This window comes from Bacillus sp. FSL K6-1218 (assembly GCF_038006445.1).
In the GTDB taxonomy this organism is placed as follows: Bacteria; Bacillota; Bacilli; order Bacillales; family Bacillaceae_G; genus Bacillus_A; species Bacillus_A thuringiensis_S.
Genome location: NZ_JBBOVE010000001.1, coordinates 85,001 through 142,458, shown reverse-complemented (window position 1 = coordinate 142,458; position 57,458 = coordinate 85,001). Strand labels below are relative to the sequence as shown.

Genomic DNA, 57,458 nt, shown 5'->3' with positions numbered 1-57,458 from the left:
CTTTATGCATAACTACAATCTGTTCCGCATACTGAGCAGCATCCTCCATATTATGCGTTACAAGGATAACTGTAAGCCCCTTCTCCTTATGCAACTTATAAAACATCTGCATAAGTTCGTTCTGCCCTTTTGGATCTAGACCTGCTGTAGGTTCATCTAATACAAGCACTTCAGGTTCCATTGCCAGTACACCCGCTATAGCAACACGTCTCATTTGTCCACCACTTAATTCGAACGGAGAACGTGTTAACAGTTCTGGTTCTAGCCCTACAAGTTCTATTGCCTCTCTAGCCTTTTGCTTCGCTTCATCTCCAGATACCCCGAAATTAGTAGGTCCAAAGCAAATATCTTTCTCCACAGTTTCTTCAAACAACTGATGTTCTGGGAATTGAAAGACAACCCCTACTTTTTTACGTAGTGGCTTTAGCTTTTTTTCTTTCTTTCCTGCCGAAATCAAATGTTCACCAATTTGAACTGTACCATTTGTCGGCTGCAATAAACCATTTAAATGTTGAATCATCGTCGACTTGCCTGAACCAGTATGACCGATAATGGCATAATAGCCCCCACTTGGAAACGACACGTCTACATCATAAAGTGCGCGTCTTTCAAATGGAGTTTTATATTGATAACGATGTTCTACTTTTTGGAATGTAATCTCCAAAGTTCGTTCACCAAGCTTTCCATTGTAAGATGCGTATTTTGCAAAAGAATTTCATTTCTTTTTAATAATTCTGCTATTTTCACCGAAAACGGTACATCTAAGCCAATTTCTTGGAGCGTATGAGAGGACTTGAAAATTTTCTCTGGAGTCCCTTCCTCTAATATTTCTCCCTTATTTAAAATAATGACACGATCCGACTGTGCCGCTTCTTCTAAATCGTGCGTAATTGATAACACGGTAATACCTTTTTGATTAACAAGTTGTCTAACCGTTTCTACTACTTCACGTCTTCCTTGAGGATCTAACATTGACGTTGCTTCATCTAATATTAAAATAGATGGCTGAAGTGCTAAAACGCCTGCTATTGCCACTCGCTGTTTTTGCCCACCAGATAAGGAATGAGGCTCATCATTAAGAAAATCTTCCATACGGACAAGTCGTAAGGCCTGTTCTAATCTTTCAATCATTTGTTCTCTTGGCATTCCGATATTCTCTAAGCCAAATACAACATCATCTTGCACTGTTGTTCCAACAAATTGATTATCTGGATTTTGAAATACCATTCCAATTTGTTTTCGAACATCCCATACCGTTTCCTCTGATAAAACCATTGTATCATTCACTGTAATAGTCCCTGCTTCCGGCAAAAACAAACCATTCAATAATTTTGCAAGTGTAGACTTTCCTGAACCGTTTTGTCCAATAATAGATACCCATTCTCCCTCATATAAGGAAAATGAAACATCTTTTAATGCATACGTGGCTGCCCCAGGATATTGAAATGATATATTTCTTATCCGAAGTTTCTCTTTTTTCAATAGAAGGCACCCTTTCCTTCGCCAAGCTCGCCTATTTTTATATTTAAAAAAAAGGGCCATGACCAGTTTCTTGAAAAGAACTGTCCTGCCCTTTTAATTATCATTATACTAACTCGATAATTACCATTGGTGCTGCGTCTCCGCGACGTGGACCAATTTTTGCAATACGAGTGTATCCGCCTTGGCGCTCAGCATAGCGTGGAGCTACATCAGCGAATAATTTTTGAAGTGCATCTTGACCAGTCTCAGCGTTAGCTACTTCATTGCGAATGAAAGCTGCTGCTTGACGACGAGCATGAAGATCTCCGCGTTTACCTAAAGTGATCATTTTTTCCACTACAGAACGAAGTTCTTTTGCACGAGTTTCTGTCGTTTGGATGCGCTCGTTGATAATTAAATCAGTAGCTAAGTCACGTAACATAGCTTTACGTTGCGCACTTGTACGGCCTAATTTTCTGTATGCCATTCGTAGTTCCCTCCTTTGTTCATGGGTTTAAATCCTCAGTCGTCTTTACGTAAACCTAAACCTAATTCCTCAAGTTTATGTTTAACTTCTTCTAAGGATTTACGTCCTAAGTTACGAACTTTCATCATATCTTCTTCTGTTTTGTTCGCAAGCTCTTGTACAGTATTAATTCCTGCACGTTTTAGGCAATTATAAGAACGAACAGAAAGGTCTAGTTCTTCGATAGTCATCTCAAGAACTTTCTCTTTTTGATCTTCTTCCTTCTCGACCATAATCTCAGCATTTTGTGCTTCATCAGTTAAACCAACAAAGATATTTAAATGCTCAGTTAATATTTTGGCACCTAAAGAGATAGCTTCTTTTGGCCCGATGCTTCCATCCGTCCATACATCAAGCGTAAGCTTATCATAATTAGCCACTTGTCCGACACGTGTCTTTTCCACTTGGTAAGTCACACGTGATACTGGAGTATAAATAGAATCAATAGGAATTACTCCTATTGGTTGATCTTCGCTTTTATTTGCATCAGCTGGCGTATACCCACGGCCACGCTTTGCAGTTAAACGCACGCGGAAATGCGCATCTTTTGCTAACGTTGCAATGTGTAAATCTGGATTTAAGATTTCTACATCACTATCGTGAGTAATATCAGCAGCTGTGACAATACCTTCGCCCTGCACATCAATTTCCAACGTCTTCTCTTCTTCAGAGTAGATTTTAAGAGCTAACTTTTTCAAGTTTAAGATGATCGTCGTAACGTCTTCTACTACGCCCTCAACTGTTGAAAATTCATGTAATACGCCATCGATTTGGATAGCAGTAACAGCGGCACCAGGGAGTGAGGATAAAAGAATACGACGTAAGGAGTTACCCAAAGTAGTACCATATCCACGCTCAAGCGGTTCAATTACGAATTTACCATATTTAGCATCTTCGTTAAGTTCAACCGTTTCGATTTTCGGCTTTTCGATTTCAATCATTAACTAAACCCTCCTTCAAAACGTCGAAACCCCGGTTAAACAAAGGTATAACCCCTGTCTAACCGAAAGTCCCCCTTAGGCAGTTCCCGATTGTGCACAACAAGCGATGTTTCTGTACGAAATTTCTCGATAATGCATCATATCCATTATAGACAAAAGGGAAAATTCTATACAGAAAAATTACACACGACGACGTTTTGGCGGACGACATCCATTATGAGGAACTGGAGTAACATCTCTAATTGCTGTTACTTCTAGACCTGCAGCTTGAAGAGCACGAATTGCAGCTTCACGACCAGCACCAGGACCTTTAACAGTAACCTCTAAAGTTTTTAAACCGTGCTCCATTGCAACTTTAGCAGCAGCTTCAGCAGCCATTTGCGCAGCGAATGGAGTAGATTTACGAGATCCACGGAAACCAAGTGCACCAGCACTAGACCAAGAAAGTGCGTTACCGTGAGTATCTGTAAGTGTTACGATTGTGTTGTTGAAAGTAGAACGAATATGAGCTATACCAGCTTCGATATTCTTTTTCACACGTTTTTTACGAGTGTTTGTTTTACGTGCCATTGTTAGTTCAACCTCCTTTACTTATTATTTCTTTTTATTTGCTACTGTACGACGTGGACCTTTACGTGTACGAGCATTGTTTTTAGAATTTTGACCACGAACTGGTAAACCACGACGGTGACGAAGACCACGGTAAGAACCGATCTCCATTAGACGTTTAATGTTAAGAGATACTTCACGACGAAGGTCTCCCTCAACTTTAATACGATCGATAACATCACGGATACGTCCTAATTCGTCTTCCGTTAAATCACGAACTCGTGTTTCTGAAGAAATACCAGCTTCAGTAAGAATTTTTTCAGCAGTTGTGCGACCAATGCCGAATACGTAAGTTAAAGAAATAACAACGCGTTTGTCTCGAGGAATATCTACACCTGCGATACGTGCCATTCTGAATGCACCTCCTTCTGATTAACCTTGTTTTTGTTTATGTTTAGGGTTTTCACAAATAACCATTACTTTTCCACGTCTACGAATAACTTTACATTTTTCGCAGATTGGTTTAACTGACGGTCTTACTTTCATGTCTCGAACCTCCTTAAAGATTACGGAGTGCTATATTATTTAAAACGGTACGTAATACGACCACGATTTAAATCGTACGGAGATAATTCTACCGTAACTTTGTCTCCTGGTAAAATACGAATGAAGTTCATACGGATTTTACCAGAAACGTGAGCCAATACGACATGCCCATTCTCTAATTCTACTTTGAACATAGCATTTGGCAACGTTTCAAGAACGGTACCTTCGACTTCAATTACATCATCTTTAGCCATTCAATAGTTCTCCCTTCTTCAAATCAGTAACATTTTACACTGCTCTGAAATCCCGGAGAGCCAGCTACTTATAAAGTGGTAAGGATTTCGTATCCTGCTTCTGTAAGAGCAATCGTGTGCTCAAAATGGGCACACCATTTACCATCTACCGTTACCACTGTCCAGTCATCAGATAGTGTTTTTACATATCGTCTTCCTTGATTCACCATCGGCTCAACACAGATGACCATTCCCGGCTTTAATCTAGGGCCTCTATTTGGTGGACCATAGTGCGGGATTTGAGGGTCCTCATGTAAGTCTTGCCCGATTCCGTGACCAACATACTCCCTAACGATCGAGAATCCATTCTCTTCAGCATGGGTTTGAACCGCATGTGAGATATTTGATAATCTCTCGCCTGGTTTTACTTGTTCTAGACCAAGATACAACGATTTTTCTGTGACATCAAGTAGCTTTTGAACAGATTCAGAAATGTTTCCAACTGGATACGTCCATGCAGAATCTCCATGGTACCCATTGTATTTCGCACCAATATCGATACTGATGATATCGCCCTCTTTGAGCTTGCGCTTTCCTGGAATTCCGTGTACAAGCTCTTCATTTACAGAAGCACATATGCTCCCCGGAAATCCGTTGTATCCTTTAAAAGATGGCGTAGCACCATATTTTTGAATCGTCTTTTCCGCTATTTGATCGAGCTCTTTCGTTGTAATTCCTGGAGTAATGTGCTGTTTCAACTCTTGATGAGTTAAAGCAACGATTCTGCCAGCTTCTCGCATGATTTCTATCTCGCGAGGAGTTTTGCAGATGATCATTACGCTAAGCCTCCGATGAGAACATCGATATCAGCAAATACTTTATTGATATCTTGCTCACCATTAATGCTTTTTAAGTAACCAAGCTCGTCGTAGAAATCAAGCAAAGGTTTTGTTTGCCTAATATTTACATCTAAACGATTTGCTACAGTTTCTTCATTGTCATCAGAGCGTTGGTATAATTCGCCACCACATTTATCGCACACATCAGCTTTTGCTGGTGGATTGAATTCTAAGTGGTAAGTCGCACCGCACTCTTTACAAATGCGACGGCCTGTAAGGCGTTTTAATAACAATCCTGAATCCACATTAATGTTTAAAACATAGTCGATTTTTTTGCCAAGATCTTTCATAATCTCTTCAAGAGCTGATGCTTGTGCAACAGTTCGTGGGAAACCGTCTAGTAAGAAACCTCTTACGCAGTCTTCTTGACTTAAACGTTCACGAACAATTCCGATTGTAACTTCATCTGGAACAAGTGCACCTTTATCAATAAAAGATTTTGCTTGTAGACCCATTTCAGTTTCAGCCTTCATAGCTGCACGGAACATATCTCCTGTTGAAATGTGAGGGATGTTATACTTGGCTACAATCTGTTCGGCTTGTGTACCTTTACCAGCACCAGGAAGCCCCATTAAAATTAAGTTCATCCTTGTTCCCCCTCAGTACATGAGCATGTAGGGAAGATAGTTCTTCCCACTTACTCACTGCTTGATAAACCCTTTGTAATGGCGTTTTACCAGTTGGCTTTCTAGCTGCTTCATTGTTTCTAAAGCAACGCCGACAACGATTAACATACTCGTTCCACCAATCTGTGCAGATGGAGGAAGATTTCCCAATTTCGTAAAGATAACTGGTAAGATTGCAATCGCTGCTAGGAAAATTGATCCTACAAAGGTCAAACGATACAAGATTTTTGTTAGATATTGTTCTGTATTCTTACCCGGACGAATACCTGGAACATATCCACCTTGCTTGTTTAGATTCTCTGACATTTGCTCTGGATTAACCTGAACAAATGCATAGAAATATGTGAAGGCTACAATGAGCGCAACATATATGATCATTCCCACTGGGTGAGAATAGTTAAAGTTTGCAATAATCCACTGCGATACATCATGTTTCGGGAAGAACTGTGCAATAGTTGGAGGCGTAATTAAGAATGAAACAGCAAAAATGACTGGAATAACACCCGCACTATTTACCTTAAGCGGTAAATGTGTGTTTTGTGCTCCAGCATGATTCCCATTCCCTCCTGTTACACGCTTCGCATATTGAATTGGGATCTTTCTAACAGCTTGTTGAATGAAAATAACACCAACAATAACTGCTAGCACAGCTAGTAAAATCAATGCAACTTTAACGATACTCATGAACAATTGATCTCCGATATTTTGAAACTGTTGTTGATACACTTGAGATATAACACTTGGGATCGCTGCAGCAATACCGCCAAAGATAAGGATGGAAATACCATTACCTACACCTTTAGCTGTAATCTGTTCGCCTAACCACATTAAAAATGCAGTACCAGCAGTCAGTACCGTAGCAATGTATAAATAAGTGCTCCAACCAGGATTCAAAATTAATTGCCCACCTACCATACCGTTAAAACCGATTGACATACCAAACCCCTGAATAAACGCAAGAACAATTGTAAAGTAACGCGTGAATTGCGTTAGTTTACGACGGCCCATTTCACCTTGCTTCGACCATTCCGAAAATTTAGGAACAACATCCATCTGCAATAATTGCACGATGATGGATGCTGTAATATACGGCATGATTCCCATCGCAAAGATGGAGAAGTTTTTCAAGGCGCCACCGCCAAATGTATTTAGAATACCTAAAGCATTTAATTGGTCTTGTGCTTTCAGTACGTCTCCATTTGTAAATGGCACTGGGATAAACGTGCCAATCCTGAATACGATTAACATCGCTAAAGTGAATAATATTTTACGTCTTATCTCAGCAACGCGCATAAAGTTGGAGATTGTACGAAACATTAGATCACCTCAACTGATCCGCCAGCTGCTTCAATTGCTTCTTTAGCACTTGAAGAGAACTTGTGCGCTTTAACAGTTAGTTTTTTCTCTACTGCTCCGCTTGCAAGAATTTTAACACCGTCGTTTAACTTGCTGATAACGCCAGTTTCCAGCAATAATTCAGGTGTTACTTCTGTACCATCTTCAAAACGATTTAACGTTGATAAGTTTACAATAGTAAACTCTTTACGGTTAATGTTTGTGAAGCCGCGTTTTGGTAAACGACGGAATAATGGAGTTTGACCACCTTCGAAGCCAAGACGAACACCGCCACCAGAACGTGCGTTTTGTCCTTTATGACCTTTACCAGCAGTTTTACCGTTACCAGAACCGATACCACGACCGACACGGTTACGTACTTTACGAGAACCTTCTGCAGGTTTTAATTCATGAAGTTTCATTCCCAGGCACCTCCTTATATTAATGAGTTATCCTTAAGCTTCTTTTACAGTTAAAAGGTGAGAAACTTTGTTGATCATACCAAGAATAGCAGGAGTTTCTTCCTTAACTACAGTTGAATTCAACTTTTTAAGACCTAAAGCTTCTACCGTCGCACGTTGATCTTGTGGACGACCAATTACACTACGAGTGAGGGTAATTTCTAACTTTTTCGCCATTTGTTTTCCCTCCTTAACCTAGTAGCTCTTCTACAGATTTACCGCGTAATTTTGCAACATCTTCAGCGCGCTTAAGTTCGCTTAATCCGTTCACAGTAGCGCGAATCATGTTGATTGGTGTGTTAGAACCAAGAGATTTCGAAAGAATGTCTTGTACACCAGCTAATTCAAGAACCGCACGAACAGGTCCACCAGCAATAACACCAGTACCCTCAGCAGCAGGTTTTAAGAATACTTCACCAGCTCCAAAGTGACCGTTGATTGTGTGTGGAATTGTTGTACCAACTAATGGTACAGCGATTAAATTTTTCTTAGCGTCTTCGATAGCTTTGCGAATTGCGTCTGGTACCTCTTGTGCTTTACCAGTACCGAATCCAACATGACCGTTTTTATCGCCAACTACAACTAGTGCAGCAAAGCGGAAACGACGACCACCCTTAACAACTTTCGCGACACGATTTATCGTAACTACACGTTCTTCAAGTTCTAATTTACTTGGGTCAATGCGATGCATCAATTTTCCCTCCTTTGACCATTAAAATTGTAATCCAGCCTCACGAGCAGCTTCAGCTAGAGCTTTAACACGGCCATGGTATAAGTAACCACCGCGATCAAATACTACTTCTTTAACGCCTTTCTCTACAGCACGCTTAGCAACTGATTCTCCAACTTTCGTAGCAGCTTCAGTATTGCTAGTACCGTTAAGAGCAAGGTCTTTATCAAGAGTAGATGCACTTACTAACGTTACACCATTCACATCATCAATAACTTGAGCGTAAATATGTTGGTTAGAACGGAACACGTTTAAACGTGGACGCTCTGCAGTACCAGTAAGTTTAGCACGTACACGTGCATGTCTTTTCTTACGAGTCGCATTTTTATCAGCTTTAGTGATCATTTTCTTGTCACTCCTTTCTCTCACCTAACGGGTTTACTTAGCAGTTTTACCTTCTTTACGACGAACAACTTCGCCTTCGTAACGAATACCTTTACCTTTGTAAGGCTCAGGAGCACGTACAGCACGGATGTTAGCAGCAAATTCGCCAACACGTTGCTTGTCGATACCTTTAATTACGATTTTAGTTGGTGCAGGTACTTCAACTTCAAGACCTGCTTCCGGAGTCATTTCTACTGGATGAGAATAACCTACGCTTAAAACAAGTTTATCTCCTTGTTTTTGAGCACGGTAACCAACACCGACTAATTCAAGTCCGCGTGCGAAACCTGCAGTTACACCTTCAACCATGTTTCCGATTAAAGCACGAGTTGTACCGTGTAATGCACGGTGTTCCTTCTGTTCAGATGGACGCTCAACTGTTAGTGTATTTTCTTCAATTTTGATAGACATATCAGCATTGAATTTACGAGTTAATTCACCTTTAGGGCCTTTTACTGTTACAGTATTGTCTTCTGCAATTGTAATAGTAACACCTGCAGGGATTTCAAGAATCTTTTTACCAATACGAGACATGTGGTCACACCTCCGTTCGTTTTAAATATATATTACCAAACGTATGCTACTACTTCTCCACCAGTTTGTAATTGACGAGCGTCTTTGTCTGTCATTACTCCCTTAGATGTAGAAACAAGAGCGATACCTAATCCGTTAAGTACACGTGGTACTTCGTCAGCTTTAGCGTAAACGCGTAAGCCAGGTTTACTGATACGTTTTAATCCAGTGATTACACGTTCATTGTTTGCACCATATTTCAGGAAAATACGAAGGATACCTTGTTTGTTATCCTCGATGTATTCTACATCACGAATGAAACCTTCACGTTTTAAAAGTTCAGCGATCTCTTTTTTGATTTTAGAAGCAGGAACCTCTAATTTCTCATGACGTACCATATTCGCATTACGGATGCGAGTAAGCATGTCTGCAATTGGATCTGTCATCACCATGTGTTTTACCTCCTTCCCATTTGTGGGTTTTACCAACTAGCTTTTTTAACACCAGGAATTTGACCTTTATATGCAAGTTCACGGAAACAAATACGGCAAAGTTTAAATTTGCGGTATACAGAATGCGGACGACCGCAGCGTTCGCAACGTGTATACTCTTGTACTTTAAACTTAGGAGTACGCTTTTGTTTCGCTATCATAGATTTTTTAGCCACGTTTTCGCCTCCTCTACTTAGCGTTGGCTTCCATTATTTTTGGAATGGCATACCGAATTGTGTTAAAAGTTCACGAGCTTCTTCATCAGTTTTCGCTGTAGTAACGATTACGATGTCCATACCGCGTACTTTGCTTACTTTATCATAATCAATCTCAGGGAAGATAAGTTGCTCTTTAACACCTAATGTGTAGTTCCCACGACCATCGAATGATTTCTTAGAAACACCACGGAAATCACGTACACGTGGTAAAGAAACCGATACTAATTTGTCGAAGAACTCATACATTTGCTCGCCGCGTAAAGTTACTTTCGCACCGATTGGCATACCTTCACGAAGACGGAAACCAGCGATTGATTTTTTAGCACGAGTTACAACAGGTTTTTGACCTGCGATTTGTGTTAATTCTTCTACTGCATTGTCTAAAGCTTTTGAGTTAGATACCGCGTCACCAACACCAGTGTTGATTACGATCTTTTCGATTTTCGGTACTTCCATCACAGATTTATAGTTAAACTTGCTCACTAGAGCAGGAGTAATTTCCTTTTGGAACTTCTCTTTAAGGCGATTCAATGAAGTGACCTCCTTTCTTAAGAAAATTATTTATCTAATAATTCACCAGATTTTTTTGCAATACGAACTTTTTTACCATCTTCTACTTTGAAGCCTACGCGAGTAGGTTCACCTGTTTTCGGATCTAAAATCATAACGTTAGAAACGTGAATAGGTGCTTCTTTAGTAATAATTCCACCTTGTGGATTTAATTGAGATGGCTTAGAGTGTTTTTTAACGATGTTAACACCCTCAACGATAACACGGTTTTGCTTTGGGAAAGCCACAAGGATAACGCCTTGTTTTCCTTTGTCTTTACCAGTGATTACCTGTACTTTATCACCTTTTTTTACATGCATCTTAATTCTGCACCTCCTTAGCAAGGCAATACCTTAAATTATAGAACTTCTGGAGCTAAAGAAACGATCTTCATGAAGTTGCTATCACGTAATTCACGAGCTACTGGTCCGAAGATACGAGTACCACGTGGGCTCTTATCGTCTTTAATGATAACCGCTGCGTTTTCATCAAATTTGATGTAAGAACCGTCCGGACGACGAGCTCCGCTCTTCGTACGTACTACTACTGCTTTAACAACGTCACCTTTTTTAACAACGCCACCTGGTGTTGCTTGTTTTACCGTAGCAACGATAATGTCACCAATGTTAGCATATTTACGACCAGAGCCGCCTAATACTTTAATTGTTAAAAGTTCACGTGCACCAGAGTTGTCAGCAACTTTCAAACGAGATTCTTGTTGGATCATGTTATGAAACCTCCCTTCGGACTAAAAATTCCGATTCGTCTATTTAGATAATAACCGCTTCTTCAACGATTTCAACTAAACGGAAACGCTTAGTAGCAGAAAGCGGGCGAGTTTCCATGATTTTAACGATATCGCCAAGTTTCGCTTGGTTTTGCTCATCATGGGCTTTGTACTTCTTAGAATACTTAACACGTTTTCCGTACAAGGAATGAGTTTTGTAAGTTTCAACTAAAACTGTAATCGTTTTGTCCATTTTGTCAGACACTACACGACCAGTATAAACTTTGCGTTGGTTACGTTCGCTCACTATGCAAACCTCCCCTCAATTTATCGATTAATTCCGATCTCTCTTTCACGAACTACAGTTTTCATACGAGCAATTGCTTTACGCACTTCACGAATGCGAGTTGGATTCTCTAATTGTCCTGTAGCAAGTTGGAAGCGAAGATTAAACAACTCTTCCTTTAAAGCTTTAACTTTTGTTTCGATTTCGGCAGTGGTTAATTCACGAATATCATTAGTTTTCATTAGATTCACCACCATTTTCTTCACGTTTTACGAATTTACATTTCACAGGTAACTTGTGAGCTGCAAGACGTAATGCTTCGCGTGCTACCTCTTCAGATACACCCGCGATTTCGAACATAATTTTCCCAGGTTTTACTACTGCTACCCAGCCTTCTGGTGCCCCTTTACCGGAACCCATACGTACTTCTAGAGGTTTTGCAGTGTAAGGTTTAGAAGGGAAAATTTTAATCCATACTTTACCGCCACGTTTCATGTAACGAGTCATTGCACGACGAGCAGCTTCGATTTGACGGTTTGTAATCCATGAAGCAGCTTGTGCTTGTAAACCGAATTCACCGAAAGCAATTTCAGTTCCACCTTTAGCACGACCACGCATTTTACCACGATGCTCTCTACGATATTTTACGCGTTTTGGCATTAACATATTATTTTCCTCCTTCCTCAGAAGCTTTCTTTTTTGTAGGAAGGACTTCTCCACGGTAGATCCATACTTTTACGCCTAATTTACCGTATGTTGTATCAGCTTCAACTGCTGCATAGTCAATATCAGCGCGAAGTGTATGAAGTGGAACAGTTCCTTCACTGTAAGATTCTGCACGAGCGATATCAGCTCCGCCAAGACGACCAGAAACCTGTGTTTTAATACCTTTAGCACCTGCACGCATAGCACGTTGAATAACTTGCTTTTGTGCACGACGGAATGATACACGGTTTTCTAATTGACGAGCGATGTTTTCGCCTACTAATTTAGCGTTAAGATCAGCTCTCTTAACTTCTAAAATGTTGATGTGTACACGCTTGCCTGTTAATTGGTTAAGAGCTTTACGAAGTGCTTCAACTTCAGTACCACCTTTACCAATTACCATACCAGGTTTTGCAGTGTGAATTGTAACATTTACACGATTTGCTGCACGTTCGATTTCTACTTTAGCAACAGCAGAATCTTTTAAGCGTACATTAATGTACTCACGGATTTTGATGTCTTCATGTAATAATGTAGCGTAATCTTTCTCAGCGAACCAACGAGATTCCCAGTCACGGATAACACCGACACGAAGACCAATTGGATTAACCTTTTGACCCATCGATTATCCCTCCTTCTTTTCTGATACCACAACTGTGATGTGGCTTGTGCGTTTGTTAATTTGGCTTGCACGACCCATTGCACGTGGACGGAAACGTTTCAACGTTGGACCTTCGTCAACGAAGACTTTTTCAACAACTAGGTTGTTAATGTCCATCTCATAATTGTGCTCTGCATTTGCGATTGCAGATTTTAAAACTTTTTCTACAACTGGAGAAGCAGTTTTTGGTGTGTGGTTAAGGATAGCAATCGCTTCACCCACTTGCTTACCTCGGATTAAGTCTACTACTAAACGAACTTTACGAGGAGCAATACGAACTGTTCTCGCTACTGCTTTAGCTTGCATTGAAGTGCCTCCTCTCATTATCTTCTAGTTTTCTTATCGTCAGCAAGGTGACCTTTATACGTACGAGTTGGTGCGAATTCACCTAACTTATGGCCAACCATATCCTCAGTGATGTACACAGGTACGTGTTTACGACCATCATATACAGCGATTGTGTGTCCGATGAACTGAGGGAAGATTGTTGAACGGCGAGACCAAGTTTTAACAACTTGTTTTTGCTCAGATGCAACTAATTTTTCCATTTTGCTCATTAAGTGATCATCGACAAATGGTCCTTTTTTTAAGCTACGAGCCATTTTGGTGCCTCCCTTCGTGATTGGCGTACGGTTCTAGAAATGAACCGTACTACAATCCCATTATTTTTTACGACGACGAACGATAAATTTGTCAGACGCTTTGTTTTTCTTACGAGTCTTGAATCCAAGAGTTGGTTTACCCCATGGAGACATTGGAGACTTACGTCCGATTGGAGAACGACCTTCACCACCACCGTGTGGGTGATCAACCGGGTTCATTACAGAACCACGAACTGTTGGGCGTTTACCTAACCAGCGAGAGCGACCTGCTTTACCGATTTTGATAAGTTCATGTTGTTCGTTACCTACTTGACCGATTGAAGCGCGACAAGCAGATAATACAAGACGTACTTCACCAGAAGTTAAACGTACAAGTACGTATTTACCTTCTTTACCAAGTACTTGAGCAGATGTACCAGCAGAACGAACTAATTGTCCGCCACGACCAGGCTTAAGCTCGATGTTATGAACAACAGTACCTACTGGAATGTTGATTAATGGTAATGCGTTACCGATTTTGATGTCAGCTTCTGGGCCAGACATAACTTCCATACCTACTTCTAAAGATTTAGGAGCAAGAATGTAACGTTTTTCACCGTCAACGTAGTTAATTAATGCGATATTCGCAGAGCGGTTTGGATCGTATTCGATCGTAGCAACGCGTCCTGGAATTCCATCTTTGTTACGCTTAAAGTCGATGATACGGTATTGACGCTTATGTCCGCCACCTTGATGACGTACAGTAATTTTACCTTGGTTATTACGACCAGCCTTCTTGCTTAAAGGAGCAAGTAAAGACTTTTCGGGTCTGTCAGTCGTGATTTCAGCGAAATCATTCGTAGTCATATTACGACGACCGTTAGTAGTTGGATTATACTTTTTAATTCCCATCTCAATTTCCCTCCTTCTTTAGTAAGAATTAAACGCCTTGGAAGATTTCGATTTCTTTGCTGTCAGCAGTTAGCTTAACGATTGCTTTACGACGACGGCTAGTAAAACCAGCGTGACGACCAACGCGTTTTGCTTTCGGCTTGTAGTTCATGATGTTCACTTTTTCTACTTTAACACCAAAGATCGCTTCAAGAGCATCTTTAACTTCTGTTTTATTAGATTTAACGTCCACATCGAACGTGTATTTTTTTTCAGCCATCATTTCCATAGAACGTTCAGTGATAACTGGGCGCTTAATGATATCACGAGGATCTCTCATTATGCAAGCACCTCCTCTACTTTTTCCACTGCCGCTTTTGTCATGATTAGCTTATCATGATGAAGCACGTCTAAAACGTTTACGCCATCAGCAGTGATTACTGTTACTCCAGGGATATTGCGAGCAGATAACTCTACAGATTCGTTTGCATCAGCAGTTACGATAAGAGCTTTCTTCTCAACAGTTAATCCTTTAAGTACTGCTAGCATGTCTTTTGTTTTTGGTGCATTTAATACTAGGTCTTCAAGAACTACAATGTTGTTCTCAACTACTTTAGTAGCTAATGCAGATTTAATTGCTAAACGACGAACCTTCTTAGGAAGTTTGTACGCATAGCTTCTTGGTGTAGGTCCGAATACCGTACCACCACCACGCCATTGAGGAGAACGGATAGACCCTTGACGAGCACGTCCAGTTCCTTTTTGACGCCATGGTTTACGACCACCACCGCGAACTTCAGAACGAGTTTTTACTTTGTGTGTACCTTGACGTAAAGATGCACGTTGCATCATTACAGCTTCGAAAAGTACAGCTTCATTTGGTTCGATACCGAAAATAGCTTCAGCTAATTCGATTTCACCAACCTGTGAACCAGTTTGGTTATATACAGTAACTTTTGGCATTGGAATTCCTCCTTCCTATTGTGAATTATTTGCTAACCTTCACAGCGCCTTGAACAACTACAAGAGATTTCTTAGCACCTGGAACGTTACCTTTTACTAGTAATAAGTTGCGCTCAGTGTCAACTTGAACGATTTCTAAGTTTTGGATAGTAACTTGGTCTCCACCCATACGTCCAGCAAGTTTTTTGCCTTTGAATACACGGTTCGGAGCAACTGGGCCCATTGAACCTGGACGACGGTGATAGCGAGAACCATGAGACATAGGTCCGCGAGATTGTCCGTGGCGTTTGATAACACCTTGGAAACCTTTACCTTTAGAAATTCCTGTTACGTCAACGATTTCACCTGCAGCGAAAACTTCAACTTTTACCTCTTGACCAACCTCTAATCCGTCCACGTCTGCATCGCGGATTTCGCGAATGAAGCGCTTAGGAGTTGTAGATGCTTTAGCAGTGTGGCCTTGTTCAGGTTTGTTAGTTAACTTTTCACGTTTATCTTCAAATCCTAACTGGATTGCATTGTAGCCATCAGTTTCAGTTGTTTTCTTTTGAAGAACAACGTTTGGATTAGCAGCGATAACTGTTACTGGGATTAACTCACCGTTCTCAGCAAATACTTGAGTCATACCGATCTTTCTTCCTAAGATTCCTTTGGTCATGAGTTACACCTCCTACATTTTTAAGTTATATAATTTATAGTTTAATTTCGATATCTACACCAGACGGTAAGTCTAAACGCATTAATGAATCTACTGTTTGTGGAGTAGGACTCACGATATCGATTAAACGCTTGTGTGTGCGCATTTCGAATTGCTCACGAGAATCTTTGTACTTATGAACAGCACGAAGAATTGTGTAAATAGTCTTCTCAGTTGGTAATGGGATCGGACCAGAAACTGTTGCCCCAGAACGCTTAGCTGTTTCTACAATTTTCTCAGCTGATTGATCAAGAATACGGTGATCATAAGCTTTTAAACGGATACGAATTTTTTCTTTTGCCATTATTTTCCCTCCTTCGTTCGCCTATTTCTAAAATAGACCTTCTCCATGGAAATTTCCCCACACCATGCCATGGCAAAGCGGCCGGGTGTGTCAGCAACCTTCCACTTCATCGCAGTCAAAGACCAACATTGTCTATTATACAATGTTATTCGTCTAGATGCAAGCATCTTTTTGTTTGCATCTGCTTTTCTCTACTTTTGCTATTATACATGGCACTTTAAAGAATTTCAAGTTTTCATCTACTAGAATTCATTTTACAGTTTTTGGGTTTCGTTTTAATGTTTTTATATACTATAGAAGAAACTCGTCAAAACACAAAGATATCATCCTATTCATTATATAAACACAAACAAACCCCCCAAGGGGAAATCCCTTGGGGGGTTTTTATATCAGTTAAGATTACTCAACGATAGTAGCAACTACACCGTAACCTACTGTACGTCCACCTTCACGAATAGAGAATTTAGTTCCCTCTTCGATAGCGATTGGAGCGATAAGTTCGATAGTCATTTCGATGTTGTCACCAGGCATTACCATTTCAGTACCTTCTGGTAATTGGATGATACCAGTTACGTCAGTTGTACGGAAGTAGAACTGAGGACGGTAGTTAGCGAAGAATGGAGTGTGACGTCCACCTTCTTCTTTAGATAATACGAAAACTTCAGCTTTGAATTTAGCGTGTGCTTTTACAGAGCCAGTTTTAGCAAGAACTTGTCCACGTTGGATGTCTTCACGAGCAACCCCACGAAGAAGAGCACCGATGTTGTCTCCAGCTTGAGCTTGGTCAAGAAGTTTACGGAACATTTCTACACCAGTTACAGTTGTAGAAGCATTCTCTTCAGCAAGACCGATGATTTCTACTACGTCACCAACTTTAACGATTCCGCGCTCTACACGACCAGTTGCAACTGTACCACGACCTGTGATAGAGAATACATCCTCGATAGGCATTAAGAATGGTTTGTCAGTTTCACGTTCTGGAGTTGGGATGTAAGCATCAACTTCAGTCATTAATTCAATGATTTTTGCTTCCCAATCAGCTTCTCCTTGAAGAGCTTTAAGAGCAGAACCTTTGATTACAGGAATGTCGTCGCCTGGGAATCCGTATTCAGATAATAGGTCACGAACTTCCATTTCTACTAATTCTAATAACTCTTCGTCGTCTACCATGTCGCATTTGTTTAAGAATACAACGATGTAAGGAACACCTACTTGACGAGAAAGAAGGATGTGCTCACGTGTTTGAGGCATTGGGCCATCAGCAGCAGATACTACTAAGATACCGCCGTCCATTTGAGCAGCACCAGTGATCATGTTTTTAACATAGTCAGCGTGACCTGGGCAGTCAACGTGTGCATAGTGACGAGTTTCAGTTTCGTACTCAACGTGTGCAGTTGAGATTGTGATTCCGCGCTCTCTTTCTTCTGGAGCAGCGTCGATTTGATCGTATCCGCGTGCTTCAGCACCACCAGCTTTTGCAAGAACTGTAGTGATCGCAGCAGTTAATGTAGTTTTACCATGGTCAACGTGGCCGATTGTACCGATGTTAACATGGGGTTTAGAACGTTCGAATTTAGCTTTAGCCATTCTAAATTCCTCCTTAGTTTATATAGGTTATTTTATATTTAGACTAGAAAGTGAAACTTACGTCCCACTTTCTAAGCTTACATAAGTAGTTATACTCGAACAATTGATAAAAATCAATTATTCGCCTTTATTTTTTTTAATAATTTCTTCTGAAACAGACTTCGGTACTTCTTCATAATGATCAAATGTCATTGAGAATGTTCCGCGTCCTTGAGTGTTAGAACGTAATGCTGTCGCATAACCGAACATTTCAGAAAGTGGAACCATAGCGCGAACAACTTGTGCGTTACCGCGAGCTTCCATACCTTCTACACGTCCACGACGAGATGTTACGTCACCCATGATGTCTCCCATGTATTCTTCAGGGATTACAACTTCAACTTTCATCATTGGCTCAAGAATTACTGGGTTACATTTAGAAACCGCAGCTTTAAGTGCCATAGATGCAGCGATTTTGAACGCCATCTCAGATGAATCGACATCATGGTAAGAACCGTCAACTAATGCTGCTTTAATGTCAACTAGCGGGTAACCAGCTAGTACACCATTTTTAAGTGAGTCTTCAAGACCCGCTCCAACAGCTGGGATGTATTCACGTGGAACTACACCGCCGACGATTTTGTTTTCGAATTCAAATCCTTTACCTTCTTCGTTAGGTGCAAACTCAATCCAAACGTGACCGAATTGTCCACGTCCACCAGATTGACGAGCAAACTTACCTTCAACTTTCGCAGCAGCGCGGAAAGTTTCACGGTATGCTACCTGAGGAGCACCAACGTTTGCTTCGACTTTGAATTCACGGCGCATACGGTCAACGATGATATCAAGGTGAAGTTCACCCATACCAGCGATGATAGTTTGGCCAGTTTCTTGGTCAGTGTGAGCACGGAATGTTGGATCTTCTTCAGAAAGCTTAGATAATGCTGTACCCATTTTATCTTGGTCAGCTTTAGATTTTGGTTCGATAGCTACAGAGATAACTGGCTCTGGGAATTCCATAGACTCAAGGATAACAAGGCTCTTCTCGTCACAAAGAGTATCACCAGTAGTAGTATCTTTTAAACCTACAGCAGCAGCGATATCACCAGCGTAAACTGTTGAAATCTCTTCACGGCTGTTAGCGTGCATTTGTAGGATACGTCCTACACGCTCACGCTTACCTTTAGTTGAGTTTTTCACGTATGATCCAGAGTTTAACACACCAGAGTACACACGGAAGAACGTTAACTTACCAACATAAGGGTCAGTCATGATTTTGAATGCTAAAGCTGCGAATGGTTCTTCATCGCTAGACTTACGTTCTACTTCTTCATCTGTATCCGGAAGAGTACCTTTAATAGCAGGTACATCTAATGGAGATGGTAGGTAGTCGATAACTGCGTCTAACAGGATTTGAACACCTTTGTTTTTGAATGCAGAACCACAGATTACTGGGAAGAATTCTACAGAAGTTGTAGCCTTACGGATACCAGCTTTAAGCTCTTCTACAGTGATTTCTTCACCTTCTAGGTACTTCATCATCATTTCTTCATCAAGCTCAGCTACCGCTTCAATAAGCTTCCCACGGTATTCTTCAGCTAGTTCTTTGTGCTCTTCAGGAATTTCGACACGCTCGATGTCTGTTCCTAAATCGTTACCGTACATGTAAGCACACTCTTCAACAAGATCAATGATACCATTGAACTCATCTTCAGCACCGATCGGTAACTGAATTGGATGTGCGTTTGCTTGTAAACGATCGTGGATTGTTCCTACAGAGTATAAGAAATCTGCACCGATCTTATCCATTTTGTTAACGAATACGATACGAGGTACACCGTAAGTAGTAGCCTGACGCCAAACAGTTTCTGTTTGTGGTTCTACACCAGATTGTGCATCAAGTACTGCTACCGCACCATCAAGTACGCGTAAAGAACGTTCTACTTCTACTGTGAAGTCTACGTGTCCTGGAGTATCAATGATGTTTACACGGTGACCTTTCCATTGAGCTGTAGTTGCAGCAGAAGTAATTGTGATACCACGCTCTTGCTCTTGCTCCATCCAGTCCATCTGAGATGCACCTTCATGAGTTTCACCGATTTTATGAATACGTCCTGTGTAATACAGAATACGCTCAGTTGCTGTTGTTTTACCAGCATCGATGTGAGCCATGATACCAATATTACGAGTGTTTTCTAAAGAGAACTCTCTTGTCATTTGGTGTCTTGCTCCTTCCATATATGGATTGGATTTTTTATTTTAAGTAGCAAAAAAGCCACTTTATATTGTTACATATGCCAGTGTCCAGTACCCTCATTATGTAAAACGAGCGCCCAACGAAAGGGAGAGGCATTCTCCCTCTCCACACTTCCATAAGCGACAAATAAAGCGGTTTATGCTTACATTTATTTTACGTTGAATCCTACCAACGGTAATGAGCAAATGCTTTGTTAGCTTCTGCCATTTTATGAGTGTCTTCACGTTTCTTAACAGATGCACCAGCGTTGTTAGCTGCATCTAAGATTTCGTAAGCTAGACGCTCTTCCATAGTTTTTTCACCACGAAGACGAGCATAGTTTACTAACCAGCGAAGACCTAAAGTTGTACGGCGTTCTGGACGAACCTCAACTGGAACTTGGTAGTTAGCACCACCAACACGACGAGCGCGTACTTCAAGAACAGGCATGATGTTCTTAAGAGCTTGCTCGAATACTTCCATTGGTTCTTTATCTGAACGTTCACGAACGATATCGAAAGCGTTATAAAGAATTGTTTGAGATTTACCTTTTTTACCGTCAACCATCATTTTGTTGATAAGGCGTGTTACTAGCTTAGAATTGTACATTGGATCTGGTAACACGTCACGTTTCGCAACAGGTCCTTTACGAGGCATATTGAGTTCCTCCTTTCATTATAAGTTTATTATTTTTTAGCAGGTTTTGGTCGCTTAGTACCATATTTAGAACGTCCTTGCATACGTTTGTCAACACCAGCTGTATCAAGCGCTCCACGAACGATGTGGTAACGTACCCCTGGTAAATCCTTTACTCGACCACCGCGAATTAATACTACGCTATGCTCTTGTAAGTTATGACCGATACCTGGGATGTAAGCTGTAACTTCAATACCGTTTGTTAAACGTACACGAGCGTATTTACGTAACGCTGAGTTAGGTTTCTTTGGAGTCATTGTACCAACACGAGTACATACACCACGTTTTTGAGGTGCAGAGATATCAGTTGATTTTTTCTTTAAAGAGTTAAAACCTTTGTTTAACGCAGGTGATTTAGATTTCCATACTTTATCAGTACGACCATTTCTCACTAATTGGTTAATAGTAGGCATTTGATTATCCTCCCTTCGCATGTTTGTATGACCACATATCCAGGTGGTTCATTATTAGTTGAAAACAAAGTTTTTGCAAGGAAGAGCAAATGCTCTCTCCTCACAAAAACAGTTTTAACTTATTATTCCTATTGCTGAAGCTCCCACTTGAATCCCCGAAACTTTTCCAAGCTTACGAACTGATTCAACTTTTGTTATGGGTATGTTATGTTGCAAAGCAGTGCGAATGATAACATGGGTTAACCGCACATCAGCATCTTCTGCAATAACAACTTCTTTAACTATACCATTTTTGATTGCTTCCAATGTTCGTTTATGACCAACGACTACATTTTCAGCATTTGACACTTTTTGATAAGACATATAAATATCCTCCAAAGCATCGTTCAGGAGCAACCTTGATTATAGTAACATTTTGACTCATATAATGTCAACTAGGATTAGCTGTTTTTATACAAAATTTACGACGGAAAATTTTACTGTTCCACATAAACTTCATCGTTTTCTACATTCATGTTATCTTGTGTTGTTTTTACAAGATCCACTTTACGATAACGATTCATACCTGTTCCAGCAGGAACAAGCTTACCGATAATAACATTCTCTTTCAATCCTAGAAGCTCATCGCGTTTACCTTTAATTGCTGCATCCGTTAGAACACGAGTTGTTTCTTGGAACGAAGCTGCAGATAAGAACGAATCTGTTTCAAGTGAAGCTTTTGTAATACCAAGTAGAACAGGTCTAGCTGTCGCTGGTTGTTTACCTTTCAGTAACACCTTCGCATTCGCATCAGTAAACTGATGGATATCTAGTAATGTTCCTGGTAATACATCTGTTTCACCTGCATCACTTACACGAACTTTACGTAGCATTTGGCGTACCATTACTTCTACGTGTTTGTCACCAATTTCTACCCCTTGCATACGGTATACTTTTTGAACTTCACGTAATAAGTATTCTTGTACTGCTGTAATGTCCGTTACTTTTAGTAATTCTTTCGGATCAATAGACCCTTCTGTTAACTCTTTACCGTGGCTAATTGGCTGTCCTGGAGTTACTTTCAGACGAGCACCGTAAGGAATAGCATACGTACGAGCTTCAACTTCACCCTGTACAACTACTTCTTGGCGATCTTTAACATCGTTGATCGCTGCGATAACACCGTCGATTTCACTGATAACTGCCTGACCTTTCGGATTACGAGCTTCGAAGATCTCTTGGATACGAGGTAAACCTTGAGTGATATCATCTCCGGCAACCCCACCTGTATGGAATGTACGCATCGTTAACTGTGTACCTGGCTCACCGATAGATTGAGCTGCGATAATACCTACCGCTTCTCCTACTTCTACGTCTGTACCAGTTGCTAAGTTACGACCGTAACACTTCTTACATACACCGTGGCGAGTGTTACACGTGAACGCTGAACGAATGTTTACAGTTTCAACACCCGAATTTTCAACGATATGAGCGATATCTTCAGTAATTAATTGGTTTTCACTAACTAATACTTCACCTGTTTCAGGATGTTTTACAGTTTTTCTTGCAAAACGTCCAACAAGACGATCATATAGTGACTCAATTACTTCATTACCCTCTTTAATCGCACCAATTAATAGACCACGATCTGTTCCACAATCATCTTCACGGACAATTACATCTTGTGCAACGTCTACAAGACGACGTGTTAAGTAACCAGAATCGGCAGTTTTAAGTGCTGTATCGGCAAGACCTTTACGCGCACCATGCGTAGAGATGAAGTACTCAAGTACTGTTAAACCTTCACGGAAACTTGATTTAATTGGAAGTTCGATAATACGACCAGATGGATTGGCCATCAGACCACGCATACCAGCAAGCTGAGTAAAGTTCGATGCGTTACCACGGGCACCGGAATCACTCATCATGAAGATTGGGTTGCGTTTATTCAAGGATTTCATCAGTTTTCCTTGGATAACATCTTTTGCATTACTCCAAATAGAGATAACGCGATCGTAACGTTCTTCTTCCGTGATTAAACCGCGACGGAATTGTTTAATTACATTATCTACTTTTGCCTGTGCTTCATGGAGAATTTCATCTTTTTCACCTAATACAAGAATGTCAGATACCCCAACTGTAATACCAGCTTTTGTAGAGTACTTAAATCCTAAGTTTTTCATACGGTCAAGCATGCGAGATGTTTCCGTAATTTGGAAACGTTTGAATACTTCCGCAATGATGTTACCAAGGATCTTCTTGCTAAATGGTGCCACTTCTTCGCGACTAGCAATAATTTCTTTAATGTTCGCACCTTTTTCAACGAAATATTCCGCTGGTGTTTCTTTTTCAAGGTTTGAGTTTGTCGGTTCATTAATATAAGGGAACGACTCTGGTAAGATTTCGTTAAATATTAATTTACCAACTGTTGTTAATAGAAGCTTACCCTTTTGCTCTTCAGTAAACGTTACGTTATTTACTGAACTTGCAGCAACTGCAACACGTGTGTGCAGATGTACATATCCATTTTGGTATGCAAGTATTGCTTCGTTTGCATCTTTGAAGACCATACCTTCACCGATTGCGCCTTCACGCTCAAGTGTTAAGTAGTAGTTACCTAATACCATATCCTGAGATGGAGTAACAACTGGTTTTCCGTCTTTTGGATTCAAGATGTTTTGTGCCGCTAACATAAGAATACGAGCTTCTGCTTGCGCCTCTGATGATAACGGAACGTGAACCGCCATTTGGTCACCGTCAAAGTCCGCGTTGTATGCAGTACATACAAGTGGATGAAGACGAATTGCGCGACCTTCTACTAATGTAGGTTCAAACGCCTGGATACCAAGACGGTGAAGTGTTGGTGCACGGTTTAGAAGTACTGGATGCTCTTTAATCACAGATTCTAAAACGTCCCAAACTTCAGGGTGTACACGCTCAATTTTACGTTTCGCACTCTTAATATTGTGTGCTAACCCTTTTCCAACTAACTCTTTCATAACGAAAGGTTTGAACAGTTCAAGCGCCATTTCTTTCGGTAATCCACACTGGTACATCTTTAAGTTCGGTCCTACAACGATTACAGAACGGCCAGAGTAGTCAACACGTTTACCTAATAAGTTTTGACGGAAACGTCCTTGTTTACCTTTAAGCATGTGAGATAGTGATTTTAATGGGCGGTTACCTGGTCCAGTAACTGGACGGCCACGACGACCATTATCGATTAATGCGTCTACAGCTTCTTGTAACATACGTTTTTCGTTTTGAACGATGATGCTTGGAGCACCTAGGTCCAATAGACGTTTTAAACGGTTGTTACGGTTAATTACACGACGATATAAGTCGTTTAAGTCAGAAGTAGCAAAACGTCCACCATCTAACTGTACCATTGGGCGTAGTTCTGGTGGGATTACTGGTAGCACATCTAAGATCATCCAAGATGGTTCATTTCCAGAGTTACGGAATGCTTCTAATACTTCTAGACGTTTAATAGCACGAGTACGGCGTTGTCCTTGTGCTGTTTTTAATTCTTCTTTTAAGAAGTCTACTTCTTTATCTAAATCGATGTCTTGTAGTAGCTTTTTAATCGCTTCTGCACCCATAGCAGCTTGGAATGTGCTACCATATCGATCACGATATGCACGGTATTCTTTTTCAGAAAGTAATTGCTTCTTATCAAGTGGTGTATCTCCACTTTCTGTTACAACATAAGAAGCGAAATAAATTACTTCTTCAAGCGCGCGAGGGGACATGTCTAAGACAAGTCCCATGCGGCTCGGGATACCTTTGAAATACCAAATATGAGATACAGGAGCAGCTAATTCAATATGACCCATGCGTTCACGACGTACTTTTGCACGCGTTACTTCAACGCCACATCGATCACAAACTACACCTTTATAACGTACACGTTTGTATTTTCCGCAATGACATTCCCAGTCCTTTTGTGGTCCGAAAATACGCTCACAGAACAAGCCATCTTTTTCAGGCTTTAACGTACGATAGTTAATAGTTTCTGGTTTCTTAACTTCACCGTATGACCAAGAACGAATCTTGTCAGGTGAAGCAAGTCCAATCTTCATATATTCAAAGTTATTTACATCTATCAAGGGGCCTACCTCCCTTTTAGTCTACAGGTTATCCCAATTATTCCTTAGTTGTCTCAACTTCGACATTCAATTTATCTGCTGATTGATGATCATCGTCATCTTCTGTATCACGCATTTCAATTTCTGTATCGTCGCTAGACATCATTTTAACGTCCATACCTAAACTTTGCAGCTCTTTAATCAATACTTTGAATGATTCAGGAACGCCTGGTTCTGGAACATTTTCGCCTTTAACAATTGCTTCATAAGTCTTAACACGTCCAACAACATCATCAGACTTCACTGTTAAGATTTCTTGAAGAGTATAAGCAGCACCGTAAGCTTCAAGTGCCCAAACCTCCATCTCACCGAAACGCTGTCCACCGAACTGAGCTTTACCTCCAAGAGGTTGCTGCGTTACAAGTGAGTATGGTCCAGTAGAACGAGCATGAAGTTTATCGTCAACCATGTGCGCAAGTTTGATCATATACATGACACCAACAGATACGCGGTTATCGAATGGTTCACCAGTACGTCCGTCATACAGGATTGTTTTCGCGTCATTTGCCATACCAGCTTCTTCAATTGTGCCCCAAACATCTTCCTCACGAGCACCATCGAATACTGGTGTTGCAATGTGAATGCCCAGGTATCTTGCTGCCATACCAAGATGAAGCTCTAATACCTGACCGATATTCATACGAGATGGTACCCCTAATGGGTTTAACATGATATCGATTGGCGTACCGTCTGGTAAGTAAGGCATATCTTCTTCTGGTAAAATACGAGAAATAACACCTTTGTTACCGTGACGTCCGGCCATCTTGTCACCTTCAGAAATTTTACGTTTTTGAACGATATATGCACGTACAAGTTGATTCACGCCTGGTGGCAATTCATCGCCATCTTCACGGTTGAATACTTTTACGTCTAAGATAATACCGCCACCACCGTGTGGTACACGTAGTGATGTATCACGTACTTCACGCGCTTTTTCTCCAAAGATAGCATGTAATAGACGTTCTTCAGCTGTTAATTCTGTTACACCTTTAGGTGTTACTTTACCAACAAGTAAATCTCCATCTTTTACTTCAGCACCAACGCGAATAATACCGCGCTCGTCAAGGTTACGTAATGCGTCTTCCCCAACGTTTGGAATGTCACGTGTAATTTCTTCTGGTCCAAGCTTCGTATCACGAGCTTCTGATTCATATTCTTCAATATGAATAGAAGTGTACACATCATCTTTTACAAGGCGCTCACTCATGATGATCGCATCCTCGTAGTTATAACCGTCCCAAGTCATGAAGCCAACAAGCACGTTACGTCCAAGTGCTAGTTCACCTAATTCCATAGAAGGACCATCCGCAAGGATTTCACCTTTTACAACTTCATTTCCAACACTTACGATTGGACGTTGGTTGTAACAAGTTCCTTGGTTAGAACGAATGAATTTTTGCATTTTGTAGCGATCTAAGTCGCCTTTTACTGTTTGACCGTCAACTTCTACATAGCGACGTACCCAAACTTCACGTGCTTCTACGCGCTCAACAACACCAGGATGTTTACAGATTACTGCAGCACCCGAGTCTTTTGCTGATACGTACTCCATACCTGTACCTACAATCGGAGATTCCGGATTCATTAACGGAACCGCCTGACGTTGCATGTTCGCTCCCATAAGTGCGCGGTTAGAGTCATCGTTTTCTAAGAACGGAATACAAGCTGTCGCTGCCGACACTACTTGTTTTGGAGATACATCCATGTAGTCGATGCGTTCTCTATTTGTGACAATATTTTCGCCACGGAAACGAGCTACGATATCTTCACTTAGGAATTCACCTTCATCAGATAATTTCATATTCGCTTGGGCTACAACATAGTTATCTTCTTCATCTGCTGTTAAATAATCAACATGCCCTGTTACAAGACCAGTTTCTGGGTCAACACGACGGTATGGTGTTTCAATGAAACCAAACTCATTTACTTTCGCGAACGAAGATAATGAGTTAATCAAACCAATGTTTGGTCCCTCTGGTGTTTCAATCGGACACATACGACCATAATGGGAGTAATGAACGTCACGTACTTCAAACCCTGCGCGCTCACGCGTTAAACCACCAGGTCCTAATGCAGATAGTCTTCGTTTGTGAGTTAACTCCGCTAATGGATTTGTTTGGTCCATGAACTGAGATAACTGAGAACTTCCGAAGAACTCTTTAATAGATGCAATAACAGGACGAATATTAATTAGTGCCTGTGGTGTAATTGCATTTGTATCTTGGATCGACATTCTCTCACGAACAACACGTTCCATACGAGAAAGACCGATACGGAATTGATTTTGTAATAGTTCTCCAACAGAACGCAGACGACGGTTTCCTAAATGGTCAATATCATCTGTATCCCCTACTTTGTATAGTAGGTTGAAGAAGTAACTGATAGAAGCAAGGATATCACCTGGTGTGATGTGTTTCACATCACGAGTAATGTTTGCATTACCAATTACATTAATTACGCGTTCGCCTTCTGACTCAGGAGCATAAATCTTAATAGATTGCAGCTCAACATCGCCTTCTACCACTCCACCCATTGGTTTCGCTGTTTTGAATCCAATGTTTTTCTCTAAGTAAGGTAAAATGCGATCAAGTGTACGACGATCTAAGATTGTTCCTTCTGCCGCTAAAATTTCACCAGTTTCTGGATCCACTAATGTTTCAGCTAAACGTTGATTAAACAATCTGTTTTTAATGTGTAACTTCTTGTTGATCTTATAGCGACCTACATTTGCTAAATCGTAGCGCTTTGGATCGAAGAAACGAGACACAAGTAAGCTCTTAGCATTTTCTACTGTTGGTGGTTCACCAGGACGTAGACGCTCATAAATTTCAAGCAATGCTTTTTCTGTGCTATCTGTGTTGTCTTTTTCTAATGTGTTGCTTAAGTATTCGTTATCACCTAAAAGCTCGGTGATTTCTTGATCAGAGCCAAACCCTAATGCGCGTAACAAAACAGTTACAGGAAGTTTACGCGTACGGTCAATACGCACATATACAACATCCTTAGCATCTGTCTCATACTCTAACCAAGCTCCGCGGTTTGGAATTACAGTAGCAGTAAAACCACGTTTTCCGTTTTTATCCACTTTGCCACTATAGTATACGCTTGGAGAGCGAACTAACTGGGAAACGATAACACGTTCTGCACCGTTAATTACGAATGTTCCAGTCTCTGTCATGAGTGGGAAATCTCCCATGAACACATCTTGTTCTTTTACTTCACCAGTTTCCTTGTTGATTAGACGCACTTTTACACGAAGTGGTGCTGCATACGTCACATCACGCTCTTTGCATTCGTCTACAGAGTATTTAGGTTCACCTAAGCTGTAGTCGATAAATTCAAGCGATAGATTTCCCGTAAAGTCTTCAATCGGAGAAATGTCTTGGAACATTTCTCGCAAACCCTCATCAAGAAACCACTGATAAGAAGAGGTTTGAATTTCGATAAGATTTGGTAACTCTAATACTTCACTAATACGGGCATAACTTCTTCGTTGGCGGTGGCGTCCGTATTGAACTAGTTGACCTGTCAACTGCTTCACCCCTCAAATCATGAGTATTATAAATGCACAAAAAAATTTGTGCAAAATCACAAATAAATACAACTACTGCTATTAGCGTAGTCTTTTTCTCTTAAAGATAAATACGTTGAGTCTTTCTACCTGCTCAAAAAAGAAAAATGGCTTCTATAAGAAAACCATCATTCTGTTTCATAATCTGCTGATTTTACTATCTTTTCCAAGAGAAACAAAAATATACATCTTTCTCAACGCAGAAAATCATATATTGGCATTGTATAATGTTAACATAGCCAAAAATAACCGTCAACGTTTTTTTGATTTTATGATATAATATCCTTTTTTCTTTTCTACAACCTCAACTTCAGAAAATACTTCCTCTAGTTTTTTCAGCGCAGATGGTGCACCTTGCTTCTTTTGAATAACAATCCAAAGTTCTCCACCTGGAACTAAATACTCCACAGCTTTTTCTAAAATCTCATGTACGACATCTTTACCCGCACGAATTGGAGGGTTAGATAGAATAGCAGCATACTTGCCATCTACATTTTCATAGACGCTACTTTGAAAAATACGTATATTCTCGATTTTGTTATTAGCGGCGTTTTCTTTCGCAAGCCCAAGCGCCCTTTCATTCACATCCACCATGTGAACTTCACGACCTTGAAACTCTTTCGCTAGCGACAAACCAATAGGACCGTATCCGCAACCTACATCTAATATATTACCTTTAATATCTGGCATTTGAAACGCTTCAATTAAAAGACGGGAACCAAAGTCCACTTCGTTTTTCGAGAACACCCCACGGTCGGATAAGAAAGTAAATTGAGATCCACGAAGTGCAAATTCCCATCGCTTACGATCACTTTTACTAGAAGGGTCGTTAGAAAAATAATGGTCTGCCATATGGCCACCTCTCTTCTTTACAGTTAAAAAAAAAGCTCGCATGAGAGCGAGCTTTTTTTAAAGCATCAAAAGTTAATTACTTAACTTCTACAGCAGCGCCAACTTCTTCAAGTTTAGCTTTGATTTCTTCAGCTTCTTCTTTAGCAGCAGCTTCTTTGATTACTTTTGGAGTGTTGTCAACTAATTCTTTAGCTTCTTTTAAGCCAAGACCAGTGATTTCACGAACAACTTTGATAACTTTGATTTTTTGTGCACCAGCGCTAGTTAGTTCCACATCAAATTCAGTTTTCTCAGCAGCAGCTTCTCCAGCGCCACCAGCAACAGCTACAGGAGCAGCAGCAGTTACGCCGAATTCTTCCTCGATAGCTTTTACTAAGTCGTTAAGTTCTAATACAGTCATAGATTTAACTGCTTCAATGATTTGTTCTTTAGTCATTGTAAATATCCTCCCTTAAATAGGTTTGTATTGTTTTATCGATAATACGTAATTATCTTTTAAAAAATTAAGCGCCTTGCTCTTCCTTTTGTTCTGCAACTGCTTTAGTAGCAAGTGCAAGGTTACGGATTGGAGCTTGAAGAACGCTAAGAAGCATAGAAAGTAAGCCTTCACGTGATGGAAGAGTAGCGATCGCTTTAACCTCATCAAGTGTTACAAGTTTACCTTCGATTACGCCCGCTTTAATTTCTAAAGCTTCATGATTTTTAGCGAAGTCGTTTAATACTTTCGCAGGAGCAACTACATCCTCGTTACTGAACGCGATTGCGTTTGGTCCTGTTAAGAATTCGTTTAACTCAGCCATTTCAGCAGATTCTGCAGCACGACGAGTTAGAGAGTTTTTGTAAACTTTGAACTCAACGCCAGCTTCACGTAATTGCTTACGTAATTCTGTTGCTTCAGAAACTGTTAAACCACGGTAGTCAACAACGATTGTAGATTTACTAGCACGAAGTTTGTCCGCGATTTCAGTTACAACTTGTTGTTTAGTTTCGATTACTTTGCTCATGTTATTACACCTCCTGTAGATTATATAGAAGATGTACCGAAAGTGCACTAAAAACCTCCATGCCCAACTTGTAGACATGGAGGCATATAGTCACAGAAAAAAATTCCGTTTCGTATATTAACACCTAGGTAGGAAATTAAGTCTATTGACACCTACTGTCTACGGTACACTATTTAAATTCACAACATAAATGATTATATTAAATCTTCTTTATGAAGTCAACTTCCAATTTTTACGCTAATGTAGAAACGTCTACACGTACGCCAGGTCCCATTGTAGAAGCAACTGTTACGTTCTTCATGTAAGTACCTTTTGCAGCAGATGGCTTAACTTTTAATAAAGTATCAGCAATTGTTTTGAAGTTTTCTACTAATTTAGCATCTTCGAAAGATACTTTACCGATTGGAACGTGGATGTTACCAGCTTTATCAACGCGGTATTCAACTTTACCAGCTTTGATTTCGTTAACAGCTTTAGTTACATCGAAAGTAACTGTTCCAGTTTTAGGGTTTGGCATTAAACCTTTAGGTCCTAATACGCGACCAAGTTTACCAACTTCACCCATCATGTCAGGAGTTGCTACTACTACATCGAAATCGAACCAACCTTGTTGGATTTTACCGATGTAATCAGTATCGCCTACGAAGTCAGCTCCAGCAGCTTCAGCTTCTTTAGCTTTTTCACCTTTAGCGAACACTAATACACGTTGTACTTTACCAGTACCGTGCGGAAGAACAACTGCACCACGGATTTGTTGGTCAGCTTTCTTAGGGTCAACACCTAAACGGAATGCAGCTTCTACAGTTGCATCAAATTTAGCTGTGTTTGTTTTCTTTACTAATTCTACTGCTTCTGTTGCAGAGTAAGCAGCTGCACGGTCAACAAGCTTTGCAGCTTCTACGTACTTTTTACCTCTTTTAGCCATTTTTATTTCCTCCTCGAATGTGGTTTTAGCGGAATAACCTCCCACGTTTACGCCTGTTTTCAGGTATAACCTGAGGATGAGCGCCATCCATTTATTTAAAAACGATAATCATTTACGATAATAAAGGTTGCGAATTGGAATTCCAGACCCGCAACCTTTTTTAAAAACAAATCGAATTAGTCTTCGATAACGATGCCCATACTGCGTGCAGTACCTTCAACCATACGCATTGCAGCTTCTACGCTAGCAGCGTTTAGGTCAGGCATTTTAGTTTCAGCGATTTCGCGTACTTTATCACGCTTAACAGTTGCCACTTTATTACGATTTGGTTCACCAGAACCAGACTCAATACCAGCTACTTTCTTAAGAAGAACAGCAGCAGGAGGAGTTTTAGTAATGAAAGTGAATGAACGGTCCTCAAATACCGTAATTTCAACAGGGATGATAAGACCAGCTTGATCTGCTGTACGAGCGTTAAACTCTTTACAGAAGCCCATGATGTTAACACCTGCTTGTCCTAATGCTGGACCAACTGGTGGAGCTGGGTTAGCTTTACCTGCAGGAATTTGAAGCTTTACCATTTTAATTACCTTTTTAGCCACGAGACACACCTCCTTAAGTCCGTGATGTGGTCAATTGGACAGTGATTTGCCCTCCCACGTCATATTTTATCTGTAAGGATAAAATCTTTCAAAAAACGCCTCCGATAATGAAGACGTACTGACTTAAAAGATATTATCACTTTTTACAATTCATTTCAAGTTTCATTTTATAATTTTTCAATTTGATGGAAGTCAAGTTCAACTGGAGTCTCGCGACCAAACATGTCCACAAGTACACTAACCTTTTTCTTCTCCACATCAATTTCTTCAATAGCACCTGTATAATCTGCGAATGGCCCCTCATTTACACGTACTGTCTCATGAAGTTCAAAGTCGAAATCAACCACTTCGTTGTCCATTCCCATATGTTTCATAATGGTAACAACTTCCTCTTCCAATAGAGGTGATGGTTTAGATCCAGAACCAGAAGAACCAACGAACCCAGTTACACCCGGCGTGTTACGTACAACATACCAAGAATCATCAGTCATGATTAATTCTACTAATACATAACCTGGGAACACTTTTCTTTTCATTAATTTTTCTTTTCCGTTTTTCATTTCTACTTCTACTTCTTCCGGGACAACAACACGGAAAATTTTATCTTGCATACCCATTGATTCTACACGCTTCTCTAGGTTTGCTTTTACTTTATTTTCATATCCAGAATAAGTATGGACAACATACCAACTTTTTTCCATTCATTTAGGACGAGCGTCCTTCCCTCCCTGACGTACATTTTTTTGCGCAAATGAAAAAACCCGTTCACCGGGCTTTTACACAGTTCTTATAAATAACATTATATCATGGATAAGTGCTTCTTATTCAAGAATTAACCAAGAATTAACCGAATTAAAGAAGAAATGCCCATATCAACTACTGCGAAGAAAATCGCAAAGAACACAACTGTAGCAACAACAGTCGCTGTTGAGCGGAGTAATTCATCTTTTTTAGGCCAACTTACTTTTTTCATTTCGCGACCTACATCGCCGAAAAAGTTCGTTAAACGCATCTGCGGGACCTCCAGTGTATTATTTCAATTATTTATTTTGTTTCCTTGTGAACTGTATGCTGATTGCATGTTTTACAAAACTTTTTTATTTCAAGTCGCTCTATCGAGCTCGTATCTTTCATAGTAGAGTAGTTTCGATTTTTACACTCTTCACATGAGAGTACAACTTTTTTCCTCATTAGTTACACCAACCTTGTAACATTATGTCCCTAAAAATGTATCATACAATAAAAGACAATGTCAATGACATGCATTTTGTACGCTCTACAAAAGAAAACAGGTGATTTATTTTACACCTGTTGCACTTGTTATTTGTTATGAATTTAAAGTTGTACTTTCTCGCATTTCCATATATCGTTCCAATTTCCTCTTCACCCGCTGTAAAGCGTTATCAATAGATTTCACATGTCTGTTTAACTGTTCTGAAATCTCTTGATAAGAACGCCCATCTAGATATAAAGAAAGTACTTTTCTTTCTAAATCGCTTAATAATTCTGATATTTTTGATTCTATGTCTGTATATTCTTCTTGGCTAATAATCATCTCTTCAGGATCAGTTACCTTCGCTTCAGAAATAACATCCAATAATGTTCGATCAGATTCCTCATCGTAAATCGGCTTATCTAAAGACACATATGAATTTAAGGGAATATGTTTTTGTCTTGTTGCCGTTTTAATAGCGGTAATAATTTGTCGAGTGATACACAGTTCAGCAAATGCTTTGAATGAAGACAGCTTGTCCTCTTTATAATCACGAATTGCTTTAAACAACCCTATCATACCTTCTTGAACAATGTCTTCTCGATCGGCACCCACTAAAAAGTAAGATCTTGATTTCGCGCGAACAAAGTTCTTATATTTGTGAATTAAATATTCTAGAGCGTCAGTATTACCTTTTCGAACTAACTCAACGATTGCCTCATCCTCTAAATCACGAAATGTAACGTCACCTACACTTACGAAGCCTGCTTCCACCTTGATCCCTCCGACCGCTATTTATTTAGCAATATTATACAGTAAAAAGACAAAGAGCGTCAATGCTTCAACGCTCTCCTCTTCTTAATTTTTCTAATTTTTCTGTAATATCTTTACTGAATATCTTTCGCATGGCGGGTTGCTGTTCTTTCGTGTCTTTTGTACGCCTTCTTACTTGTTGCTCCATTGCCTGTACTTCCAACTCTAATTCACGGGCAGATTTCCGAAGGGCACCTTGCGCAAATATAACCCATTGTTCCGTGTAATCAGAAGTCGCAACATATATTCGTGTATTTATATTTCTAAGCTCTATCGCAAGTTGCTCTATCTTTTCATCTGCAGTTTGATTCTTTCGTGTGAATATTACTTCCACACGAGATTGTTTCATCTTTTTTTCAATACCATGTACTGTATAGGCATCAAAGACTATCATCACTTTTGTGCCTGTATAACCTTGATAATCCGCCATCTTATCAATAAGTGCATCTCTTGATGATTGTAAATCTACATCCCGCAGTTTCTTCAAATCTCCCCAAGCTCCGATAATGTTGTAACCGTCAACGATTAAAATATCGTTCATCTTTTATTTACCAATTTCGTGACGTTTACGATATACCTCATACATTAACAAACTTGCGGCTACGGAAGCATTTAAGGATGTAACTTTACCAACCATCGGTAGAGTGATTAGGAAATCACACTTTTCACCAATAATACGGCTCATACCTTTTCCTTCGCTACCAATTACTAACCCAATCGGCATTTTACCATCTAAATTACGATAATCCGTTTTTCCTTTGGCATCTGTACCAGCAATCCAAAGTCCACGTTCTTTTAATTCATCAATTGTACGGGATAAGTTCGTTACGCGTGCAACAGGAATGTATTCAATTGCTCCTGTTGATGCTTTCGCAACTGACGCTGTAAGCCCCACAGCCCTTCTCTTTGGAATAATAATCCCATGAGCTCCTGTCGCATCAGCAGTACGCATAATAGAACCTAAGTTATGCGGATCTTCAATCTCATCTAAAATTAAGAAGAATGGATCTTCATTACGTTTTTCTGCCACTTTGAATAAATCTTCTAACTCCGCATACTGATATGCAGCTACTTGAGCAATTACACCTTGATGATTACCCTCAACTAATTGATCTAACTTTTTCTTTGGTGCGTGTTGTAAAATAACCTTATTTTCTTTCGCTAACGCTAGTACAATCTGCACTTGTCCTTTGGCAGCACCTTCTGCGATCCAAATTTTATTAATATCTCTCCCTGATCGTAACGCTTCAATTACAGGGTTACGTCCGATAATATATTCACTACTCATGATGATGTGCCCCCTTCCTTTTCTTCTAAAACTGCAATTGCCTTATATACAATTTCGTCTAATCTCTCACGGTTATTTAATAAATGATGATAACCAATTAGCGCTTCAAAGGCTGTACTATGTCGATATGTTTGTACATCCGTATTTTTCGGAACTGTACCTGAATTTGCATTACGTCCTCTTCTTAATACCGCCTCTTCTTCCTCTGTCAAAAACGACGTCTCTAATAAATGATAAACAACTTTCGCCTGTGCTTTTGCTGAAACAAAGCTCGTCCCTAAGCGATGTAATTGATTAGGGCGAACCTTTCCTTTTTGAAGGAGGTGATAGCGGATATATTGTTCATATACCGCATCACCCATATACGCTAACGCCAAGCTGTTTAATTGCTTTGCATCAATCATTCTTATCCTCTTTTCCATCTTGTACCTTGAGCGGTATCTTCTAAAATAATATTACGGTCTTTTAAGTCATCGCGAATTTGATCTGATAATGCAAAATCACGATTTTTACGAGCTTCAATGCGTTTTTGAATAAGTGCCTCAATTTCTTCATCAAGCAACTCTTCTTGCGCTAATTCTAACCCTAAAATATCAAATAATGTTTCAAGTTGTTTTACGTATGCTTCAATTACCACTGTAGACGTATGTTCTTCCAGTAAATATTGATTCGCATGATTTGCCACATTATATAACTCAGTGATTGCATTAGCAGTGTTGAAGTCATCATTCATCGCTTCTTCAAATGCAGTCTGGAATTTTTCCAGTTCCGCTAACCACTTCTCATTATGGTCTGTTAAATCGGTACTACTTTCCATACGATGTTTTAAGTTACCATAAGCCGTCTTAATTCTTTCCAGTCCGTTATTTGTGCTTTGTAATAACTCTTCACTGAAATTAATTGGATGACGGTAATGTACCGATAGCATAAAGAATCTAATTAACTGCGGATTATATTGCTTAATGATATCGTGAACTAAAATAAAGTTCCCCAATGACTTAGACATCTTCTCATTATTAATATTAATATATCCATTGTGCATCCAATAACGTGCAAATGTTTTTCCAGTTAACGCCTCAGACTGCGCAATTTCATTCTCATGATGAGGAAATGCTAAGTCTTGACCACCAGCATGAATATCGATTGTATCTCCTAAGTATTTACGTGCCATTGCCGAGCATTCAATATGCCAGCCTGGACGACCTTTCCCCCAAGGGCTTTCCCAGAAGATTTCTCCTTCTTTAGCATCTTTCCATAAAGCAAAATCAAGAGGGTCTTGTTTCTTTTCTCCTACTTCAATACGCGCACCGTGACGTAAATCTGCGATTGGTTGATGTGATAATTTACCGTAACCTTCGAATTCCTTCGTTTTAAAGTACACATCACCCTCTGATTCGTATGCATACCCTTTATTCACAAGTTCTTGAATAAATTCAATAATGATATCCATATTTTCTGTTACACGAGGATGAACTGTTGCGTGTTTGCAACCTAGCGCTGTTACATCTTCAAAGTACGCTTCAACAAAACGATCAGCAATTGTCGGTACATCTTCACCTAATTCATTTGCCGCTTTAATTAATTTATCATCTACGTCCGTAAAGTTCGATACGTATTGCACATCGTACCCTTTATATTCTAGATAGCGACGTACTGTATCGAATACCATAGGGGGTCTTGCATTGCCAATATGAATGTAATTATAAACTGTAGGTCCGCATACATACATCTTTACCTTATTTTCTTCTAATGGAACAAACTCTTCTTTTTGACGTGTTAACGTATTATAAATGTGAATAGTCATTTTTATCCTTCCTTTCTACCTTTACTTCCAGTTGTTTCTTCAATTTATCAAGTTCTACTTCCATAGCCTTTAATTTATCAAAAATTGGATCCGGAAGGTCAGAGTGATTTAATTCTTGACCAATCTTCACTCCATTTTGAATAACGACTCGGCCAGGTATACCTACAACTGTAGAATGTGCAGGAACTTCTTTTAATACGACAGACCCTGCCCCGATTTTAGAATTCTCTCCCACAGTAATAGAACCAAGGACTTTAGCACCCGTCGCAATTAATACATTATCCTGAATTGTTGGATGCCTCTTGCCTTTTTCTTTTCCTGTACCACCTAATGTAACCCCTTGATAAATTGTTACATTATCACCAATTTCACAAGTTTCTCCAATTACAACTCCCATTCCATGGTCTATGAAAAAGCGTCGACCAATAGTTGCTCCTGGATGAATCTCAATGCCAGTAAAAAAACGACTAACTTGCGAAACAAAACGTGCAAGAAAGAAAAAATCCCTTTTATAAAAAGCATGTGCAATTCGATGAGCCCAAACTGCATGTAATCCAGAGTAAGTTAAAATGACTTCGAAATAACCTCTTGCCGCTGGATCCTGTTCAAAAACGACTTCAATATCTTCCCGAAGCCTCTTAAACATCGATGTTCCCTCCCCTTTATGGGCTGCTTTTTCGAGTGAACTAACTCCCTACTTATCTCCCTAAATCTTTATACACGTAGATAAAATTTATACTCATACCCAGTTTTACGGTATAAAAAAAGACGCCTCTGTCATATTGACAGAGACGCCTTTTAAGCGCGGTTCCACTCTGTTTAGGCTAAAAAAGCCTCAAACTCATCTCTGATAACGGTGTACACCGCTTCTGCTTACTTTAACGCCTTAAGATGTTTCACAAAACATTTTGCTGTTCAGCAGAAGACTCGAAGGGGCATTTCAAAAACCCGCTTATAAACCACTTCCAGCCTAAAGGTGGTTCTCTCTGTAAAAAGCCTGATTTTCTACTTCTCCTTCTCGTCGCTTTTCCTTATTAGGTTTTAAGTATACTTATTATATTTCTAAACCTAGAAAATGTTAACCAATTACTTTTTGAAGACGATTTAAAACTTTTTCTTTTCCAAGAAGTGCAATAGCATTAGGAAGCTCTGGCCCATGTGTTTGACCAGTAGTTGCAACACGGATTGGCATAAATAAGTTTTTACCTTTATGACCTGTTTCCTTTTGAACTGCTTTAATAGCTGCCTTAATTGCTGCTGGTTCCATCGCCTCTAGTGCTTCTACTTGACCAGCAAATGCACGAAGTACTTCTGGTACCTGTTCACCTTTTAATACTTCTTGTCCTTCTTCTTCATGATCAACATGATCTTTGAAGAACATTTCAGAAAGCTCTACAATTTCAGCTCCAAAACTCATTTGTTCATGATATAACGCAATTACATCACGAATCCAAGCTTGCTCTTGTTCACTTAAAGTTTCACCTATACGTCCAGCCTTCACTAGATGCGGTAAGCTTAATTCTACCACCGTATCTAAATCTTGCTTTTTCATATATTGGTTGTTCATCCATTTTAATTTTTGAGAATCAAATAATGCAGGTGATTTTGATAAACGAGCTGCATCGAACATTTTGATAAACTCTTCTTGAGAGAAGATTTCTTCTTCTCCTACCGGCGACCAACCTAGTAGTGCAATAAAGTTAAAGATTGCTTCTGGAAGATATCCAAGCTCTTTATATTGCTCAATAAATTGAATAATAGATTCATCACGCTTACTTAATTTTTTACGGCTTTCATTTACAATTAAAGTCATATGGCCAAATTGCGGGATATCCCAACCGAAAGCTTCATAAATCATCATTTGTTTTGGCGTATTTGAAATATGGTCATCACCACGAAGTACATGTGTAATTTCCATTAAGTGATCATCTACTGCTACCGCAAAGTTATAAGTTGGAATTCCATCTTTTTTCACGATAACGAAATCACCGAAATCATTTGAATGGAATGCTACTTCATCTTTTACGATATCTTTAAATGTGTAATCACGATCAGCTGGTACCCGGAAACGAATACTTGGAATACGTCCCTCAGCTTCAAATTCTTTCATTTGTTCTTCAGTTAAATCACGGTGGTTACCTGCATAACGAGGTGTTTCACCACGAGAAATTTGTCCTTCACGCTCTGCTTCTAGCTCTTCTTCTGTCATATAACATTTGTAAGCTAAACCACGCTCTAATAAATCTAGATATAATTTTTTATAAATATCTAAACGCTCTGTTTGACGATATGGTCCAAATTCACCACCAACATCAACACCTTCATCCCAGTCCATACCGAGCCATTTCAAGTATTTTAATTGGCTTTCTTCTCCACCAGCCACGTTACGTTTTACATCAGTATCTTCAATACGAATAATAAACTTGCCATCTAAATGACGAGCAAATAAATAATTAAATAATGCCGTACGCGCATTTCCGATATGTAAGTGTCCTGTTGGACTTGGCGCATAGCGCACTCTCACTTGCTTTTCCATAATTGGTACACCTTCCATTCTTAATGTCTACACATTCTATAATTGTACAACAAAAAAATGTGATTATCCATCTTACGAATTAAAAACCATTATTTTTTCTGTAATAATACCACTGCTTGAGAAGCAATTCCTTCTTCCCTACCTGTAAATCCTAATTTTTCTGTTGTTGTTGCCTTTACATTAATGTTATCTATAGACGTTTCTAACAGTTCACTAATACGTTTACGCATACTTTCAATATGCGGTGCCATTTTTGGCTTTTGAGCAATAATTGTACAATCTAAATTCCCTAACTCGTAACCTTGTTCACGCACAAATTCCCAAACTTTTTGCAACAATACAGCTGAATCTGCATCTTTAAAAACTGGGTCTGTATCAGGAAAATGCTTTCCGATATCTCCTGCTGCAATGGCACCTAAACATGCATCAGCAATCGTATGTAACAATACATCTGCATCTGAATGGCCGATTAATCCTTTCTCGTGTGGAATTGTAATTCCGCCAATAATTAACGGTCTACCTTCTGCAAATTCATGCACGTCAAAACCTTGTCCAATTCGAAACATTCTTTACATCCTCCTTGAGCTAAACCACTGAGCTTTATGACTCTATATTATATCGATATCCTTACAAAGAAAAGCCCGGCCATTGCCGAGCTTTCCTTTGTTATACACCATCACGGCTATTTTTTTTGAACATGAAGGAAACTTTCAGCAATTAGTAAATCCTCTGGAGTCGTCACTTTAATATTATAGTAACTCCCCTCTACTACACCTACTTGCTTTCCAATACGTTCCACGAGACTTGCATCATCTGTACCAAGAAAACAGCTCTGTTTTGCACTTCTATGAGCCTCTAGCAAAAGAGAAACAGAGAAACCTTGCGGTGTTTGCACAGCCTTAAGCTGAGATCGTTCTACCGTTTCGACAACAAAACCTCGCTCTACCTTCTTAACTGTATCCTTTACTGGCACTGCACAAATGGAAGCTCCATATTTTTTTGCTGCTGTTAATACGTCTTGAATCACTTTATTCGTTACGAATGGGCGCGCTCCGTCATGTACAAGAACGTATTCAACATCACTCGCATGCTGAATCGCGTTATATACACTATCTTGTCTTTCGGCTCCACCCTGAATAAATTGTACCTGTTTTTCAATCGGATACTTCTGCATTAATTCTTCAAAATACGGGCGTTCCTCTTCGTTAATTGCCATAACAATACTTTTGCACGCTTTATCTCTTTCAAAAGCACGTAATGTATGAACGATAATCGGTACTTCGTTTATAAGTAAGAACAACTTATTTTTGCCAGCACCCATCCGCTTTCCTTGGCCGGCTGCCGGAATAATTAATGTATACATATTAATAATCCTCTACCTATAATGCTTTTTCTAATAATTTACGTTTTGCGAAAATCATACGACCAGCTGATGTTTGTAATACGCTAGTAACCAGTACATTAAGTTGCGAACCTACATACTCTCTACCATCTTCTACTACAATCATCGTACCATCATCTAAGTACGCAACACCTTGGTTTTGCTCTTTACCATCTTTCACAACATAAACATTTAATTCTTCGCCAGGGAGTACAACTGGTTTAATTGCATTAGCTAAATCATTAATGTTTAACACCGTTACTCCTTGTAATTCAGAAACTTTATTTAAGTTGAAATCATTCGTTACTACAGTTCCACCGGTGATTTTTGCTAACTTTACAAGTTTGCTATCCACCTCTTGGATATCCTCGAAATCGCCTTCATAAATTTCTACCGGAATCGGCATCTCTTTTTGAATACGATTTAAAATGTCTAGTCCTCTGCGACCACGATTACGCTTTAAAGCATCGGAAGAATCGGCAATATGCTGAAGCTCTTCTAATACGAATTGTGGAATCACAATTGTTCCTTCCAAAAACTTCGTTTGGCAAATATCAGCAATACGTCCATCGATAATTACACTCGTATCGAGAATTTTCCAATGAGTCGTAGATTTTTCTGCTTCTACCTCTTCGTTCTCGCTATTATTTTTCTTCTTACCTCCGCGTTGGGGTAATGTAAATAATCCTAGCAATTCATTCCTCTTTTTAAATCCTACTTGGAATCCTAAATATCCAAGTAAAAGAGTGAAGAACACTTGCAATACCGTACTAATAACCGGAATTGTAAATTCACGAATCGGTATTAAAATTAAATATGCAACAATAAGACCAGAGATCAATCCTAATGTACCAAATAAAACATCTGCTACAGGCGCCTTTACAAGAGCCTCTTCAATATGCTTAATAAGTTGAACAATATAATCTACAAGCCAAAATGTTGTTAAAAATAAAATAATTGCACCAATAATCGCACGAACATACGATCCTTCCAATAAAGGAACAGCACCGATGTCTAATACATTAATAACTTTTGGGATTAAGTAAATCCCTAACGCTCCCCCGATTACTAGAAAGAAGAGCTGTACGATCCGTTTTAACATCCAACCACCTCCTACTCATTATTAACCATTGTTTCGCTAATCAAAACGCCGAATGCAAAAGCGGACGTGTTTTTTTATAAATAGTTTTATTTACCAATATATCATATCATATACCAAAAATGTTCTAGTGTCGTTATATTATGGAATCAATGTAATATTCTTAATTGTGTCTACTCATATAGAGATGCTCTTGAATTCTTTTTAGGCCTTCTCGTATTTTCTTCGCCCTTACTTCCCCAATTCCTTCCACATCATCCAATTCATGAATAGTCGCGCGACAAACTCCTTGCAACGTTTTGAATCGATTAATTAAATTTTCAATGATAAGTGGCGGAACACGAGAGATTTTGCTTGTAATTCGATATCCCCTTGGCGTCACACTTTCTTCTAAACTGGTTTGCCCTGGATAGCCAAGTAATTTAACTAAATCACTATCCTCTAAAAGTTGTGTATTTGCAAGGTCCTGTAACTTTTTCAAAATTTGATGATGGTCTTGTGTTTTCTCCTGGTGATAATCTTTAATTAACAATGCTGCCTCTGCTTCTAAATCAGCTAGCAATTCTGTAAGCTGTAAACGAATTAACCTACCTTCTGTTCCTAACTCATGAATATAGCTCAATATTTCATTTTTAATACGCAGTACCATTTCAACACTATGTAAAACGTGAACTACCTCAGACATTGTAACGACCTCTTCAAATTCTAGAATGCCCAAATTCGTAATACCATCATTCCATACAGCCTTATATTTTTCTAACGTTTGAATAGCTTGATTTGCTTTTGTTAAAATAACCCCTATATCTTTTAGTGTATAACGTAAGTTCCCTTGATATAGCGTAATTACGTTACGTCTTTGTGAAATGGCCACAACAAGACTACCCGTCTGCTTCGCTACACGTTCTGCTGTTCGGTGACGCATACCTGTTTCAATAGAATCAATAGATGCCTCCGGAACTAACTGTGCATTCGCTATTAAAATTTTACTTCCCGTTTCATTTAAAATAAGTGCCCCGTCCATTTTTGCTAATTCATATAAACTAGCAGGAGAGAATGCACAATTAATGTGAAAACCACCATCAACAATACTTTTAATCTGCTCATTATATCCAAGAACAATTAGCCCCCCTGTTTGTGCGCGAAGTACATTATCTATCCCTTCACGCAGTGGTGTTCCTGGGGCCACGAGCTGTAAAATATTAATCATACTTTTGACACGTTGCTTATTTTCTTCCATAGCCTAGCCTCCTAATGTCAAACGAAGCGCTTCTCCTAAATTAGAAACACCTACAACCTCAATCCCATCCGGAATTGTCCATCCTCCTAAGTTTTTTCTAGGAATAATAACACGTTGAAATCCTAATTTAGCCGCTTCTTGTACACGTTGTTCGATTCTTGATACTCTTCTTATTTCTCCAGTTAATCCTACTTCTCCTATTACTGCATCAGTTGGTGCCGTAGATTTATCCCTAAAACTTGAGGCTATACTTAAAGCCACTGCTAAATCAATTGCCGGTTCGTCTAATTTCAAACCACCAGCTACTTTTAAATATGCATCTTGATTTTGCAATAGTAAACCTGTTCTTTTTTCTAATACTGCCATAATAAGCGAAACACGGTTATGATCAATTCCCGTCGCCATTCTTCGAGGATTTCCAAAACTAGTAGGGGAGATTAATGCTTGTATTTCTACTAAAACAGGTCTTGTTCCTTCCATTGAAGCAACTACTGTTGATCCTGCAACACCAACCGGCCTTTCCTCAAGGAAGATTTCGGAAGGATTTAAAACTTCCGCAAGACCAAGCTCTTTCATTTCAAAGATACCCATTTCATTCGTGGAACCAAAACGGTTCTTCACAGCTCGTAAAATACGATACGTATGGTGTCGATCTCCTTCAAAGTAAAGAACTGCATCGACCATATGTTCTAACATACGAGGTCCTGCAATTGCTCCTTCTTTTGTCACATGCCCGACGATGAAAATAGGGATTCCTTTTGTTTTTGCAAGTTTCATTAATTCCGCTGTACATTCACGTACTTGTGCCACACTTCCTGGTGCTGACGTCACCTCAGGTAAATGTATTGTTTGAATAGAATCAATAACAACAAAAGCTGGATTCATCTCTTCAATATGTGCTGCAATACGCTGCAGGTCTGTCTCTGCTACAACAAATAGATTGCTACCCTTTACATGCAAACGATCTGCACGAAGTTTAATCTGCTTTGCCGACTCCTCACCCGATATGTATAATACATCATATGAAGAATCTGCTAATTGTGATGAAATTTGTAATAGTAATGTTGATTTCCCAATCCCAGGGTCTCCACCAATAAGTACTAAGGACCCATCTACAATTCCGCCACCAAGCACACGATTAAACTCTTGAAATTCCGTTTCAATACGTGCCTCAGACTTTGTTTCTACTTCGGTAAGACGTCTTGGTTTTGTTACTTCCGTTTGAATTGCATTCGCGTAATTAAGGCGCCTGGATGATACAACTGGCTCCATTTCTTCAACAAGTGTATTCCATTGACCACATCCAGGACATTTACCCATATATTTTGGTGACTGATAACCACATTCTTGACATATAAATTTCGTTTTCTTTTTAGCCATATCTTTTTATAGTTCACTTCACTTTCGTCTATAAACGTTTATCCTTCTCGTACAAGAAAGAGGGCTATCGCGTAGCCCTCTTTGTTTGTCTATACTTATTTTACCTTTTCCGCACTATGAATGACAAATGATTCTCCTTCTACATCAAAGATAACTTTTTGTCCTTTCTCAATAGCACCTTTTAAAAGTTCTTCTGATAGTCTATCTTCTACATGTTTCTGAATTGCTCTACGAAGTGGACGAGCACCGTATTCACGATCAAATCCTTTATCAGCAATAGCTGAAATTGCCCCTTCCGTTAAGTGCAATTCGATTTCTTGTTCTTTTAAGCGATTTACTAACTGATTTACCATAAGAGTTACAATCTCTTGAATATGTTTTTTCTCAAGCATATGGAATACGATAATTTCATCAATACGGTTTAAGAATTCTGGACGAAATGCCTTTTTCAACTCATCCATTACTTTACCTTTCATATCCGAATAATCACGGCTTTCATCTTGGACATTAAATCCAAGATGTTTGTTACGTTTTAACGCCTCGGCACCAACGTTAGACGTCATAATAACAATTGTATTACGGAAATCAACTGTACGTCCTTTAGAATCTGTTAAACGACCATCTTCTAATACTTGTAGTAAAATATTAAACACATCCGGATGAGCTTTCTCTACCTCATCTAATAATACAACTGAATATGGCTTGCGACGAACTTTCTCTGTTAATTGTCCACCTTCTTCATATCCAACATATCCTGGAGGAGAACCAACTAAACGGGAAGTAGAATGCTTCTCCATGTACTCTGACATATCGATGCGAATCATTGCATCTTCATCACCGAACATAGATTCTGCTAGTGCTCTTGCAAGTTCTGTTTTACCTACACCTGTTGGTCCTAAGAAAATAAATGAACCAATCGGGCGCTTCGGATCTTTTAATCCTGCTCTTGCACGACGAACAGCTTTTGCTACAGCTACTACTGCTTCATCTTGACCAATCAAACGATCATGAAGAATGGATTCTAAATTTAATAATTTATCAGTCTCTGTTTGTGCAAGTTTAGAAACTGGGATACGCGTCCATGTAGAAACGACATTTGCAATATCTTCTACCGTAACCTCTGAATTTTCTTTTCCTTGTTGCTCTTTCCATTGACGTTTTGTATCTTCTAACTTCTCACGTAAGCGTTGCTCCATATCACGTAAGGATGCAGCCTTTTCAAATTCTTGACTTTGTACAGCTGCATCTTTTTCTTTTCGAATCTCCTCAAGCTTCACTTCAAGCTCTTTTAAGTTTGGTGGTGTTGTATAAGAACGTAAGCGAACTTTTGAAGCAGCTTCATCAATTAAATCAATTGCTTTATCCGGTAAAAAGCGATCTGTAATATAACGATCTGAAAGTTTTACAGCTGCATCAATAGCGTCATCTGTAATAGATACACGGTGATGCGCCTCATAACGATCACGTAAACCTTTCAAGATTTGAATCGATTCTTCTAAACTTGGCTCATCAACATGAATTGGTTGAAAACGTCTTTCTAAAGCCGCGTCTTTTTCAATATATTTACGATACTCATCTAAAGTTGTTGCCCCAATACATTGTAGCTCTCCTCGTGCTAAAGATGGTTTTAAAATATTCGATGCATCGATTGCACCTTCTGCTCCACCTGCACCAATTAATGTATGAAGCTCATCAATAAATAGAATAATATTGCCTGCTTGGCGAATTTCATCCATCACTTTCTTTAAACGATCTTCAAATTCACCACGATATTTCGTTCCAGCTACCACTGTACCCATATCTAATGTCATAACACGCTTATCTCTTAAAGTTTCAGGAACTTCATTATTTACAATTTGCTGTGCTAATCCTTCTGCAATTGCCGTTTTACCTACACCAGGCTCACCAATTAATACTGGGTTATTTTTCGTTCTACGGCTTAATACCTCAATTACACGTTGAATTTCTTTACCGCGTCCAATAACAGGGTCTAAGCGATTTTCACGTGCAACAACTGTTAAGTCCCGTGCTAAACTGTCAAGTGTCGGTGTATTTGCATTTGTTGCTGAACCACCTTGATGACCTGAACTAGCTTCATTACTTCCAAGAAGTTGTAACACTTGTTGTCTTGCTTTATTTAGACTTACACCTAAATTATTTAAAACACGTGCGGCTACACCTTCACCTTCACGGATTAAACCGAGTAAAATGTGTTCTGTTCCAACGTAAGAATGGCCTAGCTTACGCGCTTCATCCATAGATAATTCAATAACCTTTTTAGCACGAGGTGTATAATGTACAGTTTGAGAAGCTTCTGTTCCTCGCCCAATTAACGCTTCTACTTCTTTTTGAACTTTCTCTGGACTTAATCCAAGAGCAATTAATGCTTTTGCTGCAATTCCTTCACCTTCGCGTACAAGCCCAAGTAAAATATGTTCTGTTCCAATATTATTATGCCCAATACGAATTGCTTCCTCTTGAGATAAAGCTAACACTTTCTGTGCTCTTTCTGTAAATCTTCCAAACATCATAGAAATCGCCTCCTACTTGCGCTTAGTTTTTTTCAATACGTAATCGCTCACGGATTAAGGTTGCTCTTCGATAATCTCTTTCTTCTGGCCCTAAAGGTCCACCTGCGTATTGTTGTAAAATACCTGGTTGCGTAAGAACCATTAGCTCAGTCAAAATATTTCTCGATATACCTTTTATATATCCTAGATCAATACCAAGTCGTACATCTGATAAGCAATTGGCTGCTTCTGCAGATTGAATTAAACGACTGTTTGCTAGTATGCCGTAAGAACGATAAACCTTATCTTCAAGTTCAATACTTGAATTTTGTACAATTAATTCTCTAGCCATTTTTTCTTGCTGTATAATTTGTTGAATGACACTCTTTAAATCTGCAATAATATCTTCTTCAGACTTTCCTAGCGTCATTTGATTTGAAACTTGAAATATATTACCTAACGCTTCGCTACCTTCACCGTATATTCCTCTTACTACTAACCCTAATTTTTGAATTACTTGTATAATACGGCTAATTCTTTTTGTTAAAACCAGTCCCGGTAAATGAATCATCACAGAAGCTCTTAACCCTGTGCCAACATTAGTAGGACAACTCGTAATATATCCAAGTGATTCATCAAAAGCGTATTCAACTTCTTTCTCAATCCAATTATCTATTTGATTGGCACTTTGAAGTGCCTCTGATAACTGTAATCCTGAAAATAGGCACTGAATCCGAATATGGTCTTCTTCATTAAGCATAACACTAATATGTTCACTTTCTGATAGTAGACATGCTCCATATTCTGTCCCTGCAAGATTTGGACTAATTAAATGCTTTTCGACTAAAACTCTCCTTTGAAGAGGGGTTAATTCATTCATCTTTAATAGTCCAAACTCCCCAAAGGGCCCTACTGCTTTATTTATAAATTTCTTTTTGAATAATTCATGAATCTGTTTAGCTTCTTCTTCGTTTTGCATAGTGGAAAATTGATATTGTTTAAAATTACGAGCCAAACGAATTCGACTACTTAAAACAATATCAGAATCAGGGCCATCCCCCTTCATCCATGGACTAATTGCTTCGTTCATAATTTTGTCCAGTGACATAGAACTATTCCCCCTCTCTATGCTCACTAAGCTGTATTTCAAGACCTCGGATCTTATCTCTTACCTCTGCAGCTTTCTCAAATTCCTCTTTCTGTACGTATTGTTTCAGAATAAGTTTTAGTTCATCTAATTCTTTCTTTAAGTGGATATTTCCTTCTATACGTTCCGGAATTTTTCCACAATGTTCTGTATGCCCACCGTGAAGGCGTTTTAATAATGGCTTTAAATGCTCCTTAAATGTATCGTAACAAGAATAACAGCCAAAACGTCCGACTTTTGTAAATTGTTCATATGTCATCTTACAATCTGGACATCTTACTATATCTGCATTTGAAAATCCATTTTTTCCTTCTTCAAACATTGTTGATTCACCGTGTAATAAACCAGCAAATAAATCATGAAATGAAAAGTTAGACTGCGATGATTGAAAGAAAGACGTATAGCCACTTTGCTCTGCACATTGCTCACAAAGATGAACTTCCGCCTTCTTCTCGTTAATTACTTTTGTATAATGTAAAGTTGCTGGTCTTATATTACAGTTTTGACAAGTCATCACTATCCCCACCTTTACAACAGGAACGCTCTATCTCATGGTACTTTTCATACATTACTAGATTGTTCGCTTTCCTGAATCCGTTTAAATAAAAGTGCATGTTCTTTTTCAAAACTTCTACAATATTTAACTGCTTTATCTTAGTTATCGTTCTTTTACAAAAGTTATATTTATTTATATTTCAGTGTTCTTAACATTGCGCATAATATTCGAGCCCTAAGTTCATCTCGAGAAGGAACATCCATTGATAATACAGAACGATCTATTACGCTTAGCATCAGTTTCGCTTCACGATTTGTTATGATTCCCTCTTCTATTAAACGTATAATCATACTTTCTGCATTCCCTTGCGCAACGCTATGATCAATCATATGAAGCATTTGATCAATAATATCTATATCGTCATGCAGTTTGACTTTTATAATGCGAATGTAACCTCCTCCACCACGTTTACTTTCTACTACAAATCCTCTTTCTAACGTAAAACGGGTATTGATTACATAATTGATTTGAGATGGTACGCACTCGAATCGATCCGCAATCTCATTTCTCTTGATTTCAATCACATTATTATTGCTTAAGTCAATAACTTGCTTTAGATATTGCTCAATGATATCAGATATATTTCTCATTTATCCGCCACCTTTATTGACTTTGACTATCTTTGACTTTAATTATATACGTATTAATAAAATTTGCAACACTTTTGCTTATTCACTATCCTAGCCACATTCCCCTGCATTTAATCAAAATAGTAATTATTTAAACATATTTTTTAATTACTATAGATTATAAAAGAAAACACGAAAAAACACGAGTCAAATGACTCGTGTTTTAGTTGCTTGGCGACGTCCTACTCTCACAGGGACAAGGTCCCAACTACCATCGGCGCTAGAGAGCTTAACTTCCGTGTTCGGTATGGGAACGGGTGTGACCTCTCTGCCATCATCACCAAACTATGAAGGCATATTCCTTCAAAACTAGATAACATTTGCTACATATTATATGGTTAAGTCCTCGATCTATTAGTATTCGTCAGCTCCACATGTCACCATGCTTCCACCTCGAACCTATCAACCTGATCATCTTTCAGGGATCTTACTAGCTTACGCTATGGGAAATCTCATCTTGAGGGGGGCTTCATGCTTAGATGCTTTCAGCACTTATCCCTTCCGCACATAGCTACCCAGCTATGCCCTTGGCAGAACAACTGGTACACCAGCGGTGCGTCCATCCCGGTCCTCTCGTACTAAGGACAGCTCCTCTCAAATTTCCTACGCCCACGACGGATAGGGACCGAACTGTCTCACGACGTTCTGAACCCAGCTCGCGTACCGCTTTAATGGGCGAACAGCCCAACCCTTGGGACCGACTACAGCCCCAGGATGCGATGAGCCGACATCGAGGTGCCAAACCTCCCCGTCGATGTGGACTCTTGGGGGAGATAAGCCTGTTATCCCCGGGGTAGCTTTTATCCGTTGAGCGATGGCCCTTCCATGCGGAACCACCGGATCACTAAGCCCGACTTTCGTCCCTGCTCGACTTGTAGGTCTCGCAGTCAAGCTCCCTTATGCCTTTGCACTCTACGAATGATTTCCAACCATTCTGAGGGAACCTTTGGGCGCCTCCGTTACACTTTAGGAGGCGACCGCCCCAGTCAAACTGCCCACCTGACACTGTCTCCCGGGTCGATAAGACCCGTAGGTTAGAATTTCAATACAGTCAGGGCGGTATCCCACCAGCGCCTCCACCGAAGCTAGCGCTCCGGTTTCAATGGCTCCCGCCTATCCTGTACAAACTGTACCAAAATTCAATATCAGGCTACAGTAAAGCTCCACGGGGTCTTTCCGTCCTGTCGCGGGTAACCTGCATCTTCACAGGTACTATAATTTCACCGAGTCTCTGGTTGAGACAGTGCCCAAATCGTTACACCTTTCGTGCGGGTCGGAACTTACCCGACAAGGAATTTCGCTACCTTAGGACCGTTATAGTTACGGCCGCCGTTTACTGGGGCTTCAGTTCAGAGCTTCGCTTACGCTAACCCCTCTCCTTAACCTTCCAGCACCGGGCAGGTGTCACCCCCTATACTTCGCCTTACGGCTTCGCAGAGAGCTGTGTTTTTGCTAAACAGTCGCTTGGGCCTATTCACTGCGGCTTTCCGTTAAGAAAGCACCCCTTCTCCCGAAGTTACGGGGTCATTTTGCCGAGTTCCTTAACCAGAGTTCTCTCGCACACCTTAGGATTCTCTCCTCGCCTACCTGTGTCGGTTTGCGGTACAGGCACCTTTTATCTCGCTAGAAGCTTTTCTTGGCAGCGGGGAATCAAAGACTTCGCTCCATAAGGAGCTTCCCCATCACAGCTCAGCCTTTACGATAAGCGGATTTGCCTACTTATCAGCCTAACTGCTTGGACGTGCACAACCAATCGCACGCTTCTTCTATCCTTCTGCGTCCCTCCATTGCTCAAACGATAAAGAGGTGGTACAGGAATATCAACCTGTTGTCCATCGCCTACGCCTGTCGGCCTCGGCTTAGGTCCTGACTAACCCTGAGCGGACGAGCCTTCCTCAGGAAACCTTAGGCATTCGGTGGACGGGATTCTCACCCGTCTTTCGCTACTCATACCGGCATTCTCACTTCTAAGCGCTCCACCAGTCCTTCCGGTCTGACTTCACTGCACTTAGAACGCTCCCCTACCACTGATACCATTGGTATCAATTCGCAGCTTCGGTGGTGTATTTAGCCCCGGTACATTTTCGGCGCAGAGTCACTCGACTAGTGAGCTATTACGCACTCTTTAAATGGTGGCTGCTTCTAAGCCAACATCCTAGTTGTCTAAGCAACTCCACATCCTTTTCCACTTAATACACACTTTGGGACCTTAGCTGGCGATCTGGGCTGTTTCCCTCTTGACTACGGATCTTATCACTCGCAGTCTGACTCCTAAGGATAAGTCATTGGCATTCGGAGTTTGACTGAATTCGGTAATCCGATGAGGACCCCTAGTTCAATCAGTGCTCTACCTCCAAGACTCTTACACTTAAGGCTAGCCCTAAAGCTATTTCGGGGAGAACCAGCTATCTCCAGGTTCGATTGGAATTTCTCCGCTACCCACACCTCATCCCCGCACTTTTCAACGTGCGTGGGTTCGGGCCTCCATTCAGTGTTACCTGAACTTCACCCTGGACATGGGTAGATCACCTGGTTTCGGGTCTACGACCACGTACTAAACGCCCTATTCAGACTCGCTTTCGCTGCGGCTCCGCCTCTTCAGCTTAACCTTGCACGGGATCGTAACTCGCCGGTTCATTCTACAAAAGGCACGCCATCACCCATTAACGGGCTCTGACTATTTGTAGGCACACGGTTTCAGGATCTCTTTCACTCCCCTTCCGGGGTGCTTTTCACCTTTCCCTCACGGTACTGGTTCACTATCGATCACTAGGGAGTATTTAGCCTTGGGAGATGGTCCTCCCAGATTCCGACGGAATTTCACGTGTTCCGCCGTACTCAGGATACATTCAAGAGAGAACGAAGTTTCGACTACGGGGTTGTTACCCTCTACGACGGACCTTTCCAGGTCGCTTCGTCTACCTCGTTCCTTTGTAACTCCGTATAGAATGTCCTACAACCCCAAGAGGCAAGCCTCTTGGTTTGGGCTATGTTCCGTTTCGCTCGCCGCTACTCAGGAAATCGCATTTGCTTTCTCTTCCTCCAGGTACTTAGATGTTTCAGTTCCCTGGGTCTGTCTTCCATACCCTATGTATTCAGGTAAGGATACCATACCATTACGTATAGTGGGTTTCCCCATTCGGAAATCTTCGGATCAAAGCTTACTTACAGCTCCCCGAAGCATATCGGCGTTAGTCCCGTCCTTCATCGACTCCTAGTGTCAAGGCATCCACCGTGCGCCCTTTCTAACTTAACCAAACTAAAATTAAAAAAATATGAGCTACACTGTTATCTAGTTTTCAAAGAACATACATTTATATATGAGAGATAGTTCTCTCAAAACTGAACAAAACGAAACACGGAAACTTATATTGATAAGCAGCGCTTATCAATTCTCCATAGAAAGGAGGTGATCCAGCCGCACCTTCCGATACGGCTACCTTGTTACGACTTCACCCCAATCATCTGTCCCACCTTAGGCGGCTGGCTCCAAAAAGGTTACCCCACCGACTTCGGGTGTTACAAACTCTCGTGGTGTGACGGGCGGTGTGTACAAGGCCCGGGAACGTATTCACCGCGGCATGCTGATCCGCGATTACTAGCGATTCCAGCTTCATGTAGGCGAGTTGCAGCCTACAATCCGAACTGAGAACGGTTTTATGAGATTAGCTCCACCTCGCGGTCTTGCAGCTCTTTGTACCGTCCATTGTAGCACGTGTGTAGCCCAGGTCATAAGGGGCATGATGATTTGACGTCATCCCCACCTTCCTCCGGTTTGTCACCGGCAGTCACCTTAGAGTGCCCAACTTAATGATGGCAACTAAGATCAAGGGTTGCGCTCGTTGCGGGACTTAACCCAACATCTCACGACACGAGCTGACGACAACCATGCACCACCTGTCACTCTGCTCCCGAAGGAGAAGCCCTATCTCTAGGGTTTTCAGAGGATGTCAAGACCTGGTAAGGTTCTTCGCGTTGCTTCGAATTAAACCACATGCTCCACCGCTTGTGCGGGCCCCCGTCAATTCCTTTGAGTTTCAGCCTTGCGGCCGTACTCCCCAGGCGGAGTGCTTAATGCGTTAACTTCAGCACTAAAGGGCGGAAACCCTCTAACACTTAGCACTCATCGTTTACGGCGTGGACTACCAGGGTATCTAATCCTGTTTGCTCCCCACGCTTTCGCGCCTCAGTGTCAGTTACAGACCAGAAAGTCGCCTTCGCCACTGGTGTTCCTCCATATCTCTACGCATTTCACCGCTACACATGGAATTCCACTTTCCTCTTCTGCACTCAAGTCTCCCAGTTTCCAATGACCCTCCACGGTTGAGCCGTGGGCTTTCACATCAGACTTAAGAAACCACCTGCGCGCGCTTTACGCCCAATAATTCCGGATAACGCTTGCCACCTACGTATTACCGCGGCTGCTGGCACGTAGTTAGCCGTGGCTTTCTGGTTAGGTACCGTCAAGGTGCCAGCTTATTCAACTAGCACTTGTTCTTCCCTAACAACAGAGTTTTACGACCCGAAAGCCTTCATCACTCACGCGGCGTTGCTCCGTCAGACTTTCGTCCATTGCGGAAGATTCCCTACTGCTGCCTCCCGTAGGAGTCTGGGCCGTGTCTCAGTCCCAGTGTGGCCGATCACCCTCTCAGGTCGGCTACGCATCGTTGCCTTGGTGAGCCGTTACCTCACCAACTAGCTAATGCGACGCGGGTCCATCCATAAGTGACAGCCGAAGCCGCCTTTCAATTTCGAACCATGCAGTTCAAAATGTTATCCGGTATTAGCCCCGGTTTCCCGGAGTTATCCCAGTCTTATGGGCAGGTTACCCACGTGTTACTCACCCGTCCGCCGCTAACTTCATAAGAGCAAGCTCTTAATCCATTCGCTCGACTTGCATGTATTAGGCACGCCGCCAGCGTTCATCCTGAGCCAGGATCAAACTCTCCAATAAAGTTAGTTTGTCTAGCATCTAAAAATAAAAATTGACGTTTCACGTTGTTTGTTTCGTTCAGTTTTCAAAGAACTAATGGTGGAGCCTAGCGGGATCGAACCGCTGACCTCCTGCGTGCAAGGCAGGCGCTCTCCCAGCTGAGCTAAGGCCCCAAACAAGTATCGGGAAGACAGGATTTGAACCTGCGACCCCCTGGTCCCAAACCAGGTGCTCTACCAAGCTGAGCCACTTCCCGAAAGAAAACGCGCCCGAGAGGAGTCGAACCCCTAACCTCTTGATCCGTAGTCAAACGCTCTATCCAATTGAGCTACGGGCGCATATGGTGCCGAGGGCGGGGGTCGAACCCGCACGGTGGTCACCCACCGCAGGATTTTAAGTCCTGTGCGTCTGCCTGTTCCGCCACCCCGGCATGTCATATTGAAAATTGGAGCGGAAGACGGGATTCGAACCCGCGACCCCAACCTTGGCAAGGTTGTATTCTACCACTGAACTACTTCCGCAAGACATGTTTGAGATATTTTATTAAAAGTGCGGGTGAAGGGAGTCGAACCCCCACGCCAAAGGCGCTAGATCCTAAGTCTAGTGCGTCTGCCAATTCCGCCACACCCGCATATTTCATTGAAATGGTGAGCCATGAAGGATTCGAACCTTCGACCCTCTGATTAAAAGTCAGATGCTCTACCAACTGAGCTAATGGCTCTCAAAATTAAAACTGGTGCCGACTAGAGGACTTGAACCCCCAACCTACTGATTACAAGTCAGTTGCTCTACCAATTGAGCTAAGTCGGCTAAATGGTGGAGGATGACGGGATCGAACCGCCGACCCCCTGCTTGTAAGGCAGGTGCTCTCCCAGCTGAGCTAATCCTCCATTTGCCTGGCAACGTCCTACTCTCACAGGGACAAGGTCCCAACTACCATCGGCGCTAGAGAGCTTAACTTCCGTGTTCGGTATGGGAACGGGTGTGACCTCTCTGCCATCATTACCAGACTGTATTCATTTAAGACAAGAATTATTGTAACTCATTTAACTTTTAAAGTCAACAAGTTTTTTATATTCTTTCAAAACTAGATAACATTGCTTCATATTATATGGTTAAGTCCTCGATCTATTAGTATTCGTCAGCTCCACATGTCACCATGCTTCCACCTCGAACCTATCAACCTGATCATCTTTCAGGGATCTTACTAGCTTACGCTATGGGAAATCTCATCTTGAGGGGGGCTTCATGCTTAGATGCTTTCAGCACTTATCCCTTCCGCACATAGCTACCCAGCTATGCCCTTGGCAGAACAACTGGTACACCAGCGGTGCGTCCATCCCGGTCCTCTCGTACTAAGGACAGCTCCTCTCAAATTTCCTACGCCCACGACGGATAGGGACCGAACTGTCTCACGACGTTCTGAACCCAGCTCGCGTACCGCTTTAATGGGCGAACAGCCCAACCCTTGGGACCGACTACAGCCCCAGGATGCGATGAGCCGACATCGAGGTGCCAAACCTCCCCGTCGATGTGGACTCTTGGGGGAGATAAGCCTGTTATCCCCGGGGTAGCTTTTATCCGTTGAGCGATGGCCCTTCCATGCGGAACCACCGGATCACTAAGCCCGACTTTCGTCCCTGCTCGACTTGTAGGTCTCGCAGTCAAGCTCCCTTATGCCTTTGCACTCTACGAATGATTTCCAACCATTCTGAGGGAACCTTTGGGCGCCTCCGTTACACTTTAGGAGGCGACCGCCCCAGTCAAACTGCCCACCTGACACTGTCTCCCGGGTCGATAAGACCCGTAGGTTAGAATTTCAATACAGTCAGGGCGGTATCCCACCAGCGCCTCCACCGAAGCTAGCGCTCCGGTTTCAATGGCTCCCGCCTATCCTGTACAAACTGTACCAAAATTCAATATCAGGCTACAGTAAAGCTCCACGGGGTCTTTCCGTCCTGTCGCGGGTAACCTGCATCTTCACAGGTACTATAATTTCACCGAGTCTCTGGTTGAGACAGTGCCCAAATCGTTACACCTTTCGTGCGGGTCGGAACTTACCCGACAAGGAATTTCGCTACCTTAGGACCGTTATAGTTACGGCCGCCGTTTACTGGGGCTTCAGTTCAGAGCTTCGCTTACGCTAACCCCTCTCCTTAACCTTCCAGCACCGGGCAGGTGTCACCCCCTATACTTCGCCTTACGGCTTCGCAGAGAGCTGTGTTTTTGCTAAACAGTCGCTTGGGCCTATTCACTGCGGCTTTCCGTTAAGAAAGCACCCCTTCTCCCGAAGTTACGGGGTCATTTTGCCGAGTTCCTTAACCAGAGTTCTCTCGCACACCTTAGGATTCTCTCCTCGCCTACCTGTGTCGGTTTGCGGTACAGGCACCTTTTATCTCGCTAGAAGCTTTTCTTGGCAGCGGGGAATCAAAGACTTCGCTCCATAAGGAGCTTCCCCATCACAGCTCAGCCTTTACGATAAGCGGATTTGCCTACTTATCAGCCTAACTGCTTGGACGTGCACAACCAATCGCACGCTTCTTCTATCCTTCTGCGTCCCTCCATTGCTCAAACGATAAAGAGGTGGTACAGGAATATCAACCTGTTGTCCATCGCCTACGCCTGTCGGCCTCGGCTTAGGTCCTGACTAACCCTGAGCGGAC

Annotated in this window: 63 protein-coding genes, 9 tRNA genes, 5 rRNA genes and 2 other annotated features (2 of these 79 running past the window's edge); all 77 genes read right to left on the bottom strand. The window is 40.8% G+C overall.

What is annotated here, in order from left to right; genetic code table 11:
* On the bottom strand, positions 1–664 hold the 5' portion of the coding sequence (locus MHI26_RS00820) for an energy-coupling factor ABC transporter ATP-binding protein (RefSeq protein ID WP_000406529.1). The gene continues 218 nt to the left of window position 1, outside the view; the window shows 664 of its 882 coding nt (coding positions 1–664); it begins with the start codon at positions 662–664; its stop codon lies beyond the left edge, outside the window.
* On the bottom strand, positions 640–1,482 hold the full coding sequence (locus MHI26_RS00815) for an energy-coupling factor ABC transporter ATP-binding protein (protein WP_000711766.1): 843 nt from the start codon (positions 1,480–1,482) through the stop codon (positions 640–642). Before MHI26_RS00815 ends, MHI26_RS00820 begins: the two co-directional genes overlap by 25 nt.
* A gap of 103 nt (positions 1,483–1,585) precedes the next feature.
* A complete protein-coding gene (rplQ, locus tag MHI26_RS00810; RefSeq protein ID WP_000331490.1) occupies positions 1,586–1,948 on the bottom strand; it encodes a 50S ribosomal protein L17 in 363 nt (120 codons plus the stop codon).
* Positions 1,949–1,983: 35 nt separating this feature from the next.
* Positions 1,984–2,928 (bottom strand): DNA-directed RNA polymerase subunit alpha, encoded by a 945-nt coding sequence (locus MHI26_RS00805; protein WP_000569643.1) that lies wholly within the window; start codon positions 2,926–2,928, stop codon positions 1,984–1,986.
* A 180-nt stretch (positions 2,929–3,108) separates the two neighbouring features.
* Positions 3,109–3,498 carry a 30S ribosomal protein S11 gene (gene rpsK, locus MHI26_RS00800; RefSeq protein ID WP_000101797.1) on the bottom strand — a complete coding sequence of 130 codons (390 nt, stop codon included), beginning with the start codon at positions 3,496–3,498 and terminating at the stop codon, positions 3,109–3,111.
* A 24-nt stretch (positions 3,499–3,522) separates the two neighbouring features.
* A complete protein-coding gene (rpsM, locus tag MHI26_RS00795; protein WP_000090792.1) occupies positions 3,523–3,888 on the bottom strand; it encodes a 30S ribosomal protein S13 in 366 nt (121 codons plus the stop codon).
* A 21-nt stretch (positions 3,889–3,909) separates the two neighbouring features.
* On the bottom strand, positions 3,910–4,023 hold the full coding sequence (gene rpmJ, locus MHI26_RS00790) for a 50S ribosomal protein L36 (protein WP_000868344.1): 114 nt from the start codon (positions 4,021–4,023) through the stop codon (positions 3,910–3,912).
* Positions 4,024–4,058: 35 nt separating this feature from the next.
* Positions 4,059–4,277 (bottom strand): translation initiation factor IF-1, encoded by a 219-nt coding sequence (gene infA / locus MHI26_RS00785; protein WP_001029884.1) that lies wholly within the window; start codon positions 4,275–4,277, stop codon positions 4,059–4,061.
* Between the two features lie 68 nt (positions 4,278–4,345).
* Positions 4,346–5,092, bottom strand: a complete 747-nt coding sequence (gene map / locus MHI26_RS00780) for a type I methionyl aminopeptidase (protein ID WP_000582539.1) — start codon at positions 5,090–5,092, stop codon at positions 4,346–4,348.
* The gene (locus tag MHI26_RS00775) at positions 5,092–5,742 is read right to left on the bottom strand and encodes an adenylate kinase (protein ID WP_061666936.1); all 651 of its coding nucleotides are present in this window, start codon (positions 5,740–5,742) and stop codon (positions 5,092–5,094) included. The genes map and MHI26_RS00775 overlap by 1 nt, the downstream gene beginning before the upstream one ends.
* A gap of 54 nt (positions 5,743–5,796) precedes the next feature.
* Complete coding sequence (gene secY, locus MHI26_RS00770) at positions 5,797–7,098, bottom strand: preprotein translocase subunit SecY (RefSeq protein ID WP_000490118.1); 1,302 nt, start codon at positions 7,096–7,098, stop codon at positions 5,797–5,799.
* Positions 7,098–7,538 (bottom strand): 50S ribosomal protein L15, encoded by a 441-nt coding sequence (gene rplO / locus MHI26_RS00765; protein WP_000766083.1) that lies wholly within the window; start codon positions 7,536–7,538, stop codon positions 7,098–7,100. Before rplO ends, secY begins: the two co-directional genes overlap by 1 nt.
* A gap of 33 nt (positions 7,539–7,571) precedes the next feature.
* Entirely contained in the window at positions 7,572–7,754 is a 183-nt protein-coding gene (gene rpmD / locus MHI26_RS00760) for a 50S ribosomal protein L30 (RefSeq protein ID WP_001085233.1), read from the bottom strand.
* Positions 7,755–7,767: 13 nt separating this feature from the next.
* On the bottom strand, positions 7,768–8,268 hold the full coding sequence (rpsE, locus tag MHI26_RS00755; RefSeq protein WP_000554646.1) for a 30S ribosomal protein S5: 501 nt from the start codon (positions 8,266–8,268) through the stop codon (positions 7,768–7,770).
* 21 nt (positions 8,269–8,289) lie between these two features.
* The gene (rplR, locus tag MHI26_RS00750; RefSeq protein ID WP_000628818.1) at positions 8,290–8,652 is read right to left on the bottom strand and encodes a 50S ribosomal protein L18; all 363 of its coding nucleotides are present in this window, start codon (positions 8,650–8,652) and stop codon (positions 8,290–8,292) included.
* Between the two features lie 33 nt (positions 8,653–8,685).
* A complete protein-coding gene (gene rplF, locus MHI26_RS00745) occupies positions 8,686–9,225 on the bottom strand; it encodes a 50S ribosomal protein L6 (protein WP_000086551.1) in 540 nt (179 codons plus the stop codon).
* 32 nt (positions 9,226–9,257) lie between these two features.
* On the bottom strand, positions 9,258–9,656 hold the full coding sequence (gene rpsH / locus MHI26_RS00740) for a 30S ribosomal protein S8 (protein ID WP_000245511.1): 399 nt from the start codon (positions 9,654–9,656) through the stop codon (positions 9,258–9,260).
* Between the two features lie 29 nt (positions 9,657–9,685).
* Positions 9,686–9,871, bottom strand: coding sequence for a 30S ribosomal protein S14 (rpsN, locus tag MHI26_RS00735; RefSeq protein WP_001085700.1), 186 nt, complete (start codon positions 9,869–9,871; stop codon positions 9,686–9,688).
* Positions 9,872–9,904: 33 nt separating this feature from the next.
* Entirely contained in the window at positions 9,905–10,444 is a 540-nt protein-coding gene (gene rplE, locus MHI26_RS00730; protein WP_001080829.1) for a 50S ribosomal protein L5, read from the bottom strand.
* Positions 10,445–10,470: 26 nt separating this feature from the next.
* Positions 10,471–10,782, bottom strand: coding sequence for a 50S ribosomal protein L24 (rplX, locus tag MHI26_RS00725; protein WP_000558200.1), 312 nt, complete (start codon positions 10,780–10,782; stop codon positions 10,471–10,473).
* 38 nt (positions 10,783–10,820) lie between these two features.
* Positions 10,821–11,189: a 50S ribosomal protein L14 gene (gene rplN, locus MHI26_RS00720; RefSeq protein WP_000615912.1), complete on the bottom strand. Its 369-nt coding sequence runs from the start codon at positions 11,187–11,189 to the stop codon at positions 10,821–10,823.
* Positions 11,190–11,232: 43 nt separating this feature from the next.
* A complete protein-coding gene (gene rpsQ, locus MHI26_RS00715) occupies positions 11,233–11,496 on the bottom strand; it encodes a 30S ribosomal protein S17 (protein ID WP_000004106.1) in 264 nt (87 codons plus the stop codon).
* Between the two features lie 20 nt (positions 11,497–11,516).
* Positions 11,517–11,717, bottom strand: coding sequence for a 50S ribosomal protein L29 (rpmC, locus tag MHI26_RS00710; RefSeq protein ID WP_000855718.1), 201 nt, complete (start codon positions 11,715–11,717; stop codon positions 11,517–11,519).
* Positions 11,707–12,141: a 50S ribosomal protein L16 gene (gene rplP, locus MHI26_RS00705; protein ID WP_000928969.1), complete on the bottom strand. Its 435-nt coding sequence runs from the start codon at positions 12,139–12,141 to the stop codon at positions 11,707–11,709. Before rplP ends, rpmC begins: the two co-directional genes overlap by 11 nt.
* 1 nt (position 12,142) lies before the next feature.
* Complete coding sequence (gene rpsC, locus MHI26_RS00700) at positions 12,143–12,802, bottom strand: 30S ribosomal protein S3 (RefSeq protein WP_000529956.1); 660 nt, start codon at positions 12,800–12,802, stop codon at positions 12,143–12,145.
* Between the two features lie 3 nt (positions 12,803–12,805).
* Positions 12,806–13,147, bottom strand: coding sequence for a 50S ribosomal protein L22 (gene rplV, locus MHI26_RS00695; protein WP_001148024.1), 342 nt, complete (start codon positions 13,145–13,147; stop codon positions 12,806–12,808).
* A 17-nt stretch (positions 13,148–13,164) separates the two neighbouring features.
* Entirely contained in the window at positions 13,165–13,443 is a 279-nt protein-coding gene (gene rpsS / locus MHI26_RS00690) for a 30S ribosomal protein S19 (RefSeq protein WP_000124454.1), read from the bottom strand.
* 60 nt (positions 13,444–13,503) lie between these two features.
* Positions 13,504–14,334 carry a 50S ribosomal protein L2 gene (rplB, locus tag MHI26_RS00685; RefSeq protein ID WP_000511583.1) on the bottom strand — a complete coding sequence of 277 codons (831 nt, stop codon included), beginning with the start codon at positions 14,332–14,334 and terminating at the stop codon, positions 13,504–13,506.
* A gap of 28 nt (positions 14,335–14,362) precedes the next feature.
* Complete coding sequence (gene rplW / locus MHI26_RS00680) at positions 14,363–14,653, bottom strand: 50S ribosomal protein L23 (protein ID WP_001205558.1); 291 nt, start codon at positions 14,651–14,653, stop codon at positions 14,363–14,365.
* Positions 14,653–15,276, bottom strand: a complete 624-nt coding sequence (gene rplD / locus MHI26_RS00675) for a 50S ribosomal protein L4 (protein ID WP_001127258.1) — start codon at positions 15,274–15,276, stop codon at positions 14,653–14,655. The genes rplW and rplD overlap by 1 nt, the downstream gene beginning before the upstream one ends.
* Before the next feature lie 25 nt (positions 15,277–15,301).
* The gene (rplC, locus tag MHI26_RS00670; RefSeq protein WP_000160209.1) at positions 15,302–15,934 is read right to left on the bottom strand and encodes a 50S ribosomal protein L3; all 633 of its coding nucleotides are present in this window, start codon (positions 15,932–15,934) and stop codon (positions 15,302–15,304) included.
* A gap of 34 nt (positions 15,935–15,968) precedes the next feature.
* Positions 15,969–16,277 (bottom strand): 30S ribosomal protein S10, encoded by a 309-nt coding sequence (rpsJ, locus tag MHI26_RS00665; RefSeq protein WP_001040595.1) that lies wholly within the window; start codon positions 16,275–16,277, stop codon positions 15,969–15,971.
* A gap of 399 nt (positions 16,278–16,676) precedes the next feature.
* The gene (tuf, locus tag MHI26_RS00660) at positions 16,677–17,864 is read right to left on the bottom strand and encodes an elongation factor Tu (protein WP_001029617.1); all 1,188 of its coding nucleotides are present in this window, start codon (positions 17,862–17,864) and stop codon (positions 16,677–16,679) included.
* A gap of 117 nt (positions 17,865–17,981) precedes the next feature.
* Positions 17,982–20,060, bottom strand: coding sequence for an elongation factor G (fusA, locus tag MHI26_RS00655; protein WP_000196384.1), 2,079 nt, complete (start codon positions 20,058–20,060; stop codon positions 17,982–17,984).
* A gap of 205 nt (positions 20,061–20,265) precedes the next feature.
* Positions 20,266–20,736, bottom strand: a complete 471-nt coding sequence (rpsG, locus tag MHI26_RS00650) for a 30S ribosomal protein S7 (RefSeq protein ID WP_001137492.1) — start codon at positions 20,734–20,736, stop codon at positions 20,266–20,268.
* A gap of 29 nt (positions 20,737–20,765) precedes the next feature.
* Positions 20,766–21,188 (bottom strand): 30S ribosomal protein S12, encoded by a 423-nt coding sequence (gene rpsL, locus MHI26_RS00645; RefSeq protein WP_001142341.1) that lies wholly within the window; start codon positions 21,186–21,188, stop codon positions 20,766–20,768.
* A 114-nt stretch (positions 21,189–21,302) separates the two neighbouring features.
* Positions 21,303–21,551 carry a 50S ribosomal protein L7ae-like protein gene (locus tag MHI26_RS00640; protein ID WP_000121833.1) on the bottom strand — a complete coding sequence of 83 codons (249 nt, stop codon included), beginning with the start codon at positions 21,549–21,551 and terminating at the stop codon, positions 21,303–21,305.
* Positions 21,552–21,664: 113 nt separating this feature from the next.
* Positions 21,665–25,276 (bottom strand): DNA-directed RNA polymerase subunit beta', encoded by a 3,612-nt coding sequence (gene rpoC / locus MHI26_RS00635; protein WP_000567944.1) that lies wholly within the window; start codon positions 25,274–25,276, stop codon positions 21,665–21,667.
* Between the two features lie 37 nt (positions 25,277–25,313).
* Positions 25,314–28,847 (bottom strand): DNA-directed RNA polymerase subunit beta, encoded by a 3,534-nt coding sequence (gene rpoB / locus MHI26_RS00630; protein WP_000147553.1) that lies wholly within the window; start codon positions 28,845–28,847, stop codon positions 25,314–25,316.
* Between the two features lie 291 nt (positions 28,848–29,138).
* Positions 29,139–29,738, bottom strand: coding sequence for a class I SAM-dependent methyltransferase (locus MHI26_RS00625; protein ID WP_000763260.1), 600 nt, complete (start codon positions 29,736–29,738; stop codon positions 29,139–29,141).
* A 76-nt stretch (positions 29,739–29,814) separates the two neighbouring features.
* Positions 29,815–30,174 carry a 50S ribosomal protein L7/L12 gene (gene rplL / locus MHI26_RS00620; RefSeq protein ID WP_000159736.1) on the bottom strand — a complete coding sequence of 120 codons (360 nt, stop codon included), beginning with the start codon at positions 30,172–30,174 and terminating at the stop codon, positions 29,815–29,817.
* Between the two features lie 67 nt (positions 30,175–30,241).
* Positions 30,242–30,742 (bottom strand): 50S ribosomal protein L10, encoded by a 501-nt coding sequence (rplJ, locus tag MHI26_RS00615; protein ID WP_000048717.1) that lies wholly within the window; start codon positions 30,740–30,742, stop codon positions 30,242–30,244.
* 39 nt (positions 30,743–30,781) lie between these two features.
* Positions 30,782–30,925: a sequence feature (ribosomal protein L10 leader region), on the bottom strand.
* 49 nt (positions 30,926–30,974) lie between these two features.
* Positions 30,975–31,667, bottom strand: a complete 693-nt coding sequence (rplA, locus tag MHI26_RS00610) for a 50S ribosomal protein L1 (protein WP_002084079.1) — start codon at positions 31,665–31,667, stop codon at positions 30,975–30,977.
* Between the two features lie 176 nt (positions 31,668–31,843).
* The gene (gene rplK / locus MHI26_RS00605) at positions 31,844–32,269 is read right to left on the bottom strand and encodes a 50S ribosomal protein L11 (RefSeq protein ID WP_001085872.1); all 426 of its coding nucleotides are present in this window, start codon (positions 32,267–32,269) and stop codon (positions 31,844–31,846) included.
* Positions 32,270–32,436: 167 nt separating this feature from the next.
* Positions 32,437–32,970, bottom strand: a complete 534-nt coding sequence (gene nusG / locus MHI26_RS00600) for a transcription termination/antitermination protein NusG (protein ID WP_000415794.1) — start codon at positions 32,968–32,970, stop codon at positions 32,437–32,439.
* Positions 32,971–33,101: 131 nt separating this feature from the next.
* Positions 33,102–33,281: a preprotein translocase subunit SecE gene (gene secE, locus MHI26_RS00595; RefSeq protein WP_001241323.1), complete on the bottom strand. Its 180-nt coding sequence runs from the start codon at positions 33,279–33,281 to the stop codon at positions 33,102–33,104.
* 32 nt (positions 33,282–33,313) lie between these two features.
* Positions 33,314–33,460, bottom strand: coding sequence for a 50S ribosomal protein L33 (rpmG, locus tag MHI26_RS00590; RefSeq protein ID WP_014481927.1), 147 nt, complete (start codon positions 33,458–33,460; stop codon positions 33,314–33,316).
* A gap of 136 nt (positions 33,461–33,596) precedes the next feature.
* Complete coding sequence (locus MHI26_RS00585) at positions 33,597–34,256, bottom strand: RNA polymerase sporulation sigma factor SigH (RefSeq protein ID WP_000387198.1); 660 nt, start codon at positions 34,254–34,256, stop codon at positions 33,597–33,599.
* Positions 34,257–34,323: 67 nt separating this feature from the next.
* The gene (locus MHI26_RS00580) at positions 34,324–34,836 is read right to left on the bottom strand and encodes an NYN domain-containing protein (protein ID WP_000997887.1); all 513 of its coding nucleotides are present in this window, start codon (positions 34,834–34,836) and stop codon (positions 34,324–34,326) included.
* 3 nt (positions 34,837–34,839) lie between these two features.
* Complete coding sequence (rlmB, locus tag MHI26_RS00575) at positions 34,840–35,583, bottom strand: 23S rRNA (guanosine(2251)-2'-O)-methyltransferase RlmB (protein ID WP_000093762.1); 744 nt, start codon at positions 35,581–35,583, stop codon at positions 34,840–34,842.
* Positions 35,580–35,987, bottom strand: coding sequence for a Mini-ribonuclease 3 (locus MHI26_RS00570; protein WP_000564265.1), 408 nt, complete (start codon positions 35,985–35,987; stop codon positions 35,580–35,582). The genes rlmB and MHI26_RS00570 overlap by 4 nt, the downstream gene beginning before the upstream one ends.
* 2 nt (positions 35,988–35,989) lie before the next feature.
* On the bottom strand, positions 35,990–37,387 hold the full coding sequence (gene cysS, locus MHI26_RS00565; RefSeq protein ID WP_000152282.1) for a cysteine--tRNA ligase: 1,398 nt from the start codon (positions 37,385–37,387) through the stop codon (positions 35,990–35,992).
* Complete coding sequence (gene cysE, locus MHI26_RS00560) at positions 37,368–38,033, bottom strand: serine O-acetyltransferase (RefSeq protein ID WP_000476495.1); 666 nt, start codon at positions 38,031–38,033, stop codon at positions 37,368–37,370. Before cysE ends, cysS begins: the two co-directional genes overlap by 20 nt.
* 138 nt (positions 38,034–38,171) lie before the next feature.
* Positions 38,172–38,418: a binding site (T-box leader), on the bottom strand.
* 47 nt (positions 38,419–38,465) lie between these two features.
* A complete protein-coding gene (gene gltX, locus MHI26_RS00555; protein WP_000415149.1) occupies positions 38,466–39,923 on the bottom strand; it encodes a glutamate--tRNA ligase in 1,458 nt (485 codons plus the stop codon).
* Positions 39,924–40,012: 89 nt separating this feature from the next.
* Entirely contained in the window at positions 40,013–40,489 is a 477-nt protein-coding gene (ispF, locus tag MHI26_RS00550) for a 2-C-methyl-D-erythritol 2,4-cyclodiphosphate synthase (RefSeq protein ID WP_061666935.1), read from the bottom strand.
* Between the two features lie 116 nt (positions 40,490–40,605).
* The gene (gene ispD, locus MHI26_RS00545) at positions 40,606–41,286 is read right to left on the bottom strand and encodes a 2-C-methyl-D-erythritol 4-phosphate cytidylyltransferase (RefSeq protein ID WP_061666934.1); all 681 of its coding nucleotides are present in this window, start codon (positions 41,284–41,286) and stop codon (positions 40,606–40,608) included.
* Positions 41,287–41,302: 16 nt separating this feature from the next.
* Entirely contained in the window at positions 41,303–42,406 is a 1,104-nt protein-coding gene (locus MHI26_RS00540) for a PIN/TRAM domain-containing protein (RefSeq protein ID WP_000919681.1), read from the bottom strand.
* Between the two features lie 160 nt (positions 42,407–42,566).
* Positions 42,567–43,640 (bottom strand): DNA integrity scanning diadenylate cyclase DisA, encoded by a 1,074-nt coding sequence (gene disA, locus MHI26_RS00535; RefSeq protein ID WP_000392164.1) that lies wholly within the window; start codon positions 43,638–43,640, stop codon positions 42,567–42,569.
* Positions 43,641–43,643: 3 nt separating this feature from the next.
* Positions 43,644–45,020 carry a DNA repair protein RadA gene (radA, locus tag MHI26_RS00530; RefSeq protein ID WP_001085199.1) on the bottom strand — a complete coding sequence of 459 codons (1,377 nt, stop codon included), beginning with the start codon at positions 45,018–45,020 and terminating at the stop codon, positions 43,644–43,646.
* 95 nt (positions 45,021–45,115) lie between these two features.
* The gene (clpC, locus tag MHI26_RS00525) at positions 45,116–47,551 is read right to left on the bottom strand and encodes an ATP-dependent protease ATP-binding subunit ClpC (protein ID WP_000971173.1); all 2,436 of its coding nucleotides are present in this window, start codon (positions 47,549–47,551) and stop codon (positions 45,116–45,118) included.
* Positions 47,552–47,573: 22 nt separating this feature from the next.
* Positions 47,574–48,638: a protein arginine kinase gene (locus tag MHI26_RS00520; protein ID WP_000050834.1), complete on the bottom strand. Its 1,065-nt coding sequence runs from the start codon at positions 48,636–48,638 to the stop codon at positions 47,574–47,576.
* A gap of 4 nt (positions 48,639–48,642) precedes the next feature.
* Positions 48,643–49,191 carry a UvrB/UvrC motif-containing protein gene (locus MHI26_RS00515; RefSeq protein ID WP_000128386.1) on the bottom strand — a complete coding sequence of 183 codons (549 nt, stop codon included), beginning with the start codon at positions 49,189–49,191 and terminating at the stop codon, positions 48,643–48,645.
* A gap of 170 nt (positions 49,192–49,361) precedes the next feature.
* The gene (gene ctsR / locus MHI26_RS00510; RefSeq protein ID WP_001244560.1) at positions 49,362–49,823 is read right to left on the bottom strand and encodes a transcriptional regulator CtsR; all 462 of its coding nucleotides are present in this window, start codon (positions 49,821–49,823) and stop codon (positions 49,362–49,364) included.
* Between the two features lie 208 nt (positions 49,824–50,031).
* A 5S ribosomal RNA gene (rrf, locus tag MHI26_RS00505) occupies positions 50,032–50,147 on the bottom strand.
* A gap of 49 nt (positions 50,148–50,196) precedes the next feature.
* Positions 50,197–53,118: ribosomal RNA gene (locus tag MHI26_RS00500) — 23S ribosomal RNA — on the bottom strand.
* Positions 53,119–53,264: 146 nt separating this feature from the next.
* A 16S ribosomal RNA gene (locus tag MHI26_RS00495) occupies positions 53,265–54,816 on the bottom strand.
* A 76-nt stretch (positions 54,817–54,892) separates the two neighbouring features.
* Positions 54,893–54,968 (bottom strand) — tRNA-Ala (locus MHI26_RS00490).
* A gap of 9 nt (positions 54,969–54,977) precedes the next feature.
* A tRNA-Pro gene (locus MHI26_RS00485) sits at positions 54,978–55,051 on the bottom strand.
* An 8-nt stretch (positions 55,052–55,059) separates the two neighbouring features.
* Positions 55,060–55,133 (bottom strand) — tRNA-Arg (locus MHI26_RS00480).
* A gap of 3 nt (positions 55,134–55,136) precedes the next feature.
* Positions 55,137–55,225 (bottom strand) — tRNA-Leu (locus tag MHI26_RS00475).
* A gap of 16 nt (positions 55,226–55,241) precedes the next feature.
* Positions 55,242–55,316 (bottom strand) — tRNA-Gly (locus MHI26_RS00470).
* A gap of 29 nt (positions 55,317–55,345) precedes the next feature.
* Positions 55,346–55,426 (bottom strand) — tRNA-Leu (locus tag MHI26_RS00465).
* A 14-nt stretch (positions 55,427–55,440) separates the two neighbouring features.
* Positions 55,441–55,516 (bottom strand) — tRNA-Lys (locus tag MHI26_RS00460).
* A 13-nt stretch (positions 55,517–55,529) separates the two neighbouring features.
* Positions 55,530–55,605 (bottom strand) — tRNA-Thr (locus tag MHI26_RS00455).
* 4 nt (positions 55,606–55,609) lie between these two features.
* Positions 55,610–55,685, bottom strand: a tRNA-Val gene (locus tag MHI26_RS00450).
* 4 nt (positions 55,686–55,689) lie between these two features.
* Positions 55,690–55,805, bottom strand: a 5S ribosomal RNA gene (gene rrf / locus MHI26_RS00445).
* A 101-nt stretch (positions 55,806–55,906) separates the two neighbouring features.
* A 23S ribosomal RNA gene (locus MHI26_RS00440) occupies positions 55,907–57,458 on the bottom strand (it continues 1,370 nt past the right edge of the window).
* The 16S, 23S and 5S rRNA genes sit together here with 9 tRNA genes alongside, the layout of an rRNA operon.

Coding starts and splice junctions, on each gene's coding strand:
- rplN (WP_000615912.1), bottom strand. CDS start 11,189: ATGATCCAACAAGAATCTCGTTTGAAAGTTGCTGACAACTCTGGTGCA.
- rpsG (WP_001137492.1), bottom strand. CDS start 20,736: ATGCCTCGTAAAGGACCTGTTGCGAAACGTGACGTGTTACCAGATCCA.
- rpsH (WP_000245511.1), bottom strand. CDS start 9,656: ATGGTGATGACAGATCCAATTGCAGACATGCTTACTCGCATCCGTAAT.
- secE (WP_001241323.1), bottom strand. CDS start 33,281: ATGCGTTTAACGAACTTTTTCGGCGATGTAGGTCGCGAAATGAAAAAA.
- rplA (WP_002084079.1), bottom strand. CDS start 31,667: ATGGCTAAAAGAGGTAAAAAGTACGTAGAAGCTGCAAAGCTTGTTGAC.
- radA (WP_001085199.1), bottom strand. CDS start 45,020: ATGGCTAAAAAGAAAACGAAATTTATATGTCAAGAATGTGGTTATCAG.
- cysE (WP_000476495.1), bottom strand. CDS start 38,033: ATGTTTAAGAGGCTTCGGGAAGATATTGAAGTCGTTTTTGAACAGGAT.
- rplW (WP_001205558.1), bottom strand. CDS start 14,653: ATGAGAGATCCTCGTGATATCATTAAGCGCCCAGTTATCACTGAACGT.
- MHI26_RS00570 (WP_000564265.1), bottom strand. CDS start 35,987: ATGATTGATGCAAAGCAATTAAACAGCTTGGCGTTAGCGTATATGGGT.
- nusG (WP_000415794.1), bottom strand. CDS start 32,970: ATGGAAAAAAGTTGGTATGTTGTCCATACTTATTCTGGATATGAAAAT.
- ispF (WP_061666935.1), bottom strand. CDS start 40,489: ATGTTTCGAATTGGACAAGGTTTTGACGTGCATGAATTTGCAGAAGGT.
- ispD (WP_061666934.1), bottom strand. CDS start 41,286: ATGTATACATTAATTATTCCGGCAGCCGGCCAAGGAAAGCGGATGGGT.
- fusA (WP_000196384.1), bottom strand. CDS start 20,060: ATGACAAGAGAGTTCTCTTTAGAAAACACTCGTAATATTGGTATCATG.
- rpsK (WP_000101797.1), bottom strand. CDS start 3,498: ATGGCACGTAAAACAAACACTCGTAAAAAACGTGTGAAAAAGAATATC.
- rpsM (WP_000090792.1), bottom strand. CDS start 3,888: ATGGCACGTATCGCAGGTGTAGATATTCCTCGAGACAAACGCGTTGTT.
- map (WP_000582539.1), bottom strand. CDS start 5,092: ATGATCATCTGCAAAACTCCTCGCGAGATAGAAATCATGCGAGAAGCT.
- rplX (WP_000558200.1), bottom strand. CDS start 10,782: ATGCATGTAAAAAAAGGTGATAAAGTACAGGTAATCACTGGTAAAGAC.
- gltX (WP_000415149.1), bottom strand. CDS start 39,923: ATGGAAAAGCAAGTGAGAGTGCGCTATGCGCCAAGTCCAACAGGACAC.
- rplQ (WP_000331490.1), bottom strand. CDS start 1,948: ATGGCATACAGAAAATTAGGCCGTACAAGTGCGCAACGTAAAGCTATG.
- rpmG (WP_014481927.1), bottom strand. CDS start 33,460: ATGAGGAAAAAAGTTGTACTCTCATGTGAAGAGTGTAAAAATCGAAAC.
- MHI26_RS00515 (WP_000128386.1), bottom strand. CDS start 49,191: ATGACTTGTCAAAACTGTAATATAAGACCAGCAACTTTACATTATACA.
- MHI26_RS00580 (WP_000997887.1), bottom strand. CDS start 34,836: ATGAACGATATTTTAATCGTTGACGGTTACAACATTATCGGAGCTTGG.
- MHI26_RS00775 (WP_061666936.1), bottom strand. CDS start 5,742: ATGAACTTAATTTTAATGGGGCTTCCTGGTGCTGGTAAAGGTACACAA.
- rpsC (WP_000529956.1), bottom strand. CDS start 12,802: ATGGGTCAAAAGGTTAATCCAATTGGTCTTCGTGTCGGTGTTATCCGT.
- rplV (WP_001148024.1), bottom strand. CDS start 13,147: ATGCAAGCTAAAGCAGTAGCGAGAACAGTTCGTATTGCTCCTCGTAAA.
- MHI26_RS00540 (WP_000919681.1), bottom strand. CDS start 42,406: ATGTTAAAACGGATCGTACAGCTCTTCTTTCTAGTAATCGGGGGAGCG.
- rplR (WP_000628818.1), bottom strand. CDS start 8,652: ATGATCACTAAAGCTGATAAAAATGCGACTCGTAAGAAAAGACATGCA.
- rpsJ (WP_001040595.1), bottom strand. CDS start 16,277: ATGGCAAAAGAAAAAATTCGTATCCGTTTAAAAGCTTATGATCACCGT.
- rplP (WP_000928969.1), bottom strand. CDS start 12,141: ATGTTAATGCCAAAACGCGTAAAATATCGTAGAGAGCATCGTGGTAAA.
- rpsE (WP_000554646.1), bottom strand. CDS start 8,268: ATGCATCGCATTGACCCAAGTAAATTAGAACTTGAAGAACGTGTAGTT.
- rplD (WP_001127258.1), bottom strand. CDS start 15,276: ATGCCAAAAGTTACTGTATATAACCAAACTGGTTCACAGGTTGGTGAA.
- rplL (WP_000159736.1), bottom strand. CDS start 30,174: ATGACTAAAGAACAAATCATTGAAGCAGTTAAATCTATGACTGTATTA.
- rplJ (WP_000048717.1), bottom strand. CDS start 30,742: ATGAGCAAAGTAATCGAAACTAAACAACAAGTTGTAACTGAAATCGCG.
- rplB (WP_000511583.1), bottom strand. CDS start 14,334: ATGGGAATTAAAAAGTATAATCCAACTACTAACGGTCGTCGTAATATG.
- rlmB (WP_000093762.1), bottom strand. CDS start 35,583: ATGAGTAGTGAATATATTATCGGACGTAACCCTGTAATTGAAGCGTTA.
- rpmJ (WP_000868344.1), bottom strand. CDS start 4,023: ATGAAAGTAAGACCGTCAGTTAAACCAATCTGCGAAAAATGTAAAGTT.
- rpsL (WP_001142341.1), bottom strand. CDS start 21,188: ATGCCTACTATTAACCAATTAGTGAGAAATGGTCGTACTGATAAAGTA.
- tuf (WP_001029617.1), bottom strand. CDS start 17,864: ATGGCTAAAGCTAAATTCGAACGTTCTAAACCCCATGTTAACATCGGT.
- rpsS (WP_000124454.1), bottom strand. CDS start 13,443: ATGGCTCGTAGCTTAAAAAAAGGACCATTTGTCGATGATCACTTAATG.
- MHI26_RS00640 (WP_000121833.1), bottom strand. CDS start 21,551: ATGTCTTATCAAAAAGTGTCAAATGCTGAAAATGTAGTCGTTGGTCAT.
- MHI26_RS00625 (WP_000763260.1), bottom strand. CDS start 29,738: ATGGCAGACCATTATTTTTCTAACGACCCTTCTAGTAAAAGTGATCGT.
- infA (WP_001029884.1), bottom strand. CDS start 4,277: ATGGCTAAAGATGATGTAATTGAAGTCGAAGGTACCGTTCTTGAAACG.
- clpC (WP_000971173.1), bottom strand. CDS start 47,551: ATGATGTTTGGAAGATTTACAGAAAGAGCACAGAAAGTGTTAGCTTTA.
- rplF (WP_000086551.1), bottom strand. CDS start 9,225: ATGTCTCGTATTGGTAAAAAGATTCTTGAAATCCCTGCAGGTGTTACT.
- ctsR (WP_001244560.1), bottom strand. CDS start 49,823: ATGAGAAATATATCTGATATCATTGAGCAATATCTAAAGCAAGTTATT.
- rplC (WP_000160209.1), bottom strand. CDS start 15,934: ATGACCAAAGGAATCTTAGGAAGAAAGATCGGTATGACTCAAGTATTT.
- rplO (WP_000766083.1), bottom strand. CDS start 7,538: ATGAAACTTCATGAATTAAAACCTGCAGAAGGTTCTCGTAAAGTACGT.
- MHI26_RS00520 (WP_000050834.1), bottom strand. CDS start 48,638: ATGTCACTGGACAAAATTATGAACGAAGCAATTAGTCCATGGATGAAG.
- MHI26_RS00805 (WP_000569643.1), bottom strand. CDS start 2,928: ATGATTGAAATCGAAAAGCCGAAAATCGAAACGGTTGAACTTAACGAA.
- rpmD (WP_001085233.1), bottom strand. CDS start 7,754: ATGGCGAAAAAGTTAGAAATTACCCTCACTCGTAGTGTAATTGGTCGT.
- cysS (WP_000152282.1), bottom strand. CDS start 37,387: ATGACTATTCACATTTATAATACGTTAACACGTCAAAAAGAAGAGTTT.
- rpmC (WP_000855718.1), bottom strand. CDS start 11,717: ATGAAAACTAATGATATTCGTGAATTAACCACTGCCGAAATCGAAACA.
- secY (WP_000490118.1), bottom strand. CDS start 7,098: ATGTTTCGTACAATCTCCAACTTTATGCGCGTTGCTGAGATAAGACGT.
- disA (WP_000392164.1), bottom strand. CDS start 43,640: ATGGAAGAAAATAAGCAACGTGTCAAAAGTATGATTAATATTTTACAG.